Source organism: Pseudomonas rhizozeae (genome assembly GCF_031583775.1).
Lineage (GTDB): Bacteria > Pseudomonadota > Gammaproteobacteria > Pseudomonadales > Pseudomonadaceae > Aquipseudomonas.
On the sequence record NZ_JAVLSB010000043.1, the window covers coordinates 1 to 56,773 of the forward strand.

The following is a 56,773-nucleotide window of genomic DNA, read 5'->3' on the forward strand; positions in this document are numbered from 1 at the left end:
CGATGGAGGCCATCACCCAAGGAATGGATATGTACACCTGCCAAATCTTAAGTGCCTGATAAAAAGCCATCGCTGGCAAGTCGAATCGTCGCACCGCAGCTCCCACAGGGTTTGGGGACATCCGCAATTTATTCGTCAGCAGGCTCGACGCCTTCGTCGGAACGCCGCCCGGAGCCGGCTCGCTCCTACTTGAGACAACCACCCCACCCGCCACCGAAAAAAAATCTCGACTTTAGTGATACCTTTTCCGCCGTCGTCCGGTGTGTAGGGAAATCCCACTCTTCCTTGGCTCCGGCAGGAAATTCGAATGACGTTCAGCTCGCTGCAGTACCTGTCCAAACTCACCCCGACCCGCCTCCCCGTGAATGCCTTGAGCCTGGCGATCGCCTTGGCGGCGGTGGTGCCTGTGCACGCCGTGCAGGCCGCTGAGGCGGTCGAAAATGAAACCGCGCGCAGTTACTCGATTGCGCCCGGCTCTTTGAGCAGTGTATTGGCCAAGTTCGCGGCGACGTCCGGCGTGTTGCTGTCGTTCGATCCGCAACTGCTGGGCGATCGCAGCAGCGACGGGATCCAAGGCAGCTACACCGTGCAATCGGGTTTCGCGCGTCTGTTGCAGGGTAGCGGGTTCAGCTTGTTGAGCACCGGCAACAACAGCTACACCGTGACGCCGCAAGCCACCAACGGTGATGCGCTGGAGCTGGGCGCCACCACCATCAGCGGCCAGAACACCGCGGTCGACACCTACGACGGCGGCCAGGTTGCCCGTGTCGCGCGGCTTGGGGTGCTGGGCAATCGCTCGATCAATGACGTGCCGTTCAGCGTCGTCAGCTACACCGCCAAGACCATCGAAGACCAACAGGCGCGCACTGTCGGTGATGTGTTGCTCAACGACGCCTCGGTGCGCCAGTCCGCCGGTTTCGGCAACTTTTCCCAGGTGTTCACCATCCGCGGTTTGCCGCTGACCACCGACGACATCTCGTTCAACGGTCTGTACGGCGTGTTGCCGCGCCAGATCATCACCACCGAAGCGCTGGAGCGGGTCGAGTTGTTCAAGGGCCCGAACGCCTTTATCAACGGCGTGTCCCCGGCCGGCAGTGGAATTGGTGGCAGCGTCAACCTTGTGCCGAAACGCGCGCAGGACACCCCGACTCGTAGCGTCACCCTGGATTACGCCAGCGACAATCAGGTCGGCGGCCACATCGACCTTGGCCAGCGGTTCGGCGAGGACAACCGCTTCGGCGCGCGGGTCAACCTTGCCCAACACGGCGGAGATACAGCGGTGGATGACGAAACCGAGCGCTCGCAATTGATCGCCGTCGGCCTCGACTACCGTGGCGAACGCCTGCGCTTGTCCACCGATCTGGGCTATCAGAAGCAACGGATCAACAACGGTCGTTCGGTGGTCTACCCCACCGGCACAAAAGTCCCGCATGCGCCGTCGGCCAAGGACAACTACGCCCAGGACTGGACCTTTTCGCAACTTGAAGACACCTACGGCATGGTCAACGGCGAGTACGACCTCAACGACAACTGGACCGCCTACGCCGGTGGTGGCGCCAAGCACACCCGCGAGAACGGCCAGTATTCGTCGCTGTATGTCGGCAACGATGGCAGCGGTCGCGTGGGTTTCCTCTACTCGCCCCACGACGAAGACAACAAAAGCGCAATCGCCGGGCTGAACGGGCACTTCAACACTGGCCCGGTGACTCACCAGATGAACTTCGGCCTGTCGGGCATCTGGGGCGAACAGCGCTCGTCGTTCGAGGCGATCCTGGTGGCTAACCGAGTGCCCGGCAACCTGTACAACCCGACGCAGACGCCGCGCCCGACCCGCACCTACTTCGGCAGCGACATTCACGACCCGCGCATCGTCGGCAAAAACCGCCTCAAAAGCGCGGCCGTGTCCGACACCCTCGGCTTTCTCGACGACCGCGTATTGCTGACCCTCGGCGTGCGCCGCCAAACCATCGAAGTCGACGGCTGGAACACCACCAGCGGCGCGCGCAACGCCAACTATGAAGAGTCGATCACCACGCCGGTTTATGGCCTGGTGATCAAGCCGTGGGATCATGTGTCGTTCTACGCCAACCGCATCGAAGGCCTGCAGCAGGGTCCGACTTCGCCGTCCACTGGGGTGACCAACCCTAACGAAGTATTTGCCCCCAACCGCAGCAAGCAGACCGAGGCCGGGGTCAAGCTGGACTGGGACAGCTTCGGCGCGACCCTCGGCGTGTACCGCATCGAACAGCCCAGCAGCTCGACGTCGGTCACTCCCGGCACGGTACTCGGCACCTTCAGTGTGGATGGCGAACAGGTGAATAAAGGCGCCGAACTGAACATCTTCGGTGAACCCATCGATGGCTTGCGCCTGCTGGCCGGTGCGACCTGGATGGACACCGAACTGAAAAAGACCTCGAACGGTATCAACAATGGCAATCGCGCCGCCGGCGTGCCGCGCTTCCAGTACAACCTTGGCGCCGATTGGGACATCCCGGGCCTTCAGGGCGCGGCACTCAGCGGCCGCATGCTGCGCACCGGTGGCGAGTACGTCAACGCGGCCAACACCCTGAGCATTCCCGCCTGGACCCGGGTCGACCTCGGCGCCCGCTACGGTTTCAAGGCAGACGACAAATACATCACCTTGCGCGCCAACGTCGAGAACGTCGCGAACAAGGCCTATTGGTCCTCGGCCTCCACGAACAACAACTACCTGACCCAGGGCGAACCGCGGACGTTGAAACTGTCGGCGACTGTGGATTTCTGACACCCAGCATTTGCAGGCCTGCACACACCAAATGGGGGAGCGAGCCTGCTCGCGAATGCGGTGGGTCAGTCAACGCTGCATTGACTGACCTGACGCCATCGCGGGCAAGCCCGCTCCCACAGGGATTGGGGATGGCCTGAGACCTTTGAGCCTCACAAAGCTTGCAGATAATTGCCCTGCCCCATTGCGGCAATTTGTCGCTGCCCGCCTTGAACACCACGACAATTTGATAACATCCAGACGCTTTTTTTCGTCGGGTCGACCCGCCTCCGTCGATCCGCTTGCGCTGCCGAGGATGTGTTTCCATGAGTACGCTGTATACCCGCCGCACGGTCCTGTGCGGCCTGAGTGTGTTGAGCCTGGGCCTGTTGGCCGGTTGCGATGACAGCAGCAAATTGTCGTTCAAATACGGCAAGGACCTCAGCGACAAGATCATGGGACGGACTTTCAAGCTCAAGGACGCGCAGGGCGAAACCCGCACGCTGAGCAGTTACAGCGGCCTGATGCCGATGGTGTTCTTCGGTTTCACCCAATGCCCGGCGGTGTGCCCTACCACCCTCGCCCGCGCCGCCCAGGCGAAAAAACTGATGGGCCGTGATGGCGAAAAAATGCAGGTGATCTTCATCACCCTCGACCCCGAACGCGACACCCCCGAGATGCTCGACGCCTACGTCAAATCCTTCGATCCGACGTTCGAAGCGCTGCACGGCACGCTGGAAGAAACCGCTGCCACCGCCAAGGAATTCGGGGTGTTCTACGAAAAAGTCCCAAGCGGCTCGACTTACACCATCTCGCACACCGCGACCAGTTACGTCTTCGACTCCCGGGGCAATCTGCGCCTGGGGCTGTCCGCGTCCCTTACCGCTCAAGAGTGCGCAGAAGACCTGCTCACCGTTATGGAGGTCTGCTGATGACTTCGCTCCAGCGCTGCAAGCAACTGATCCTGGCCCTGAGCCTCGCCGGCCTGGCTTTCCACGCTTCGGCGCAAACCCAGGTCAACGATGCCTGGGTCCGCGCCACGGTGGCCGGCCAGCAGTCCACTGGGGCCTTCATGACCCTGCAAGCCAGCGAAGACAGCAAGCTGCTGAGCGTGCAATCGCCGATTGCCAAGGACGTGCAAATCCACGAATCGAGCATGAAAAACGACGTGATGAGTATGCGCCAGGTCGAATCGATCGCGCTGCCGGCCGGCAAAACAGTGAGCCTCGACCCGCATGGTTACCACGTCATGTTGCTGGAGCTGAACGATCAGGTGAAGGACGGCGCCAGTGTGCCGCTGACCCTGACCGTGGAAAACGCCCGGGGTGAGAAAGAAGTCATTGAAGTTCAGGCCCCGGTCAAAGCGCTGAACGGGATGCCTATGGATCACAGCAAGATGCACTGATCCGGTTTTCCCCCCACGCAAACGGGCGCCTACACGGCGCCCGTTGCGCATCTGATCCGTGTTTTTAATTGCTAACTGCCTCTGTATTGAAAACAGCTGAAGCTCGACAATACGCCTGCGCCACCCCACTCGATCCGGAGGTTCCCATGGCCAAGATGACGCTGTTCCTGTTTGGATTTCTCGTGCTCACCATCGGCATCGGCGTGCTGGCAACTATCCCGCCGGGCTGAGTCTGGCTTCGGGAAACGCAAGCCACGGTTAAACCAAAGTATGATCCGATGACCCGAACGGGTGATTGCCCAGATCAGGCAACGCGCCTACCGTTCGCTTCACATGTGTGCCCCAGCCACCTGGCGTGGGGCCGGTCCGGTCCACGGCAGGTCATTTCCCGAATGGCTAGACCGGAACCTTCCATGACCACCCTGCCGCTGAAAAAACCCTTACTGCGCAAAGACTACCTCGAGACCGACACCATGGCCTTTCTGGCCGCGCTGCTGGTTGCCGCGTTCGTGGTCATCATCAAGTTCTTCACCCACTTGAGCGTCGCCACCACGGTGCTCTACATCACGTTGGTGCTGATGTCGGCCAACGTGTTTTCGATTCGCATGGTGGTGGCGGTGGCGCTGTCGTGCCTGACCGTTCTGACGGTGATCTTCATCGTCGAGCGCGATTACCAAAGCACCGAAGCCATCGGCGCCTACGTGCGCTGCATCGTCTCGCTGTCGGCCATCACCTTCCTCGCCTTGCGCAGTAAACGCCTGGCCGACACCCTGCGGCGCAACGAGGCCTACATGGTCGGCGCGCAACGCTTGAGCCAGGTCGGCAGCGTTGGGTTCAGGGTCGATCACTCGACAATGGTATGGTCCGAGGAAGCCGCACGCATATTCGAGTACCCGCCCCACGAAACACCGACCATGCTGAAGATCCTCGCCCGCTGCCACCCGGACGACCGGCACCTGGCCGAGGCGGTGTTCGAGCAGGCATCACGGCACCAGCCGCGCCTGGAAGTCGAACACCGTTTGCGCATGCCCGACGGCCGGATCAAGCACATTCACCTGATCGCCAACCCGCTGCCGCTGCAACACGACGGCTTCGAATACGTCGGTGCGGTGATGGACGTGACGGCGAGCAAAGAGGCGGAAGCAGCGTTGTTCCAGTCGCAATCGCAACTGGCGCACGTGACCCGGGTGACGTCCCTCGGCGAATTGGCCGCGTCGATTGCTCACGAGGTCAACCAACCACTGGCGGCGATCCGCTCCAGCGGCGAAGCCTGCCGACGCTGGCTCGACCGCAGCGAACCGGACCTGGGCGAAGTGCGTATGTCCCTGGACCGCATGATCGCCAGCTCGGCCCGGGCCAGCACGGTGATCCAACGCATCCGCACGCTGTCACGCAACTGCGATCCGGAACGCCGGACTGAAAGCTTCAACGACATCGTCAGCGACACGATCGGTCTGGTGCAGTACGAACTCAGCCGCAGCCACGTCAAGTTGCGCATGGAGCTGGATGCAGTCCCGGCCTACATCAGCGCCGACCGGGTGCAGCTGCAACAAGTCATCCTCAATCTGATCATCAATGCCTGTCAGGCCATGACCGAAGTCGACCCGCGTGAGCGCCTGCTCAAGGTCCGCACCTGGGTGCACGGCGGCGAAGCCATGCTGGAAATTCGCGACTGCGGCGAGGGCATCGCCGAGGACGCGCTGGCGTCGCTGTTCACCCCGTTCTTCACCACCAAGGCTGACGGCCTGGGCATGGGTTTGTCGATCTGCCGCTCGATTGTCGAGTTCCACGAAGGCCGCATCTGGGCCACCAGTAGCCAGGGCGACGGCGCGGTGTTCTGCATTGCCCTGCCTTTGATGTTGCACCAGACAGTCGCGGCATAACGTCGCGGCATCGGCATACTTGCGTATGATGTAACCCGCCGTGAGCAGTGCGAATCTTGAAAGGTCGGGGCTGTATTCAACAGCCCCTCTTCCAAGGCAGAACCCCGTGCAAAACCCTCCGATCATTTCAATCGTCGACGACGACGGTCACGTCCGAATCTCGCTCGACAGCCTGGTGCGGTCGATGGGCTTCGTGTCCCGCACCTATGCCTGCGCCGAAGACTTCCTGGCCTCGACCTCCTGTGAAACCACCTCGTGCCTGATCTCCGACATCCGCATGCCGGGCATGAGCGGCTTGCAACTGTGTGAGCAATTGCGCGTGCGCAAGGTCGGCTACCCGGTGATTTTCATCACCGCATGCGTGGGCGAAACGCCGGAGCAGCGCGCGCGGGAACTGGGGGCGGCGGGTTATTTCAAAAAACCCTTTGATAGTAACGAACTGATGGAACGGGTTCAGCAGGTACTGAATAACGCGGCAAATTAATGCGTGTCGGTGTTGTTGACGGTCAATGACTGCCGAGTTTCATACCTCAGTATTAAACACTCAACCGCACACATGACGGCGCTGTACTTGAGTAGACATGACGCTACTTCGCACCAACGGTAACTTGGCGACATGTACTGCTGCTGTCGAATGCCGAGCCTTACAGCGGCACTCGAGGGATCAGTCAGCAGCATTTCAGCGTTCTCACTTTATCGTCCGGAGTACTTGTCATGACGGCTTCAACTGCAATGCCGGTTTTACTGCAAGCCTCGATCGTCAAACTGGAAGCCAACGGCCATTGGCTGGCGCACAGCACACTGCCTTCATTCGATGCCCTGCAACTGATTGTTGAATATGGCCCGCCGATTCCGAAACACCGGATGCCGGCGATTTTCTGGCCCTGCAACTCGGCGTTCAAAGTGCAGTTCTTTTTTCCCGAGTCGGCGGTAACCGCATTCAGCGCTTTGTCGGCCAGCCTGGCGGATGCGGCCTGACTGGATGTTGCGTTCATTCAAGGGTGAGTATTCAAAATGAATCAAATGAAAACTTCGCAGTGGGTATTGGTCCTGGCGGTGTTGGCGATTGGCGGTGTGATCACTAAAACGCCGCCCGCGTATGCGACGTGCGAAAAAGACAGCAGCGAACCGTTGGACAGTCGCCAGCAACAATCCCTGGCGGCACGCAATTTCGCCAACTCGGCAAAATTCCGCGTGGCCGAAGGAGGTGCGGAGCGCTTGAAGGAACGGCAATTGGCGGCGGATGGCTCGGATCGCTTGAAACCGAATCAGTATGCGGACATTGGTTATGACTACAGCGCTAACCTCAATGCGCATTACTCCATGGATTGATGGCGGCCGATGATTGGTCACTCGTGGGAGCGAGCTTGCTGGCGAAAGCGTTAGTCCAGACACCCCGCTTTGGATCCGCTTCGCCGAGATGTTCGCGCTGGCAGTCAGCGGGGCAATCGGCATACCATGCGGCGACCCTCGATTCAGATGTTGCCCATGATCAAAGCCAGTCTTCGCAGTCACTTGACGTTATGGTTTGCCGGCCTGTCGCTGCTGACGCTGATGAGCGTGGGCTTCTACGTCGGTCATATCGCCACCGAGCAAATCAAACAGGCCAGCGGCAGTGCGCTGTTGAGTACCGCCAAGTCCACGGCGTCGCTGCTGGGCGCCGAACTGCGCGAGCGGCAACTGGAAATTTCCCTGCTCAGCCGTGCGCCGCTGCTGCAGCGCGGCAATTTCGAGGACCCGGACGTATTGCGGCTCATGTCCTTGCGCACCCAGTCCCGCGCCGAATACGCCTGGATGGGGCTGGCGGATGCCGACGGCACCGTGCGCCAGGCGGTGAATGGCTTGCTGGTCAATCAATCGGTGAAGGCCCGGCCGTGGTTTCAATCGGGGATGCGCGGTGAATACACCGGCGATCCTCATGAAGCCGTGCTCCTGGCCAAGCTGTTGCCGGGCGGGACCGACGGCGAGCCGTTGCGATTCATCGACTTCGCCGCGCCGGTCCACAACGCCGAAGGCCAAGTGATCGGCGTGCTGGGTGCCCACGCGCACTGGAGCTGGGTGACGCAGATCGTCGATTCCGCGGTGCTGCGCCAGGACACCACGCCGCAGGTGCAGGCGCTGATCGTCGACCACAACGGCAACGTGCTTTACCCAGAAGCGTTGTCCGGGCAGCACTTGCCGATTCAAGCGACGCAGAAAACCTCGAACAGCGCGCCCGGCTGGTCGGCCGCCGATGGCTTCCTGACCAGCGTGGTGGCCGTACCTACGCCGTCGAGCGCCGGGCTGTCCTGGTCAGTAGCGGTACGCCAGCCGCTGGACATCGCCCTGCAACCGGCGCGCATCCTGTTCTATAAATTGCTGCTGTTAGGGGTGATCGCCGCCGTGGTCTTCGGCCTGGTGGCTTACTACCTGGCGCAATACCTGAGCCGGCCGATCGAGCAACTGGCCCGTGCCGCCAAACAGGTGCAGGACCAACAACCCGGCGCGACGTTTCCGCTGGAGCATTCGGTGCGGGAAATCGCCCAGCTCGGCCAGTCGATCCAAGGCATGACCCAGTCGCTGCTGGGCAAGGAACGTGAGTTGCAAGACGCCAACGCGTCCCTGGAAGCCACCGTGGCGCAACGCACTGCCGCGCTGATCGACGCCAATGCCGAACTGCTGAAACTGGCCACCCACGACGCCTTGACCGGCGTGCACAACCGCCGGCGTTTCGATGAAAAACTGCTGGAGAGCAGCCTGCTGTTCCAGCGCACGGGCAATCCGTTCGCCTTGCTGTTCATTGATGCCGACCACTTCAAGCGGATCAACGACACCCACGGCCATGCGATTGGCGATGAAGTGTTGTTTCAACTGGCCCGACTGATTCAGCAGAACACCCGCGCCACCGACTTCGTCGCCCGTTACGGCGGCGAAGAATTTGCCGTGCTGTTGCCGAATGTCGAAGGTGTGTCGAGCCCGGAAATCGTTGCCGAAAAAATCCGCGCCGGGGTGGCTGAGGCCAACTTCCCTCTGGTCGGGCAGGTGACCGTGAGCATTGGCATCGGCCTCGCCGAACTGTCCGACAGCAACAGCACGGCGCTGATCAAGCGCGCCGATCAGCAGCTGTACCAGGCCAAGCGCCTGGGGCGGAATCGGGTAGCCTACGAGCGCCGCATCGACGACGTACAGCCCGCGCCGTCACGCTGAACCTTAGCGGTTGATCGGGTGCAGAGCCTGGATCGCGAACTCGGCGATGGCATTCAATTGCTCGACCGTGGCCCCGGCCTTGGCGCTGACTTTCAGGCCATTGAGGGTCGACAGCAGGAAATCGCAAGCGGCACTCAGGTCGGTCTGCGACGCGATCTGCCCCTGCTCCAGCGCCTCGCGCAAGGTTCGCTCGAACGCCGCGCGCAAGGTCTTGCCGGCGCTGGCGTAGAGTTGATTGAGCTGCTCGTCGCTCAGACCAAATTCGCACACCGCATTGACGCCCATGCACCCGGCCGTCCCTTCGCGCTGCTCCCGCGTGGCGAACGACAACAAGGTGTTGCGCAACGACGCCAGCGGCGTGGCGTCCTTGCTCAAGCGCCAGATCAAATCACTGATGCTGTTGGCCTGATACTGTTCCATCGCCTGCATATACAACTGGCGTTTGTCGCCGAACGCGTTGTACATGCTCTGCCGGCTGAGGTTCATGGCGATCATCAGCTCTTCGGTAGACGCCGCCGCAAACCCCTTGTCGCAGAACACCCGGATCGCTTGCAGCAACGCCTGGTCTCGGTCGAATTGTCTCGGTCTTGCCATGGCTGCCTCAGGGATGCGGGTGGGTTGGATCAGGCCAGGTAACCGCCATCGACGGTGTGGCTGGCGCCGGTGACGAAACTGGCCTCGTCGCTGGCCAGGTAAGCCGCCATCGAGGCGATCTCGTCCGCCGTACCCAGGCGACCGACCGGCATCAGGCCGATGATCGAATCCAAGTACGGCGCATCGGCCGGGTTCATGTCGGTGGCGGTCGGGCCTGGCTGAATGTTGTTGACCGTGATCCCGCGTGACGCAAAGTCCAGCGCGAGGCCACGGATCATACCGACCATCGCAGCCTTCGTCATGGAGTAGGCGCTGGAGCCCGGGAATCGCGACTGCGACCCGGCGACGCTGCCGATAGTGATGATCCGGCCGCCGCGCTCCATGACTGGAGAAGCAGCCTTGGCTGCGATGAACGCGGCACGGACGTTGACTGCGTACATCTCGTCAAAAGCCTCGATGCTGAAGTCATCCACTGAGCCCAGGCCGAGGATGCCGGCGCTGTTTACCAGGATGTTCAGCGAACCCAGTTGCTCAACGGTACTGCTGACCGCGCGCTGGATGTCCGCCGCGTTTTTGCTGTCAGCCTTGATTGCCACGGCGCGGCCACCGTCGGCCTCAATGCTGGCCACCAGCGCTTTGGCTTTCTCATCCGACGCGGCATAAGTGAAGGCCACGGCGGCGCCTTCCTGAGCCAGGCGCCGCACGATGGCGGCGCCGATACCACGGGAGCCGCCAGTGACCAGGGCGGTTTTGTTTTCGAAGCGTTTGGAATGGGTAGACATGCTGTGAACTCGCTTTAGTGGATTAATTAATCTATTAATGTGCAGCGAAATTAGCTCTTGCGAGCCAAACAAGCAACCATTAAATGGATTTATTAATCTATTAAAGCGATAGGCGTGCTATTTAAGGGGCCGCTTCGCGGCCCAGCGAAAGCAAGCTCCCTCGCCACAATGGGAATCTCGCCTGCGATCGCAAGGCCGCAGGTGAGGTTCAAGCCTGGGGTTGCACCGCCACTCTTTCACGCCCTTTGAACGCCACCGAGAAGCAGAAAAAGATCGCCAACGCGAAGCCCGCCGGGAACAGCCAAATGCTTTTCCAGTCGTGGCTATTAGCTGTCGCGTAGTGATCGGTCACCTGCCCCGCCACCCAGAAGCCGATCAGCATGCCCAAGCCATAAGTCGCCAGGGTAATCAGCCCTTGCGCGGAGCTGCGGAAGCGTTCCGAGGCCTTGGCGTCGGTGTAGATCTGCCCGGAGACAAAGAAGAAGTCGTAGCAGATACCGTGCAGCGCGATCCCGGTAAACAGCATGAACGCCAGCTCACCGTTATTGCCGTAGGCGAACAATGCATAACGTAGCGCCCAGGCAAACATCCCCACCAGCAGCGCAAGCTTGATCCCGAAGCGCTGGATAAACAGCGGCAGGAGCAACATGAACAGTACTTCCGAGACTTGGCCGATGGCCATTTTCGCAGTCGGGTTGCTGACGCCAATTTCCGCCAGGAACGGATTGGCGTTCTGGTAGTAAAACGCCAACGGGATGCAGATCAGGATCGACGCGATAAAAAACACCAGGTAGCTGCGATCCTTGAGCAAGCCCAAGGCGTCGAGACCGAGCATCTGCTTGAGGCCGCCACTGCCGGCTTCAGGTTTCAGCGGCGCGGTGCGCGGCAGGCTGAAGCTGTAGAGCCCCAGCAGCAGCGAGGCAATGGCCGACATCAGGAATGTGTTGCGCAAACCGCCGGAACTGATCGCCTGCTGCGAGTCCCAGGCGAACACAAAACTGATCACCAGCCCGGCGACGATCCAGCCGAGGGTGCCCCATACGCGAATCCGTGAAAACTCCAGTGCCGGGTCGCGCATTTGGCGGAACGCCACCGAGTTCACCAGCGCCAGGGTCGGCATGTAGACGATCATGTACGCCAGCACGAACGGATAAAACGCAGTGAAATCCTGCGCCTGGTAGAGCTGGTACAACAGCACCGCGCCCACCAGGTGCAGCACCGCGAGGATGCGCTCGGCATTGAAGTAGCGGTCGGCGATCAGACCAATCACGAACGGCGCAATGATCGCGCCCCAGGACTGGGTGGAAAATGCCATGCCGATCTGCCCACCACTGGCGCCGAGGTTGCTGGACAGGAAGGTGCCGAGGGTGACGAACCAGCCACCCCAGATAAAGAACTGCAAGAACATCATGGCGCTCAAGCGCGCGGTCATCGGGGTCATAACAGTCACCGTGTTGTTTTTATTGTTGGAGAGCAAGCAGCGAAGTTCAGGCGTCGGGCAAACCCAGCAAACGTCGATTAGAGGCGGCGTCGGCCGTGACGCCGGCGAAGTCATCGAAGGCCTTGCGGGTTTTCTGGATCATGTGCCCCTCGATAAACGCCGCGCCTTCGGCCGCGCCCTGGGCCGAGTCCTTGAGGCAGCATTCCCACTCCAGCACCGCCCAGCCGTTGAAGTCGTATTGCGTGAGCTTGCTGAAGATTGATTTGAAATCGATCTGGCCATCGCCCAGCGAACGAAAGCGCCCCGGCCGCTCCACCCAGCCCTGATAGCCGCCGTACACGCCGGAGCGCGCGTCGGGGCGGAACTCGGCGTCCTTGACGTGGAACATGCGAATCCGCTGGTGATAGCGATCGATGAAGCCCAGGTAGTCCATCTGCTGCAGCAGCAAGTGGCTCGGGTCATACAGAATCGCCGCGCGCGGGTGATGATCGACTGCCTCAAGGAAACGCTCGAACGAGGCCCCGTCGTGCAGGTCTTCGCCGGGGTGGATTTCGTAGCAGAGGTCAACACCGGCCGCTTCGAAGCAGTCGAGGATCGGTAACCAGCGCTTGGCCAACTCGGCGAAACCCTGCTCGACCAAACCACTCGGACGCTGTGGCCACGGGTACACGTAGGGCCACAACAGCGCCCCGGAAAACGTCGCGTGAGCAGTCAGGCCCAGGCGCTGGCTGGCGCGGGCGGCAAGCTTCAATTGCTCGATCGCCCACTCGGTGCGCGCCTGCGGTTGGCCGCGCAGATGCACCGGGGCGAAGTCGTCGAACAGCGCGTCGAAGGCCGGATGCACCGCCACCAATTGCCCTTGCAGGTGCGTCGATAACTCGCTGATCTCAACGCCTGCAGCAGCGCAGGTGGCCTTTAACTCGTCGCAGTAGCTTTGGCTGGCAGCGGCGCGCTCGAGGTCAATGAACTGAGTGCCGAGGGTCGGCAACTGGATCGCCTTGTAGCCCTGGGACGCTGCCCACTGGGCGATGTTGGCGAGGTTGTCGAACGGCGCCTCGGCGGACATGAACTGCGCGAGGAAAATACCTGGCCCGCGCAGGCCGGTGGAGGATTGCACAGTAGCGTTCACGGCAGGAGTCTCCAGGTTCATAAGGGGCTGACCAGGGCAGTCCACTTGGCGTCACCGCGATGGCTGGCGATCACCGTTTCGATAAACGCCATGCCGCGCAACCCGACTTCAATCCCAGGCACCCCGGGGGCATCAGGGCCGGGCAGGTTGCTACGAATCGCCGTGGCGAAATCGCCATACAAGTTGGCCATGGCTTCCAGATAGCCTTCCGGATGCCCGGCGGGCAGGCGCATGCGTTGCAGCGCGGCCTCGCACAACCACGGCTGGCCTACCCCGGAACGGAGGATGCGCAGCGGTTGGTCGAGGGAACGATGGACCAGGCTGTTGGGCTGTTCCTGCTGCCACTCGAGGCCACCCTTGTCGCCGTAGAGGCGGATCTTCAGCGGGTTCTCTTCGCCGGCGCAGACCTGGCTGGCGATCAGCACGCCGCTGGCGCCGTCGGCCATTTTGAACAGCATGGCCGCATCATCATCCAGTTGCCGGCCGGCGACGTGGGTGCCGAGCATGGCGCAGAGTTGCTCGATCGGTTGATCGGCGATGAACTCCGCCAGGGAAAACGCGTGGGTGCCGATGTCACCGATACAGCCGCCGAGCCCGGACTGCTCCGGCTGGTCGCGCCAGCTCGCCTGCTTGTTGCCCTGCCCGGCCACGTCCCGGCTGAGCCAGCCTTGCGGGTATTCGACGATGACTTTGCGCAAGGTGCCAATTACGCCGCTGCGCACCATCTCCCGTGCTTGCCAGACCATCGGGTAGCCGAGGTAGGTGTGGGCCAGGCCGTAGCGGCGGCCGCTGCCTGCCAGCACCTGTTCCAGCGCCTGCAACTCGGGCAGGTTCAATGCCGCCGGTTTTTCGCTGAACACATCAAAACCGGCGCCCAAGGCTTGCTGGGCAATCGGTGCATGCAGGTGGTTGGGGGTGACGATCACCAGCAGTTCCATGCGCTGCTCGGCGGGCAAGGCTTGCTCTGCGCGCAGCATCTGTTGCCAGTCGCCATAGCAGCGCGACGCCGGCAAACTCAGGGCGGCACCGGTGGCCCGGTTGTTCTCGGGGTCGCGACTGAAAGCGCCACACACCAGTTCAAAACGGCCATCGAGCCCGGCGGCCTGACGGTGGGCCTTGCCGATAAAGGCACCCTCGCCGCCACCGACGAAACCCATTCTTATTTTTGCCGTGGTCATTCGCGTTACTCTCGGGTTTTACTAGGATGTAACCGGTTACATTGGCGCAAAATTTAGGCCCGTGCGGCCAAACTGTCAAACGCGCCGGGCGAAAAAAACGCAGGATTTCAGCCCACGGCCAACCTGCGGTAAGCTCGCCGGCCGCGCTAACCAATGAGGTGGAAGTGTCGAATATCCGTGAAGTCGCTCGCTTGGCCGGGGTCTCGGTGGCCACCGTGTCACGCACCTTGAAATCCCCCGAGCGGGTGCTGGCCGAAACCCGCGACAAGGTCAACGCCGCCGTGGAACAGGCCGGTTACCGGCCGAACCAGATGGCGGTGCAATTTCGCTCGCGCAAGACCGGCAACCTGGTGATTCTGGTCCCGGCGATCGCCAACACCTTCTTCGCCCGGGTCATCAGCGGCGCACAACAGGCCGCGCAAGCCGCCGGCTATCGGCTGCTGCTGTGCGACACCCAGGGCCGCGAAGACATCGAACGGGAATTCGCCGCGCTGGTGTACGCGCACCAGGCCGACGGGGTGATTCAACTGCGCGCCTATGACCCGTTCGAAGCGCCCTTCCCCAATGCCGAGTCGCCGCCGCCGATCGTCAACGCCTGCGAAGTGATCCAGGGCGGCCGCCACCCCACTATCAGCCTCGACAACCGCGCCGCCGCCCAGGCCATGACCGAACACCTGATCGCCCTCGGCCACCGCCGCATCGGCCTGATCAAAGGCCCGAAAAGCAGCCCGCTGACCCGCGACCGCGTGGCCGGCTACCAAGACGCCCTCCACCGCGCCAACCTCCCCAGTGACCCGGCCCTGGTGTGCCACGGCGACTTCACCCTGACCGCCGGCTACGAAGGTGCCGCCGCGATGCTCGCCCTCGCCGAACGTCCCACCGCGCTGTTCTGCGAAAACGACGAAATGGCCATCGGCGCCCTCAAGCGCCTCAAAGAACAAGGCCTGCGCGTGCCCGACGACATCTCACTGGTGGGCTTCGACGACATCCCCTTCGCCGCCTACTGCGACCCACCCCTCACCACCATCGCCCAACCCGCCGAACGTTTCGGTGAAACGGCCGTGAACATGCTGATCGCATTGATCGAGAAACAACCGATTGCTGAACGGCATGTGGTGTTGCCGTTTGAATTGGCGGTGCGTAGCAGCTCGGCAGGGTGTAAGGGGCAGTGATTGATTGCGGTAGGTTTGGTGACTGGCATCAGGCTCTCGCCGAGGCTCGCTGCCACAGATATCTGCTGTGAACCTGGGAGTGCTTTGCACCGCAAAAAACCTGTGGCGGCTGCGGCGCAACAATTCGACTTGCCAGCGATGAGGTCAGCACCTGCAACATCAACATTGGCTGACCTGACGCCGTCGCTGGCGAACCAGCCGCCCGCAGGTGACGGGCTTCAACCCAATAGATACTTGCCCACCCACAATGCTGCCATCCCTACGGCAAGGGTCAGTACGGTGCTGCGGGTTTTCCAGGCGACCCACGCTGCGAGCAAGGCCGCGGGGATTTGTGGATTGGCCAGCACGAAAGCCCCCTGCCCGTTCGGGTACACCACCGCCGGCAGCACCAGCGCTGCCAACACGCTGGCGGGCACGTAGGCCAGGGCGCGGCTGAGCAGCGGGGGCATGCGCCAGCGTCCATGCAGTTCGACAAAGGACAGGCGCATGACGAAAGTGCCGATGCCGACCGCGAGAAACAGCCCCCACAACGCCCAATCACTCATCGCCCGTCCCCCGCGGCCGGCTCGGGGGACTTGTGGCCCAGGCGCTCCGCCCACAATCCGGCGACCACCCCGCACATAGACGCTGTGACCAGCCCCAGGTTGTAAGGCAGATTGATCGCCAACACCGCGATCGTCCCGCCCACCACTGCCGCACTCAAGGTCGCTGAACCGCGCACGTTCGGCACCAGCAGTGCGAGGAACGACAGCGGTACGGCAAAACTCAGCGACCAGGTGTCCGGGATGCTCGCCCCCAGATACACCCCGGCCAGCACCGAGAGCTGCCACGTCAGCCACATCGCCACAGCCGCGCCGGCGTAAAAGTGCGGGCCGAAGCGGCCGAGTTCGCCGGAGGAAAACCTCAGGTGACACAGCGCATAGGCTTGATCCGAGAGCATGTACGACACCGGCCAGGTCCAGCGCCGTGGCAGGTGCGACAAGTGTGGCGCCAGGGAAGCGCTGTACATGACGAAGCGCAAGTTGATGATCAGCGCCGTGGCCACGATCGCCACCGGCAAGGCCCCGGTGTGCAGCAACTGCAGCGCCACCATTTGCGCCGAGCCCGAGTAGAACAGCAAAGTCATGCCCATGCTCATGCCCGGCGAGAGGCCCAGCTCCACCGCCATCACACCCGTGACCAGCCCGAACGGGATCACCCCAGGGGTCAACGGAATGAGCATGCGCGCCCCTTGCAGGAAAGCGTCTGATCCGGATCGGTACGACATGGGGTTCCTCTGAGGTGGCGTGGCTGCTCGTGGGGTGTCCAGCCTAGCCCGCCGATGGTGCCATATCCAACGGTTCTTCCAGACCGGGCCGTTGCGACATGCCACGCACCGTTTACGACATCCATCCGACAATTACGCCTCCAGGCCCGGCCAGCCATCCCCACCCCCGCCACCATAGGGTACGCTGGCAACCTGCCGGGCCGTTGATGGAGGCGCCCGTTTCTCGTTCAGGATCGCCCGTGATGAGTCGTGAAGAAACCAGCAAAAAGGTCAAGGGTTACCGCCGGCTGATTCCGTCCATGACCGCGCTCATGGAGTTCGAAGCCGTGGCGCGGTTGAGCAGTTTCACCTTGGCGGCCCAGGAATTGGGCGTGAGTCAGGCAGCGGTCAGCAAGCAGGTCAAGTACCTTGAGAACACCTTGGGCACGCGCCTGTTTCACCGTTTGCACCGGGCGATCAAGCTGACCAGTGACGGCTACGTGCTGTATTCGGTAGTGGCCGAATCCATGCAACGCATGGCCGGTGTGTTCGACAAGATCCGCGAAGGCATTCCAGAGCAGGAACTGGTGCTGGCCTGCACCGCGGCGTTTTCCCACCTGCGCATCCTGCCGCGGCTGGCGACGTTGCGGTTGTCACAACCGGCGCTGCATCTGCGCCTGGTGACGCAGATCGTCAACCCTGAGGTGAGTCGCCAGGACATCGATATCGCGATCCGCTACGGCCACGGCAAATGGGACGACGGCACGGCGATTTTCCTGTTCGACGAAGAGGTGTTCCCGGTCTGTTCGCCTGCCTGGCTGAGCACCCACGCCGCGCCGATGGCGGTTGATGACTTCCTGCACATCGACCTGATCGATTCTGACTCGACCCTCGAAGGCTGGATGACTTGGCACAGTTGGTTCAACGAACTCGGCGAGAGCCGGCCAAAGATGAACTACAGCCTGCGTTGCAGCAGTTACAACGACACGGTACAGGCGGCGATCAAGGGGCACGGCATCGCCCTGGGCTGGAGCCGCTTGATTGGTCCGTTGCTGCAGAGCGGCGAATTGGTGCGAGTCTCGCCATACGCGGTGCTGCCCAAGGATGCCTATTACCTGATCGTGCCGACCGGCCGCGAGGTCACGCCGCTGGTGCAGCACCTGGTGAGCTGGCTGCAGGATGAGTCAGTGGGCGCGCACTGATCGCATAACTTTTAGCTATGCCGGGGTGAAATTAAAGCGCATTGACGCTCTTCCCGACCCTTTCCAATACTGGCCTCACCGTCACTCGCAGATGATTGCGACCGCCCCCGTGAGGCCACCATGAACCGCACCGCCGTTCAGTCCCAACAAGAACTCGTCACCACCCGCACACCGGGCCATGGCATGCCGGGGGCGCTGTTCGGGCGCCAGGATGTGTTCGATAACGACATCGATATCTTCTTCACCCGCCACTGGATTCTGGTCGGCGTGACCGGCGACATCCCGGAGCCGGGCGACGTGTCGACCATCGACATCGGCAAGTCCTCGATCATTCTGGTGCGCGATGACGACGAGCAAGTGCAGGCGTTCCGCAACGTCTGCCGGCATCGCGGCGCACGCTTGAAGCAGGCCGGCAAATCGACGGTGGGCATGCTGGTCTGCCCCTACCATCAATGGACGTATGACCTGGACGGCAGCCTCAAGCATGCGGCACACATGGGCAAGGACTTTGATCCCACCTGCAAAAGCCTGATCGCCGTGCACACCAAAATCGTCGGTACCCACGTCTTCGTCTGCCTCGGTGACCAGCCACCCGCCGACATCGCTTACCTCGAGGAAACCATGGCGCCGCGCCTGGCGCCGTACAACATCACTCATTCAAAGATTGCCTATGAAGCGGAGATCATCGAGGACGGTAACTGGAAGCTGGTGATCGAAAACAACCGCGAGTGTTATCACTGCTCGGCAACACACCCGGAACTGACCGCGTCGTTTTTGCCGGAAGATTTTGGCTTCTGCGCCGAGGGCCTCAGCGAAGAATCCCTGCAAGCCCTGGACGAGTACGAAGAACGCAACAACGCCGCCAAACGCAGCTGGGAGGAGCAAGGCTTTATCTGCGAAGCGGTGGAACATCTGGACGTCGACGCCGTCACCCAGTTCCGCACCCAGCGCCTGGTGATTGCCGGCAATGGCGAATCGCAAACCCTCGACACCCGCGTGGCCTGCACCCGCCTGTTTGGCGACCTGACCCGCCGCGACCTTGGCGACGTGCACCTGTGGACGCACAATTCCTGGACCCATGTGATGAGCGATCACGCGGTGATTTCGTACATCATTCCGTTGGCGCCGGACAAGACCCTGGTGCGCACCAAGTGGCTGGTGAATGCCGACGCCGTCGAAGGCGTGGATTACGACATCGAGCGCCTGACTGAAGTCTGGAAAGCCACCAATCTGCAAGACGCCAACCTGGTGGCGATCACCCACAGTGGCACCCAGGATCCGGGTTACACCCCGGGGCCGTTCTCGGCGTTCACCGAATCCTACGTCGACCAATTTTCCCGCTGGTATGCCGCGCGGCTTACCGCCCAAGGCGTGTGAGGCATGAGCATGACCGTCCTTGAGCAACCGCCCACCCGCGTCATTGGCCGATCGGCGCCGAACGCATTCACCGATGCCGACACCTGGAGCGCCTATGGCGCGCAGTGGCACAGCGGCGAACAAAAGACCTTGCAGTGCTGCGCCGTGCACGACGAAACCCATGACGTGAAGACCTTCAGCTTCCGTTGCGCCGACTTCAGCGCCCTGAGTTTCGAGCCGGGGCAATTCATCACCGTCGCGCCGGTGATCGCCGGCCAAAGTGTGGCCCGCTGCTACACGGTGTCCTCATCGCCAACCCGACCCTTTGCCCTGTCAATCACGGTCAAACGGGTGCCCGGCGGCACGGTGTCGAACTGGCTGCACGACCATTTGCGTGTCGGCGACACGTTGCTGGCGTCGGGTCCGGCCGGCAGCTTCACCCCGGTGGGCCGCCCGGCCGGCAAAGTGCTGTACCTGTCGGCAGGCTCGGGCGTGACGCCGTTGATGTCCATGACCCGCGCCAACTTCGACATGGCCGCCGGCCTCGACATCGTGTTCGTGCACAGCGCGCGCACGCCGGTCGATATTATTTTCCACGATGAACTGACGCGAATGCAGGCCCGCCTGCCAGGTTTGCGGGTGATCAATGTCTGCGAAGGGCGTGGCGCCGATGCGCAGTGGACGGGACCGATCGGTCGCTTGGACCTGGCGTTGCTCAGCGAATGTGTCCCGGATTTCAGAGAGCGCGAAGTCTTCACCTGTGGCCCGCAAGGCTACATGGACGCGGTCAAGCATGTGCTCACCCAAGGCAACTTCGATTTCCGACACTATCACCAGGAGAGTTTCGACATCAGCCTGCTTGCCGAGGACTCGCCGAGCGAAGCGCCCATCGTCACGGAACAGCCAACCGGGCTGTTTACCATCACCCTGTCGCGCTCGGGCAGAACCTTCAGCATGTCGAGCCAGCAGACGCTGTTGTCGGCGGCGAAAAAAGCCGGGGCGATCGTCCCCTCTTCGTGCAGCCAGGGCGTGTGCGGCACCTGCAAAACCGCGGTGCTGCAAGGCACGGTGGAGATGAACCACAACGGCGGCATCCGCCAGCGGGAAATCGACAAGGGCCTGCGCTTGCTGTGCTGCAGCAAACCGACCTCGGACCTGGTGCTGGATCTGTAGGCCTGCCGCTTGAAAAAACGCGCACAAGGCGCTGAGCGTGACGGCGCCTCCCGCCACAACGCATGGAAAATCCCGCACATGTAGGGATTAGACCCTTCGCTTTGCCAGCAAATACTCCCCATACCCGCTTTTCGCCGGGTGCGCCCGGCATTTCGCCCGCCCATAATGGACTTACAACAACAAAGGGATCACCCCTGAGGCGTGTAAGCCATGTACAAAGACCACATCGTCAAGTCGCGCATGACCGACAGCGCCCTGTTCATGGGCATCATCACCGTCGTCATCTTTACCATCACGCTGGTGTGCGGCGTGGGCCAGAGTCGACTCTCCAACCTGATGGGGCCTATCGTCCTTGACCTGCAAGCGCCATTGGCGCGGGATATCGCGGTCGGCGGCACCTTCACGATCACGCTGGTGCTGAACCTGTTCATCCTCGGCCGCTTCCCCCTGCGGGCGCAGATCATTACGGTCTGGTGCGAACTGCTGGTGCTGTTCCTGCTGTTCTTCGACACCTTCAACCTTTCCTACAGTTTCATCTTCACCAAAGTCGGCTTCATGATCACCCAAGGGGTGTTCACCACGGTCTATGTGTCAGCGATTTCGATTGCCATCGCTTTTGTCCTGGCACTGCTGGGGGCGACCGCACGGTTATCGTCGAACGGCTTTGCGATTGCCATCGCCAGTTTTTACACCTCGTTCTTCCGCGGCGTTCCGCTGCTGATCCAGATCTACCTGATTTACCTCGGCATCCCGCAACTCGGCTACGTGGTCGGTGCGGTGCCGGCGGGGATCCTGGCGTTGTCGCTGTGCTACGGCGCCTACATGACCGAGATTTTCCGCGCGGGCATCAGCAGTATCTCGCGGGGCCAGTGGGAAGCCTCGCGGGCGATTGGCTTGAACCCGTTCCAGACCATGACCCGGGTGATCCTGCCGCAGTCCATGCGCCTGATCATTCCGCCGACGGGCAACCAGTTCATCTCGATGCTCAAGGACAGTTCGCTGGTGTCGGTGATCGGCGTCTGGGAGTTGATGTTCCTGGCGCGCACCCAAGGCCGGGCCGAGTTCCGTCACCTGGAAATGCTGATCACCGCCGCCGTGCTTTATTGGCTGCTGTCGATCGTGCTGGAAACCGTGCAGGCCCGACTGGAAAAGCACTTCAACCGCGCCCATCGCTGAATCAGGAGCCTTACGATGAATCAGCCTTCCGCTACCGCCGCGCCTGCGCCCTACCCTGCGATTTCGATCCAGGACATGCACAAGTGGTATGGCGATTTTCATGTTCTCAAGGGTATCGACCTGCACATCGCCAGTGGCGAGATCGTGGTGGTGTGCGGCCCTTCGGGTTCCGGCAAATCGACTCTGATCCGTTGCATGAACCTGCTGGAAGACTTCCAGAAAGGCAGCGTGTTCATCGACGGCACCGAATTGACCCGTGACGCCGCGTGCGTGGCCAGCATCCGCCGCCAGGTGGGCATGGTGTTCCAGCAGTTCAACCTGTTCCCGCACATGACCGTGCTCGACAACCTGATGCTCGGGCCGCGCCTGGTGAGCAAGCTCAGCGAAGCCAAGGCCCGGGAGCTGGCCTACGAATACCTGGACCGCGTGCGCATCCGCGACCAGGCCGATAAATTCCCCAGCCAGCTCTCCGGCGGCCAGCAGCAGCGCGTGGCCATCGCTCGCGCCCTGTGCATGCGCCCGCGGATCATGCTGTTCGACGAACCGACCTCGGCGCTCGATCCCGAGATGGTCAAGGAAGTGCTCGACGTGATGGGTGAACTGGCCCACGACGGCATCACCATGGTGTGCGTGACCCACGAGATGGGCTTCGCCCGGCGGGTGGCCGACCGCATCATTTTCATGGACGAGGGCTGCATCATCGAGCAGGCCAAACCCACTGAGTTTTTCGACAACCCGCAGCACCCGCGCGCACGGGAGTTTCTCTCGCAGATCCTCAGTCACTGACACCGTCGCCGCCCACAACAACAAAAAACTGCACTCACGCTACCAGGAGCTTACCCATGATCTCGATCACTCGCTTCTTCACCGCCGCCGCCCTTGCTTCGGCCGTCACGGTCACCACCGGCACCGCGTGGGCGGGTACCACCCTCGACCGCATCCATGACACCAAGACCATCAAAGTCGCGACGTCGGCCAACTGGCCACCGCAATCGTTCCTCGGCCCGGACAACAAACTGCAGGGTTTCGACATCGACGTCGCCACGGAAATCGGCAAGCGCCTGGGCAGCAAGATCGAGTTCGTGACGCCCGAGTACGGCATCATCACCGCCGGGCGCTGGTCGAATCGTTGGGACTTGTCGGTCGGCTCCATGACCCCGACCACCGAGCGTTCGCGCGTGCTCGACTTCCCGGCGATCTACTACTACACGCCGTATGTCTTCGCCGTGCACAAAGATGCCGCCGGGGCGAAAAACGCTGACCTGGACGGAAAGATCATTGGCGTCGAAGCCGGCACCACGTCGGAGGATTACATCAATCGGCGCCTGAAAATCGACGCCGCCGATGTGCCCGCGTTTACCTATGACGTGACGCCGGGCGAGGTCAAAACCTACGGCGACAGCATGGGCCCGCTGGATGACCTGCGCATGGGCAACGGCGTGCGCCTCAACGCCACCCTCTCCGCTCTGCCGACCATTGTTGCGGCGGTGAAAAATGGCTATCCGATCGTCCGCGTCGAGGGCAAACCGGCCTACTACGAACCCCTGGCCATCGCCGTGGATAAAGGCGACGAGGCCTTCAACAGCGCGTTGACCAAGATCGTCACCGACATGAAAGCCGATGGCACGCTCAAGCAACTGTCCGAGAAGTGGTACGGCGCCGACCTCACTAAAGTGCAATAACCCCCAAGGCCATGCAGGCGCCCGTTTATGACGCGGCGCGCTGCATCTCTGCGCCGCAAAAAAGGACAACGGACTTCATGTACACCTACAACAACAACTACTACACCGCGACCATGCAGCCGGTGACCGAGCGCCCGGCGCTCTCGGGCGATGTGCAGGCTGATGTGTGCATCATCGGCGCGGGCCTGGCAGGGCTGAGCACGGCCTGGGAACTGGTGTCGCGCGGCAAGTCAGTGGTGCTGCTGGACGCAGGCCGTGTGGCCTGGGGCGCGTCTGGCCGTAATGGCGGCTTCGTGCTGCAGGGCTGGTCCGAAGGCGTGTCCGCCATCGAGCAGCGTTGCGGCAAGCCGACCGCAGCGGCGCTGTTCAAACTGTCCCTCGAAGGTGTCGACATTGTTCGCGACACCATCGCCGACCAACAACTGCCAGGCTGCGCCATTACCAGCGGAAAAATGAGCGTGGTGCGCTACGAGGATGGCGACAACCTCCAGCGCCTGCGCGACAAAATGGCCGCCGATTTTGATTTTCACCTCGAGTATCTGGATCGCCAGGCCGTGCGTGCAAAGCTCAAGACCGAGCGCTACTTCCAGGGCCTGCGTGACACCCACGGCTTTCACTTCCATCCGTTGAATTATTGCCTCGGCCTGGCTGGGTTGATCGAGCGTGGCGGCGGCCGGATCCATGAGCACTCGCCCATGGTCCGGGTCGACAGCCGCGACGGCCGCCATCGGGTATTCACCGACCAGGCTTCGGTCGACTGTGGCAACGTGGTGTACTGCTGCGGCGGTTACGGTGGCCCGGAATTCGGCAAACTGCGCCGCGCCTTCCTGCCGATCGCCACCTACGCGGTGCTCACCGAACACCTCGGCGCGCGGCTGGCCGATGCAGTGGCCACCACCGATGCCGTGGGCGATAACCGCCGCGCTTCGGACTATTACCGTATCGTCGATGGCGATCGCCTGCTCTGGGGCGGCAGAATCACCACCCACAATCTGCAGGATGAAAAACGTTTGGGGCAGTTGCTGACCGACGACATTCTCGACGTCTACCCGCAATTGCGCGGGATCAAGATCGACAAGGCCTGGTCCGGGCTGATGGGCTACGCGCGGCACAAAATGCCGCACATTGGCCCGCTCGGCAAAGGCCTCTGGACATGTACATCATTTGGCGGCCATGGTATGAACACCGCGCCGATTGGTGGCCGGGTCATCGCCGAAGCGATCTGCGGCGAGACCGATCGCTACCGTCTGTTCGATGCCTACGGCTTGCAATGGAACGGCGGCCCCCTCGGCCCGGCGGCTGCGCAAACGGTATACGCCGGCCTGAAGATGATGGATAAGTTTCAGGAAACCCGGTCACAACGCCGGGCGATGCACAAAAACTGACTGCACGCGAGGTCAAGCCAGTGTCCATGGATGCACCGAATCCCGGCCCGTTGTTCAACCTGACCGACAAGGACCGGCAATTGCTAGGCCTGTTGCAAGACAACGCGCGGGAGCCGACCGCCTCCCTGGCGCGCAAACTCGGGGTGTCGCGCTCGTCGGTGCAAGAGCGCATCACTCGCCTGGAAAAGGCCGGGGTGATCACCGGCTACAGCGTGCGCATCGACCAGGACCGGCTGCAGCAAACCATCAACTGCTTCACCATGACCTCCTGCACCAACAAGAGCTACACCGACGTCATGACCTCGCTGCGTAAAATGGAATCGGTGCAGGCGGTGTACGCGGTCTCTGGCGAATCCGACTTCATCATCCACCTCGTCACCCCGACCCTGAGCGAACTCAACGCCGAACTGACCCGGATCAACATGATCAAGGGCGTGGCGCACACCGCTTCGCACATCGTGATGGAAACCAAATTCAGTCGGAAGTTGATGGTGTAGAGGCCACCAGGCGCTTCTCGAAATAGACGCGGTTAAACCCGTCCTCGGTGCGACGCCCCACGTTGACGTAGCCGAGCCGGGGATAGATCGCGAGGTTCTCGGTCATTTTCTCATTGGTGTAGAGCTGCACCGTGCTCATGCCCAGTTGCCGGCCAGTGTCTTCGCAAAAACTGATCAGCGACTTGCCCACACCCTGCCCGGCCGCACTGGGCAGCACGGCGACGTTCTCCAACAGGAGATGTCCGTCCTCTGGGTAAAACACCACGAAGCCCTGGAAAGTCCCGTGGTCGTCGGTCGCGACATACACCACGCCCGCCGCGATCTGCGCGGCAAAATCCGCCAGCATCGGCGCGGGCTTACGGCCAATGGCCGGCACATAGCGGGCGTAGGCCTGTTCGGCGCACTCGCGGATGGCGGATTCGTCGCGTGCTTGGGCTGGGCGGATCATGACGGGCTCGCTGCGGGCGGAAAGTCTTAATACTGGCCGACCGGCGCCACCCTCGCAACCGCCGTTTCCATCAACTGCCGCTGAACCAGTTGTAGCCCTGATCTTCCCAGTAACCGCCCGGGTTCTCGTTGCTGACGAAAATCTCGACGATGTGCTTGGGGTTCTTGAAACCCAGTTTGGTTGGCACGCGGACTCGCAGTGGATAGCCGTATTCCGGCGGCAATGCCACTTCGCCGTAGTCCAGCGCCAGCAGGGTTTGTGGATGCAGGGCGGTCGGCATGTCGAGGCTGGAGTAGTAGCGATCGGCACACTTGAAACCGACGAATCTGGCGGTGGTGTCTGCGCCGATATGTTCCAGGAAGGTTTTTAGCGGCACGCCGCCCCATTGGCCGATGGCGCTCCAGCCTTCGACGCAGATCAGCCGGGTGATGTCGGTGCGCTGCGGCAACTTGCGCAGGCCTTCGAGGGTCCACGGCGCCTTGTCCCGGACCAGCCCGGACACCGCCAGCGAGTAATCAGCGAGGTCCACTTCCGGGATGTCATCCTGGCCATAGAACGCGTTGAACGGGAATGGCGTGGTCATCTGCGCCTTGCTGTAGGTTGGCGCCAGTTTCTGCCCGCTGAACAACCAGGCTTGCACCCGGTCGTTCCAGCGCGACATGGCCCACAGCACCTTGTCGACCTGGTCGCCGTCCTGCAGGTTGCAGCCGCTGAGCATCGCCATGGCGCCGACGGTCAAGCCACCGCGCAGGAAGTGACGGCGCTGCAGGCTTTCCAGTTGCAGCTGTTGCGCCGGCTCAAGAATGATGCGCTGGGTCGCGCGTTTTTTCGGCTCAGTCATGGTCGGGTCTTCCCGCTGTCAATCGGCGTTACGCCGCCCGTGATCATCGGCAACAAGGTTTTCGGCACCAGCAGCACCAACATCAAGTGCACCACCACAAACGCGCCAATCGCCGCCATCGCCGCGAAATGCACATACCGGGCAATGTCATAGCCGCCCAGCAGCGCAACCAGTTCTTGCAGTTGAATCGGCTTCCAGATCGCCACGCCCGAGATCACCACCAGCACGCCGGCGGCCAGCACCAGCCAGTACATCAGGCGTTGCACGGCGTTATAAACGCCCTTCTCGTGCACCAGACGAAACCGCAGCGCGGCGTTCACGTCGTGCTTGAGCGCGGTCACGCTGATCGGCAAAAAATCCCGCTTGAAATGCCGGCTGAAGAGTCCGTACACCCCGTAGATCAGGCCGTTGATCAGCAGCAACCACATGAACGCGAAGTGCCAGGCCAGTGAACCGCCGAGCCAGCCGCCGACCGTCAACGCGACCGGAAACTTGAACGCAAACAGCGGCGAGGCGTTGTAGATCGCCCAACCGCTCATGAACATGCACAGCATGCCCACCGCGTTCAGCCAATGGGTCAGGCGAACCGGCCAGCGATGGATGGGTTTGGTGTTCATGGTTAACCGTCTCTGAACAAATAATGGACGCAGCGATGCCCGCCCCAGCGGGTATCGCTGCAACCGTTTCGTGCGTTACATCGGAGGCTGGAAGCCATCCTTACCGACCGCGATGCCCCGTGCAGTGGTGCCGCCCTCGGCCGGGAACACTACGACTTTGGCGCCCTTGACCAGCTCATCGGCCTTGCCCGGTTCTACATAGGCGATAGGCACATCGGCCGGCACCACCAGTTGCTTCTCGCCGCCCTTGTAGTTGACGGTCAGGGTGCGGCCGTTGGCTTTGGACAGTTTGCCCACGGTGCCATTGGTCATGGTGCCGGTGCTGCCGTCGGCATTCTGCCAACCGTAATGACCTTCGCCGCTGCCCTTGAGGCTGGCCTCGAACACGGTGACTTCCAGGGCCTTGAGCGTGCCGTCCGCCTGCGGGGTGGCTGCCGAGCCGACGAAGCTGTCGGTCTTGATCGAATCGAGGTCGGCCTTCGACACCCGGGCAATACCAGTCTTGTCCGTCAGGCCGATGGACTGCTGGGCGCCGGTGCGGGTGGTGAAGGTCAAGGTGTTGTTGCTGACACTTTCTACGGTGCCACGCAGCGGTTTGATCACGGGCATATCGGCGGCGGTGGCCATGACCGCGGCGCTGAGCATCAGCAAACCGAACGTGGTGGACAGTGTGGTCTTCAACTTCATTGCGATGATTCCTCACGGGTTGATGTGGGACCATCTTCGGCGCACAACCGGGACCTGAGAATGACTGCCGGATGACATTTTTGTCATTCGCCGTCGCGCCGTGCCGAATGACAGAAATGTAACCGACACCGCGGCCGCCGCTGGTTACACTGCACGCCTCCATACGCCATTACTGCGGGCGGCAACCCGCGCCAGAGCAAACCGAGCGCCCCTGACCATGCATATCCTGCTGATCGAAGACGACACCAAAACCGGCGAGTACCTGAAAAAGGGCCTCGGCGAGTCCGGCTACAACGTCGACTGGACCCAGCACGGCGCCGATGGCTTGCACATGGCCCTGCAAACCCCTTACGACCTGATCGTGCTGGACGTGATGCTGCCGGGCATCGACGGCTTCCAGATCATGGAGCTGCTGCGCGCCAAGCTGGACGTGCCGGTGCTGTTCCTCACCGCACGGGATCAGCTGCATGACCGCATCCGGGGCCTGGAACTTGGCGCCGACGATTACCTGGTCAAGCCGTTTTCTTTTACCGAGTTGCTGTTGCGCATCCGCACCATCCTGCGCCGTGGCGTGGTGCGGGAAGCCGATCATTTCCACATCGCCGACCTGGAGCTGGACTTGGTGCGCCGCCGCGTGACCCGCCAGCAGCAAGTGATCGTGCTGACCAACAAGGAATTCGCCCTGTTGCACCTGTTCCTGCGTCGTGAAGGCGATGTGCTGTCCCGTGCGCAGATTGCCTCGGAGGTCTGGGACATGAATTTCGACAGCGACACCAACGTGGTCGACGTGGCAGTCAAGCGCCTGCGCAGCAAGGTCGACGTGCCCTACCCGGTCAAGTTGATCCACACCATCCGCGGGATCGGTTACGTGTGCGAGGTGCGGCCATGCGGACCCGACGCCAGCCATCCCTGACCCTGCGCTCGACCCTGGCCTTCTCGCTGGTGGCCATGCTCGCAGTGGCCGGTGCCGGGTTTTATCTCTACCAGTCGATGAAAGCTTCGGTGCTGATCTACAGCGATCACGCGGTGATGGGTCGGCTCGAGCATTTTCGCAAGCTGCTGCATTACGAGCTGACCCTCGACAAGCTGCGCGACAGTCCGCAGATTTTCAAGAACATGCTCGACAGCGAAGACGACATCTTCATCATCGGCGAGCCGGGCGAGCCGCCGGTGGTCAGGGTCAACCCGCTGGAAGTCAGCCTGCCCGATCTGCCCGTGGTCAGCCATGGCACGGCGGTGAGCGTCACTGACTTGCGCAGCGGCATGACCGCGTCCGGCGCACCGTTGCGCGCCGCCTCTGTGCAGACCACTTCCGGCGGCCGCGAAGTGCGCCTGACCGCCGCGCATCTGATGGGCAAGGAAATGGCCATGCTCGCGGCGTTTCGCGAGCGCATCTACCTGGCGGTGACCCTGGCGTTCCTGCTTACCGCGCTGCTCGGTTACGTGCTGCTGCGTCGCGGCCTGCGGCCGTTGCGCAACATGGCCGCGCACGCGGCGAACATCACGCCCAAGCAACTCGACAGCCGCATGGACAGCCAGGACACCCCGGTGGAGCTGCAACAACTGAGCGACGCCTACAACGCCATGCTTGATCGCCTGGCCAACGGTTATCAACGTTTAACGCAGTTTTCCGCCGACCTGGCGCATGAAATTCGCACCCCGGTGGGCTCGTTGATGGGCCACTGCCAGGTCGCTTTGCGCCAGTCCCGCAGCGAAGATGAATATCAGGCGCTGATCGCCTCGAACCTGGAAGAACTGGAGCGCATTTCGCGCATCGTCGAAAGCATCCTGTTCCTCGCCCGCGCCGATGAAGCGCAATCGGTGGTCGAGCCGCAATGGCTGTCGCTGCAGGATGAACTGCAGCGCATCGCCGGCTATTTCGAAGGCCTGGCCGAAGAAAGGCACATGACCCTGCACATCACCGGTGACGGCAGCGTCAGCGCCGACCCGTTGCTGCTGCGTAGGGCCCTGAGCAACCTGGTGGCGAATGCCGTGCGCTATGCCGACGAAGGCAGCGAAATCCTCATGCGTGCGATGGCGATCGATGGCGGCTGGCGCATTGACGTGGAGAATCAGGGACCAGTGCTCAGCGACGAAACGCTGAACAAACTATTCGACCGCTTCTACCGCGGCGACGCTTCTCGCCACCAAAGCTCGGACTCTTACGGTCTGGGCCTGGCCATCGTCACGGCGATCATGCAGCTGCATGGCGGCAAGGTCGATGTGCAACAGCCGACGCCGGGGCGGATTCGCTTTTCGTTGTATTTCCCGACGCGCTGATCGGCGTGCTGCTTCACTCACTCCGGCTTGTGCCGCCTCTGTTAAAAAACCGTGAAACCTCTGCGAACCGTCTCCGCACCGTAAGTCGCCTGATTAGACTCCAATCCCAACGCCTCACACACCTGCGCTCGCCGGTCAATGCAAAAGGGAATTGGAACCATGAAGACGCCTCCGCTCAAAGTACAACCCGCCGCCAACACTCAGCCAAATGCCGTGCGGCGCACCTTTGAGACTGCGATCACTCGCGCCCTGGCCAGTCTCCCGCCATCCCTCGCGGACGATGCCGGCAAGAAGCCGCTGGTGCTTACCGCGCAAGGCATCAAGACCTACCCTGTGCCCACCGATAAAGCGGCGATCAAGGCTGAAGTCGAGGCCACCGGCGATCAGGAAGCGCTCAAGCGTCTGGACGATCCGAACCTCGCGCCACGGGGCAACACCGGCGTGCCGCTGGAGAACATCGCTTCGATCGACAAGCGCTCGGACAACGTGCTGGAACTGAAAACCCGCGACAACCGCACGCTGATTATCGTCAAGCAAGCCACCCCGTATTTGTTCGACGCCATGGCCAGCAAAACCGACGCGGTCAACGCCATCAACGCGTCCATGGCCGAAGGTTACTCGCTGGCCCAGGCCGGTGATGTGGCGCCGGGCCTGGGGGATTACAAGTTCCTTGGCGATGCCGAGGAAATCGGCCCGGGGCTGATTCGGTACGAGACCTTTTCGGGCCAAAAAATCATCGTCAGCCGCGAAGTGAATCGGTCGTTGTATGAGCAGGTAAGCTCCGACAGCGATGCGATGGCCATCATTAACCAGAGCCAGGCGGACGGTTACCGTCTGGCGCAACGTCGTGAACCTGCCAGCACCTCTGCACTGACCGGGAAACCGGAGGACCTGGGCCACGACCTGATCCGCTATGAAACCACCGCTGGCGAGAAAGTCATTGTCTCGAAACATATCACCCCGGACCTTTACGACCAGAAAGTCAAAGAGGCCAATGCCCTGTCCGGTGCAGCAGGGGCGGTAGACACTGACCTGATCGACAACTCCAAATACGGCGTCGGCGCCAAGGACTGGAACCGGTTGGTCTACACCAGCGACAGCGCACCCAGCCAGGAACAGATGGATCTCAATCGGCCCCGCGCGGCGGCCAAATTGCTCGACGAAAACTGGGAAAAGTGGAACCTGAATGGCGAAAAAATCGACTTCGCCAACCCGCCGTCGACTCTGCCGCCGGAAGCCCAAGCCACCCTGAAATACCTCGCCAGCAGCCCGAACCTGATGGCCGCGCTGGATGCCGGTGGCTACGGCAAGAGCGACGGAGTAATCACCCGCGACAATGTGAAAAGTTTCGCCAACCAGGCGGACAAAGACCTCGCGGCCGCGTCCAGCGCCTACAACAGCTTTCTCAAGGCGCACCCGAATGCTACGCCGCTGGCCAGGGAAAACGCCCGCTCGGCCTTGTTGGTCGCCGCCAACCATTCGCTGGTCAGCAACGCCGGCCCGGAGATGCAGGGCGAGAACCGCCGCACCAGCGTCGGCGATCTCAACACCAGCAACCTCGACGCTATCGAAGGCGATGCGGCCCTGAGCAAATCCCTGACCGGTGCCGCCGGTTATTGGTCGAGCCCCGGCATGTACCGCCAGCTCGACAACGGCGGCGATCACCCGGCCTTGATGAGCAGCGACAGCATCGCGCAGCCGAAGAACATCACCACGTGGGTGGCCACCCAGGCACCGGGGGACGACCACGGCGTGCTAATGATGCTCAGCAACGCTTCGGCGCGAAACTCGATAGCAGACGTCGACACCTCGACGCTGACCAAGGACGTGCTCGAACACCCGGAAAACTACGACGGCAAAACCAAAGCGGCGGTGCTCACCGAAATCACCGACGCGCGAGTGCGCATGGAAGTCAGCGCCAGCCCCACGGATGATTCCGATCTGTACTCGCAAACAAAATCAGACCTGCGCGGGATCAACCCGAACAAGGCCAAGGTCACTGCGCAACTGGACGCGGCGATCACCACGCTGTCCGCCGACCCGGACGTGCAGCGGTTTTTCGCGCAGAACCAGGGCGCCGGCATGCGCGACATCGTCAATGCCAACCCGGCGCTGAAGATCGAGCTGCAGCATTATCAGGATCGCGAGATCAACAGCGGCAACGTGCTCAACACCAGCCTTGAGCGCAAGGGCGCCGACGGCAAGCCTCTGCCCCTGACGGACGCCTTGTACCTGGCCGCGACCGACGCCAATCTCACCGACATGGCCCTGGGTGGCAGCGGTGAAATCGACCTGGCCACCCTCGCCAACAACTCCGGCAAGAGTGAGCGGATCGAGCAGTATTTCCGCGAAAACATCGTTACCGGCAAAGCTCTGGATGACGCCCTGGCCAAGGATCGCGAGTTGAATGGCGACAAGGCCGACCCGGCAGCGGTGATCGCCAAGTTCTCCAGCGACGCTACGATGTACAGGGCTTACCTGGGCGACAAGGTCAGCCCCGAAGACGCCGATGTCACCCAGCAAATCATCTCGCAAAAGCTGTCCGAAACCCTGGTGGACGGCGCCAACGATGAGGTGATGAAACAGATTTTCGGCGATGCCAACGGCGATTTCGACGAGGCCAAGACCAAAGACATCATCGACAAGGCCATGGCCGATAACCCGGACATGTTCAAGGATGCGGCAGGCCAACCGATCGCCGCCGGTGACGTGGTGTCGATGATCCGTTCGACCTGGGACCTGGAGCGCCAGGGCCAGAAAATCAGCGATGCGCTGCCCAAGTCGATCGACAGCTTCAAAGCCGATGCTTCTGACACTTACAAACAGGGCCTGCTGCACATTGGCAGCGCATTGCTGGCCGGTGCGGTGCTGACCGTGCGTTCCACCAGCGGCGGCAACACCCCGACTGACAACGCCTTGCGCGTGTCCGCCGGCATGCAGTTCGCCGGGCTGCTGATGGAAGGCGGATCGAAGTACGCCAAGGAAGCGGGTTACGGCCGTGACTGGAAACCGGTGCCCAACAGCAGCGTGTTCCTGCGGGGCAAGGGACCGTTCAGCGATGCGCAGATCCAGGCCATGGGCAACGTCGGCAAGATCGTCGGCGGCGCTGGCAGCTTCATTGGCGGGGTGTTCAGCATCATCAGCGGGGTCAATGCGGCGTTCAGCGGCGACAAACTCAACGCCGGTTTCTCCCTGACCAGCGGCATTTTGGCCACCGGTGCGGCCGTGGCATCCATCATTGAAGGCGCTGTCGGGTTGTTTGGCAGTTCCACCAGCCTGGCCGGCACTCTGGCCGGCAGCGCAGCGAGCATCCTTGGCATGGCGACCGCGGTCATCGGTGTGGTGGCCGGGATTGTCGTGCCGCTGGTGGTCGTCGTCCGGCGTGATGCCGATCAGGACAAGTTCTACGATGGCCTGGTCCCGACCTTACAGAAGTATGAGTTGACCGGTGGACCCAAACAGCCTGGTGATGTTGACGAAAATCCGCAATTCACCCCGACCTGACAGCGATTGCCAGACAGTCTATTGCAGTGCTCGCCGTGCGTTGGAACAGTGAGTGATGACGGTGGCGACCTGCATGTCGAGCATGGCCGCCACTTGCGCCGCTTCGAGTTTCTCGTGATAGATCAGTATCAGAATCAGCCGTTCTTGCTGGGTCAATTTACCCAATACATCAGAGCGGAATGCGTCGCCGGCCGGGCAATCCGAATCGCAAACCCGCCGTTTGACAGTGACCGCATGCCCACGGGCGAAACAGTTGACGCCTTGGTCGTTCCAGACGTGGTACAGATTCGAGACCAGCCAGTGAAATACCGGCAACTTGGCCGGCCAGGCGTGAACCCGTTCGAAGGCCCGTTCGGACGCCAGGTACACGGTACGCTCCGCACACCCTTGACTGCCCAGCACCCGGTAGGAAAATGCCCAGACCCGGGGCAACAGCTCGTGAATGTTTTCGGCTAAGTAATGCGCTTGTCGGTACACAAAAAACCCTATCTACAGCTGAGCGTTAGAGAGATATTTTTCTTTGGAACGGCCCTTGGAAATCCGCTAGCGCTTCCTTCTCGCCATGTCTGAAGCCTGTTGCCGCCCCTCCACGGGCCACCACAACAGGCCTGCACTTCACGTCCGTTTATTTGCCGGATTTAATCTTGGTCCAGCTGCGCGTCATGATCCGCTGGGTCGCGGCCGGCAAATCGGCAATCGCGTACAGCTTGGCCAGCACTTCTGCCGGTGGGTACACGCCCGGGTCGCTGGTGATGTCTTTGTCGACCAGCGCGGTGGCCGCCGAGTTACCGTTCGGGAAGCGCACCTCGTTGGTGATTTGCGCCATGATTTCCGGTCGCATCAGGAAGGTCATGAAGCGGTGCGCACCGGCAACGTTTTCCGCGTCCTTGGGGATGGCGACCATGTCGTAGAACGTGCCGGCGCCTTCTTTCGGAATGGCATAGCTGACCTGGACCTTGTCACCGGCTTCAGCCGCGCGGGCCTTGGCTTGGTAGATGTCGCCGGAGTAGCCCACGGCCACGCAGATATCGCCGTTGGCCAGGTCGGAGATGTATCTGGACGAATGGAAGTAACGCACCGAAGGACGGATTTTCAGGAACAGCGCCTCGGCTTCGGCCAGTTGTTTTTTGTCCTGGCTGTCGGTCGGATAGCCGAGGTAGTGCAGCGCCGCCGGGATCATCTCGGTCGGAGAATCGAGGAAAGTAATGCCACAGGCTTTCAGCTTGGCGGCGTTTTCCGGTTTGAACAGCAAGTCCCAGGAATTGGTCGGGGCGTCAGCGCCCAGGGCAGCCCTGACTTTATCGGCGTTGAAGCCGATGCCGATCGAACCCCACATGTACGGAAAAGCATATTCGTTGCCAGGATCACTGACGGACACGGCTTTGAGCAGTTCAGGGTTGAGGTTCGCCCACTTGGGCAGCTTGGATTTGTCGAGTTTCTGGTAGGCGCCGGCCTTGATCTGCTTGGCCAGGAAGTTGTTCGACGGCACGACGATGTCGTAGCCGGACTTACCCGCGAGCAACTTGGCTTCGAGGGTTTCGTTGCTGTCGAAGACGTCGTAAACCACCTTGATCCCTGACTTGGCTTCGAACTTCTTGACCGTGTCCGGAGCGATGTAGTCCGACCAGTTGTAGACGTGCAGCACCTTGTCGTCCGCCTGGGCGGCGCTTGCCATCACGCCTGTCAGCGACAGGGCCAGGAGGGTTTTGCCAGCTATCTTCATACCGAATGCCTTTACCGGTGATGCGTTCATGGGATGTGTTCGGGTCCGTTGTTCGTTCGGTAGGTCTGGCGTGCGGTTCGAGTCATCGGATGAGCTCCGCCACTCGACAGGCCAGGCAGCGACGTGGCAACCGACCTCGTTAATGCGTGGTTGGGAAAGCCAAACAAGTTCCTTTGCTTTCAAGCCCTTACTGCCGCCGGACCGATTCACTCAACGTTCCTTACCTTTTGCCTCAGCAGCACCCGCGCCCGTGACAGGCGTGAGCGAACGGTGCCGATCGGCACGCCGAGCTGGACCGAGGTATCCAGATAATTGCCGCCGGTTTCCATCGCCACCCGAATCACTTCCTGCATGTACGTCGGCATGCCTTCCAGTGCCTGGGCCACGCGCTCTAACTCACGGAACCTGCCTACGTCGGCCACCAGGTCTCGGCTGTCAGCCATGTCCAGCACTTCTCTGTCCTGCAGGTCCTCATGAAAAGGTTGTTTGTAGAGGCGCCTGAAATGACTGCGAATTAAGTTCAAGGCAATCCCGCAGAGCCAGGTCAGCAACGATGAATCATTGCGGAACTTATGTTCGTTACGCAGCGCTTCCAGAAAGGTCGCCTGTAGCAAGTCTTCACTGTCATCGAGGTTGGCGACTCTGGCTTTGATGAACAATCGTACTTTTTGCATTAACTGGTGATCGAGCTGCCGGAGGACGGACGTGTCAGCCGGGTAATCGATCATGTTGAAACCACACATGGACAAAACCTAATGACGGCAAGTCCAGCGGTAAGAGCGATATGTGTGCCAACACCAGGCAATAAATAAGTGCCTGTTATATATGGCGTTTATTTGCAGCAATCAGCTGAGCTGTGCAAGAGTTTGCATAAACTGCTGTTGAACTCTGCGTATTCATGCACACCAGCGCTACATACTTCACCGCCCCTTGAGCGCGGCGGATTTGCCCAAGACATCCAGCGATTTGATCCGGTGGTACAGCGTGCGGCGCGGCACTCCCAGTTCCAGACTGACGGCATCTATTGAGTGCCCGTGGCGCTTTAACGCTTCCTGAATCAATATTCTTTCGATGACTTGCAACTGCCCCTTCAATGAACGTCCCTGCGCAGCGGCGGCGGTATTGATGCCCAGGGAAGGTAGCCCCAGCACAAAGCGCTTGGCCGCTGATTTGAGTTCGCGGATGTTGCCTGGCCAGCCGTGGCACAGCAGCATTTGTGTCAGTGCTGCCGGCAGCGGTTTTGGCGCGCAACCAAGGTCTCGCGCGGAGGCGGCCACAAACTGGGAAAACAGCGGGACAATCTGCTCGCGGCGCTCGCGCAATGCCGGCAGACGGATCGTCAGGACGTTGAGGCGGAAGAACAAATCGCGCCTGAAGGCCCCCTGCTCCACTAACTCCGCCAGCGAACGCTGAGCCGAAGCGATCACGCACAGGTCCAGCGGAATCACTGTGGTCGAACCCAACCGCTCAATCGCCCGCACTTCAAGGACGCGTAGCAACTTGGCCTGCAGGCACAGCGGCATACTGTCGATCTCATCGAGGTACAAGGTGCCGCCCTGCGCCGCTTCGATGTAGCCCTTGCGTGAGCGACTGGCGCCGGTAAACGCGCCGTTGACCACGCCAAACAGCTCGCTTTCGGCCAGCGATTCGGGAATGGCCGCGCAATTAGTCGCGACAAAGGCGCCATTGCGCCCCGACAGCGAGTGAATGCGTTGCGCCAGGGTGTCCTTGCCGGTGCCCGTCTCCCCGGTGAGCAACACGTCTATCCCAAGCCGCGCCGTGCTTCGGGCGATAGCCTTGATGTCGGGCACTTCGGCAACATTGTTCAAGCCGCAGTAAAAATAATCGTAAACACCCATTTGCAACCTCGCGATCGGCACAGCGTGATAAGGCCCTGTCCGAAGCACGAAACAACGCACCGCGAATACTTTGAAGCCATCAGCGACAACAACCCATCGAACAGTTAAAGAAAGATACATTCCGAAACAACATTGTTAGCAAGGACGCAAAATCGGTCATGCGCACATGATTTTGAGCCTCTGACTCAGAAACTAAATGTTTTATGGGCTGATTGGATTAGTGGCCCGAGAATACATTCGGACAGCTGCATGTCAATCGCCCCGAGTAGCAACAAGTGCAACCCGCGTCACAATTCAACGTATTGAGGTAGCACGTGCAAAATAGAACTAGACGGTGCCGACGCGATAAATAAAACCCGATAACAACAAATAAATGGAACTGGTTGATTACTTCGCACCACTCACTACTTGAGCAAATCCAACTTCAACTTCCAGATTCGGTAACTCCTCTCTGTAATGCCTTTAATCATTAAAAGACTGCCTGGTTTTTGAGTTAGAGCACGCATCGCTCCTGCAACAGTATTTTCGCCAAGGTTCGAACGGCGGACAGCACCTGCTCGACCTGCGCATCCTCGGCAGCAGCAGACGCGGCGGGGTCTTTCAGCTCAACCACGCGCAGTTTGTGTCCCAGCACAGAGCCCAGCCAGGCGAGGCAAGGCGCTGCCTCGACTTCAACATCCAGCAGATAGCAATTCGGTGGTACCGAGCGCAGCAAGTGATGCGCCTCACTGCAGGCGTCGGGCCTGGACTCCATCGGATTACCCTCGACCCGCAGCCAGTTGTCCCGCAGTTCCTGAGGATGCTCGACCCGCAGGTACGCCACTTGGTCCCAGCCGTCAATGGCAGCCTGTAACCGCTTGAGGAAATAATCGGGCAGCGCAGCGCTGATCACGATGACCACGGCGACATCGGCCAGCGGCTCTTTGATCCAGATGGCTGAGGGTGAAATCGCTTGCATGTGCCAGTCCTCGATAGTGGGGTGGTGCGCCCCGGTAGGTTGTTGATGTATCGCCTGCTCGAAGGCAACTTTTACGCTGTCTATCGAACAAAGTCAGCACGAGCAGGCGCACCTCACCATCGTTCACTGGCGGGTCGATCACTCAACCATTACGAAACAGAAAGCTGTAGGCATTTAACGCCGGCACCCCACCCAAATGCGCATAGAGCACTCTGGAGCCTTCGGGGAATTCTCCGCGCCGCACTTTCTCGATCATCGCGTGCATGGATTTGCCTTCGTACACCGGATCGGTCAGCACCCCTTCGAGCCGGCCGCACAGGCGAATCGCCTCGAGCGTGCCTTCGTTGGGCAAGCCGTATTCCGGGTAAGCAAAACGCGTATCGAGCACGACATCTGCTTCGGTGATCTCACGTCCCAGATCCACCAGTTCGGCGGTGTGCCGGGCGATGCGCAGGATCTGCGCGTGGGTCTGCTCGGGCTTCGCGGAAGCGTCGATGCCGATCACCTGTTTCGAGCGGCCATCGGCAGCAAAACCGACCACCATGCCAGCCTGAGTGCTGCCGGTCACCGAGCAGACCACGATGTAATCGAACTTGAAGCCTAGCGCCTGTTCCTGCTGCCGCACTTCTTCGGCGAAACCGACAAAGCCCAGGCCGCCGTAAGGATGTTCGGAACAGCCGGCGGGTATCGGAAACGGCTTGCCGCCGCTTTCCACCACATCGCTCATGGCTTTCTCCCAACTCGGGCGAATGCCGATATCGAAGCCGGCCTCATCCAGCCGCACGTCCGCGCCCATGATCCGTGACATCTCGATATTGCCGACGCGGTCGTACACGGCGTCGGAGTAGTTAACCCAGTTTTCCTGCACCAGCACGCATTTCATGCCCAGATGCGCGGCCACCGCGGCGACCTGGCGCGTCTGGTTGGACTGGATGCCGCCAATCGACACCAGGGTGTCGCAGCCCTGCGCGATCGCCTCGGGAATCAGGTATTCGAGCTTGCGGGTCTTGTTGCCGCCGAAGGCCAGGCCGCTGTTGCAGTCTTCACGTTTGGCATACAACTCGACCTTGCCGCCAAGGTGTTCGCTGAGACGCTTCAAGGGGGTGATCGGCGAAGGGCCGAAGGTCAACGGATAACGTTTGAATTGATTCAAGTTCATAACGCAGGCTCCCTGATGGTTGGTCATCGAGGCTCGATTGGCCGGGCTTCGACCGGATCAATACTAAGAAATAAAACGAAATCTTGTGTTGCAAGTTTCACGACAAAAACGAACTATTGTTTTATCCAATCAACAAAAACCATTACTTAATTATGTGGATCTGGCCATGGTCACAATAAATAACCAAAAGAAGTCAGGAGCAGCCGCCGCAGAGCCTCTGGTGCTGGATCGCACCGACCGCGCCATCCTCAAGCACCTGCAAGTGGATGCCTCGATCTCCAACGTCGCGCTCGCGGACAAAGTGAAGCTCAGCGCCCCGGCCTGCCTGCGCCGCGTCGAACGGCTCAAGCAAGCCGGCCTGATTCGCGGCATCGTCGCCCTGCTCGACAACGAGGCGCTGGACGCTGGCATGGTGGTGCTGATCGGCGTCGTACTCGATCGCTCGACGCCCGAGTCGTTTGCTGCGTTCGAAGCCGCCGCGCAGAAGGTCACCGCGTGCATGGAATGCCATGTGGTCACCGGCGAATTCGACTACTTCATGTTGCTGCGCACCAAGGACAGCCACAGCTTCAACCGCCTGCACGCCGAGCAACTGCTGTACCTGCCAGGGGTGCGGCAGATTCGCTCGTTCATGGGCTTGCGCCAGGTGCTGTCGACGCCGCGAATCCCGCTGTAGCGGTCCGCTCAGATAAAGCCTTGGGTCAGGGCTTTCACCGTGGCTGCCGCGCGGGTGGAGCATTGCAGTTTGCGGAACACGCTTTCGACGTGGGTGCGCACGGTGCTTGGGCTGATGCCCAGTTGGCGCGCGACGTCTTTGTTGCTGCCGCCGGTGCTGATGGACCGCAGGATCTGGGTTTCGCGCTCGGACAGTGGACTGCCGCTGGCATTGCTGATGAAAGTATTGGTGTTCATGACGGCACTCCTTGATGGGTGGATGTCCAGGCGCTGGTTTTTCGCCTGCTTGGTGACGTCCATATTAAGAAAAAACCGTTTAATACGTGTTGCAAAGATCGGTCTCAAAACAATCGATAAATTCTCTTATTCGTTTCAATAATAATTTTATTGCGCAAAATGACCTATCAACGCACTAAAAGTGCCAATCCCCCTGCATGCACTATTACGCGACCCCGCAAAATCCGCGCCGATCACCGAGACTCGGATAAATGACCGATACCTGAGCCACCGAAGAACACTGAAACTGCGCTCACCCCCTACCGGAGATCGCATCATGTTCAAACCCAAGGCTCTCGCCCTCGCCCTCGCTGTCACCTGCTCGGCCTTCGTCGGCGCGAGCCATGCCGCCTCTGCGCAGCCCTCCGTGGTCATCGTCCACGGCGCCTTCGCCGACGGCTCCGACTGGGCCAAGGTTGTCCCGCTGTTGCAGGCTGAAGGCATCAAGGTCACGGTGGTGCAAAACCCGCTGACCTCCCTCGCTGACGATGTGGCCGCGACTCAACGCGTACTGAACAACCAGGACTCCGACGTGGTGCTGGTCGGGCATTCGTGGGGCGGCACGGTGATCAGCCAGGCCGGCACCGACAAGAAAGTCCGCAGCCTGGTGTACGTGGCTGCCTTCGCCCCGGACGCCGGCCAGGCCAGTAAAGATCTGGGCAAGGACTACCCTGCGCCGTCCGGCGTGAAAGACATCGCCGCTGACAAAAACGGCTTCCTGTACATGACTGCCCAAGGCATGGCCACCGGCTTCGCCCAGGATCTGACGGCCGAGCAAACCGCCGTGATGACCGCGACCCAAGGGCCGATCCGGGCCTCGGCCTTCGACGACAAAACCAGCGCCGCCGCGTGGAAAGGCAAGCCATCCTGGTACATCGTGGCCAAGGAAGACCGCATGATCCAGCCAGATCTGCAGCGCGCCTTCGCCAAGAAAATCGGCGCCCAGACCAGCGAAATCGACGCCAGCCATGTGCCGCAGCAATCCCGGCCTGCGGACGTCGCCAAGGTGATCATTCAGGCCGTGCAAAAGGGTCAGTAACGCCAGCGCACGACTCCGGATGCAGAGCAGCTCCTTGATTGGAGCTGCTCTGCATCTGCCTGAAAAAATCCTGGCATCCGTCGGTGGCGGTGTCCGCCCCGTGGTCACGGAACCTTTTTCCCAGCCCTTCCCACTCATTCCCCGCAGGCGAGATTCGCCGGCACATCGATGCCTTGAGTCGGCCTCAGGCGACGTCCAACAGCGAATCCAAGAGAGACAATGTCATGTGTGTCGTACCGCAAAATTCAACGTTCACCGGAACGGTGGTCATCTCCAAAGCCGCGCAGTTGCTGGAGATCGGACGATGACTTCCACTGCTGATCGGCAAAACAGCCATTTTGATTTCATTGTCTGCGGCGCAGGCACCAGCGGTTCAGTGGTCGCCGGTCGATTGGCGGAAAACCCCGAAGTACGTGTACTGCTGATTGAGGCCGGTGGCGACGACGAGCATCCCCATGTGCTGGAACCGGCCAACTGGCCGCTGAACCTGGGCGGCAAACGCGACTGGAATTTTTCCGGCGCGGCCAACCCGCATCTCAACGGTCGGGAAATCCCGCTGAACATGGGTCGGGGCCTGGGCGGCGGATCGAGCGTCAATGTCATGGTGTGGGCTCGTGGCCATAAGAACGATTGGGAAGACTTCGCCGCAGAGAGCGATGATCCGGCCTGGAATTACGCATCGGTCCTGAAGATTTACCAGCGTGTCGAAGACTACTGGGGCAGCCCCGATCCGGCACGCCGAGGCAGCGGCGGACCGGTGCACGTCGCCCCTGCACGTGAGGCGCAACCCATTGCGGCGGCCATGATCAGCGCCGCCGCCGAGATGGGATTGCCGACCTACGACAACCCGAATGGCGTGATGATGGAGGGCCGAGGCGGTGCGGCGATCAACGATCTTATCGTCAAGAATGGCCAGCGCCATTCCCTCTACCGGGCTTACGTAAAGCCGCGCCGAGGCCAGGCCAACCTGACGATCCTGACGGACACGCTGGTCAGCCGATTGCTGTTTGAAGGCCAACGGGTGGTGGGCGTGGAAACCCTCCGCGACGGGCAAGTGCAACGCTATTTCGCCGAGCGCGAAGTGGTGCTGTCGCTGGGCGCCATCAACACGCCAAAGGTGCTGATGCAGTCGGGCCTGGGCCCCGAGGAGGAGCTGCGTCGCCACGCCATTCCAGTGGTCCAGCACCTTCCCGGTGTCGGCGCCAACCACCAGGATCATGTGTCTTTCGCGGTGATTTTCGAGTACGAAACCCCGCAACCGATCGGCTATGGCGGCTCGGAAGCGACGCTCTACTGGAGCAGCGACAGCGCCCTGCGCTTGCCCGACATGTTCCATTGCCAGGTCGAGTTCCCGGTGCCGAGCGCGCAGACCGCCGCACTCGGCGTGCCGACACATGGCTGGACCATGTTTGCCGGCCTCGCCCATCCGCAAAGCCGCGGGCAGATCACCCTCAGCGGCCCGAACCCGCTGGATGCGCCGATCATTGCGCCCAACACCTTGTCCCATCCGGCCGATCTGCGCTGCGCGCTGGAGAACATCCGGTTTGTCCAGGAGCTCGGCGCCCAAGCCTCCTTCAAAGACTTGGTGAAAGGCGAAAGCCTGCCGGGCACTTCAGACGCCCGCGCCTTGGAACACTACGCGCGCAACGCTGCTGTCACCTATTGGCACCAGTGCGGCACGGCGAAGATGGGCTGCGATGAGATGTCGGTGGTCGACGGGCAACTGCGGGTGTACGGCGTCGAAGGCTTGCGCATCGCCGATGCCTCGATCATGCCCCATGTCACCAGCGGCAATACCATGGCGCCGTGCGTGGTGATCGGTGAGCGTGCCGTCGAGGCGATTCGGGCGGCGTATTCGATCTAAGCGGCCGTGCAAGCCTGGGTCTGGAGTCAATGGGGGCAATGATCGGACACGCCGTCATCTGCATGCCTGCGCATTGCTGCCTCGGGAATAAATCGCGCTCCTGACGTGTTGTACGGGCAGCAAAAAAATAATCGAGAGCATGAATGATGAGAATTCTGATTGTCGGCGGCGGGATTGCCGGTTTTGCCGTGGCGAAAGCGTTGGAACTCAAGGGTTACCAACCCGAGTTGGTAGAGCGCCGGCCGGACCAGGCGTCGGGCGACTCGGGGCTGTTCCTGCCGGGCAATGCTGGGCGCGCGCTGGATCAACTTGGCCTGCTGAAGCGAGTCGCCGAGGTCGCTGCCTTCATTCCCACCCAGCGCATTCTTGATCATCTGGGCCGGCCATTGTCTGTGACCCGCACCCCGGACGTCTGGGCAGACTGCGGCCCCTGCCTTTCGCTGCCGCGCGTGACGGTGCATGGCATTCTGCGTCAGGCATTGCAGCGCACCCATTTGCATTTCGGCGTGGCTGTCGAGGGCATTCAAGTGTTGCCCAAGGGCAGTGAAGTGAGCTTCTCCGACGGTTCGACTTCCACCTATGACATCGTGATCGGTGCCGATGGCATCGCTTCCACCGTGCGCGGTTTGTTGTTCCCCACGGCTAAACCACAATACGTGGGCAACGTCAGTTGGCGTTTCATCACGCGCAACACCAGCGCCATCGACAGCTGGACGGCCATGCTCGGTAAGGGCAAGACCCTGCTGGCCATCCCGGTAAGCGCTCAGGACGTGTATGTCTACGGTGACATGGCGCTGGCGGAAAAGGATGTGCCGAAGATGAACGCTCAGACCTCGCTCACGGTGTTGTTCAGGGATTTCACCGGGCCGGTGGTTCCGCTGATCGCGAACAAGCCGGAGGACACCTATGTGCACTTCGGCAAGATCGAACACGTGGTGATGGATGAGTGGGTCAAAGGTCGTGTGGTGCTGATCGGCGATGCCGCGCACGCATCCTCCCCGAGCATGGCGCAGAACGCCGGAATGGCTTTCGAGGATGCGCTGGTGCTGGCCGATGCGATTGCTTGCGCCAGCCACCCGGACGCGGCGCTGGCGACCTACGCCGCCCGGCGCCGGAACCGGATTGATTGGGTGCAGAAACAATGCGTGGCCCGGGACAAGATGCGGACATTACCGGGACCGGTGCGCAACGTGATCCTCAAGGTGCTGGGCAATAAGTTATATGCCCGAAGTTATGCGCCTTTGGCAGCTCCCGTTTAATCATTCGATGTCGCGCCTTCATCAGATTGAGCATCAGGACTGACCCAACCTCAATGACCAACCACCACCTGAGCAGCACGCCTGTGGCCTTGGGGGAAACCATGCGGCCGTGCTCGAACGGCAATGGCCAGGCTGATCAGCAACAGCGCCACCAGTAAGCTTGGGAACGCGCGCACGCCCCATTGACCGAGTACCACGCCCCCCAGCAACCCACCGCCGGCGATCGCACTGTTCCAGACCACCACGTTCATGGAAAGCGCCACGTCGGCGCCCTTGCCGGCGGCGTCGGCGAGGGCTGTTTGCAGCAGCGTGGCCGCGCCCCCGAAGGTCAGCCCCCAGATGAATACGCCGGCGTAAATCGCCAGGGCGGAGCCGGAGAACACGCCGAGGAACAGCGAGACAGCGGCGAAGGTTGCAAGGCTGATTAGCACCGTCGAGCGCAGATGCCGATCCACCAGCCGCCCGGTCAGCCAGATACCCGCCAGCGCCGCGGCACCGAATACGAGCAGTACCAAATCCACCCGACTGCTCAGCCCAGCCTCGGAAATAAACGGCGCGACGTAGGTATAAAGAATGTTGTGCGCCAGCATCCAGGTGAACACGACACCCAGCACCGAGCGTACACCAGGGGTGAAAAACACCTCGCGCAGCGGCAGTCGCTGTGACGATGTTTGCCCCGGGTAGTCCGGCACTTTGATCAGCACCCAGACGATCAATGCCAGAGTCAGTCCGGACATCAATCCGAACGCCATGCGCCAACCCATGAAGCCGCCCAGCCAGGTGCCCAACGGCACGCCCAGTGACAACGCGATGGGCGTTCCCACCATCGCCACCGCCAATGCGCGGCCCTGCATATGAGGGGCGACCATGCGTCGTGCGTAGCCTGCGATCAGGCTCCAGGCCAACCCCGCCGACACCCCGGCGAAAAACCGCGCGACCAGGGTCAAGCCGTAGTTGGAGGAGAACGCGGTGATGGAATTGAACACCAGAAAGCCGACGATCGTCAGCATCAAAACTGTCCTGCGACGCCAGCTCTGTGTGGCGATGGTCAGCGGGATGGCCGCCAGCAACGACCCCAAGGCATACACCGTCACCATCTGCCCCGCCAGCGACGCGGAGATTCCCAGGCCACTGCCAATCTGGGGCAATAAACCTGCCGGCAGGGTCTCGGTCACGATGCAAATAAAACCGGTCATCGCCAATGCCAGCAATGCCCCCAGCGGAAGTTTTTCGCCCTGCGGCTCATCTGTAGTCATTCGTCACCCGACTAATATACTGATCGGTATGAATATAGGGATACGACCTGCTCTGGTCAACGACTTATGTATCGATTAGTATCGAATGACTCGAGAGGAGGCCGATATGGCACAGATGGGACGCCCACGCAGTTTCGACCGAGACGTGGCGGTCACTCAGGCAATGCACGTGTTTTGGGAGCATGGCTACGACGCCGCATCGCTCAGCCAGCTGAAGGCGAGTATCGGTGGAGGCATCACGGCGCCGAGTTTTTATGCGGCTTTTGGCTCCAAGCAGGCGCTGTTCAGTGAAGTGATGCAGCGCTATCTCGACACCCACGGCCGCGTGACCGACAGCCTGTTCGATACCACCCTGCCCCCAAGAGATGCGATCGAACTGACCTTGCGCCGCTCAGCCCGGATGCAATGTGAATCCGGCCATCCCAAAGGCTGCCTGGTGGCGCTGGGGCTGATGAGCGCCTGTACCGATGAGAGCAAGGCCATCTCTGAGCCGCTCGCTCAGGCACGGGCCACTAACCGTGCCGGGATTGTGGCCTGTGTCGAGCGCGCCATTGCCGCCGAGGAGCTGCCGGCTACCGTTGAGCCGCAAGCATTGGCGACGGTGTTCGACAGTTTTCTGCTGGGTATTTCGGTACTGGCGCGGGACGCAGAGCCTCTGGAGAAGATCGACGCGGGGGTGACGCAAGTCATGGGGTTATGGGATGCGCTGCGAGTCGATAGCCAGGCTTCGACAGCAGTTCAGCTCGACGCCTGAACCTGCGACTGGGCGCACCTCGTACAAAACTGAACGCCGAAGTTGCAGCAACGACACTCCCGCAACTCCTCCCCTGCTCGCACACTGGTTCCAGCTTTTTGGCGTACTCAGTAGCGAGGCAGAAGATGAATATCGGGTTTATCGGTGTCGGCAGTATGGGCCGGGCAATGATCGCCGCGCCGGTGTTTGGCGTGCCCGCAGTAGCGGCCAACGGGGAGCTGAATATTCTGGCGGCGGGGCCTGACGAGGCCATCGCAATGGCCCAGCCGCTTCTCGATCTGCTGGGAAAAAAGACCTGGCGGCTGGGCACCCACCCTGCTCAGGCCTGTATCGCAAAAATCGCCGGCAACATGATGATCACCCAGGCAATCGAGTCGCTCGCCGAAGCCAGTGCCTTGGCGCAGAGCTACGGGCTGCAGCCGGCGGCATTCATCGAAGTCGTAACCCAGACACTGTTTGCCTGCCCGAGCTATCAACGCTACGGGCAGAACATTGTGAACGCCAGTTATGAACCGGGGTTCAAGCTGTCCCTGGGCCTCAAGGACATCAATCTCGCACTCGATGCGGCCGCCCCCAAAAGGCTGCCGTTGCCCGCTGCCGGCGTGGTGCGATCCCGAATGATTGCAGCGGTCGAACAGGGGCTGGGAGACAAGGACTGGTCGGCCTTCGCCAGCGTGCCACTGGAGCAAACCCCGCCCAAGCAAATTAACTCAACGAGGGACAACGCCATGAACATCGAAACCGTGCTCGCGCGCCTGGATGCGCTGGAAAGTCGCGCAGCGATCGAGTCGCTGATCTCGGCTTACGCCAATGCGTTTGATCGCATGGATTCCGGATTGCTGCACGGTATCTGGCACGCCGATGCAACGCTGGATCTGCCCGGGTTTGGAAGTGCCGCAAGCCGCGAAGATATTATGCGGATGGCTGATAACAGCTGGCAGCAGATGCCACATATGCACCATTGGATGGCCAATCCCTTGATTGACATCGACGGTGAGAGCGCCACGGCGACCGTGGCGGCTGACTGCCTGTTTCATGACATCGAGAAAGGCCCGGTGCAAGTCAGTGGTCTCTACCACGACAGCTTTGCACGCCGCGACGGGCAATGGCGCTTCCTGTCGCGACGCTTCGAATTGCACTACCTCACCCCCTTGCTCAATTGGACACCGATCGCCGGGTCGGAAGGGTTCGGCGCCATTGCAAAACCCTAGCATTCCTGTTTGAACAGCAGGCGCAGGTGGTCAATGATTTGCTCGATCGACGGCCCTTGGACGTTTGGCGCCTCCGGCTTTTCACCGAACTCGCGCCAAACGAAAAGCGTCAATTCCGCGCCGTCGCACGCTGATTGAGCATCGACGGCCCCGAGGTCCCTGAGGAGCCGATAACGGTCATTCTGCCAGAACAATTCTTCGACCCAGTGATACACCGGAATGAAATGGAAATGCACCGGGAAACGAGGATCGTGGCCGAAGCGGCTGATGTAGAGCCACTTCGGATCCAGCTCCGTTTGCAGTTTTTTCTGCACACTGGCGAGTATCACGCCCAGCTCGGCCAACGCGCTGGCTGGAAGATCGAACAACGCGCGCACCGGATGTTTGGTCCCTAGCACCAAATAGCCGGGCAACTTGCTCGACATGTGGTGGTTGAGGATCCAGTGGGGCGTTTCATGAATGATGAATCTTGGGGGGATGTCCATGGACAGTATCCGTTGGCGAGGCTGGCGCGAGGTGGTCTCAACGGCTGCAAGTGTTATGCCGAACAGCAATGGGCAAATATATATCACATGCGGGCGGTAGCACGCCCTCTTGAGTCAGGCCATGCGTTCGTGTCGGAATAACTCAAAAAAAACCGACCTGAGGGAATGCCAGACTCAGGTCGGAAATTGGGAGCAACAGCACGCAGCCACGAATGGCCTTTTACTCAGGCTTACTTGCCCGACGTCTCCAAGGCTTTTTCAGCATTGAAGCCGTCGAAGTTTTCGAACACGCCCATGAAGCCAGGTACGGTGGCTTCACGCGCCCAGTCGCGCTGCAACTCGCAGTACAACTGCACGCGGCTGATGAGTTTGGCACCGGCCTGTTCCATCCGGCGCAACGCGGCTTCGTGCGCGGCGAGCGAGGTGCCGCCGACTGCATCGACCGGGATGTAGACTTCGTAGCCTTCCTGGATCGCATCAAGCACCGGGAACGCGAGGCACGCTTCGGTCCACAGCGCGGTGATGATCAGTTTCTTGCGCCCAAGTGCTTTGACAGCTTGCTTGAATTCGGTGTCTTCCCAGCTATTGATCGAAGTGCGGTCGTAGGTCGGCAAGTGACCGAGCACTTCTTGCAGTTCCTGAATCGGCGGCTTGTTGCGGCCGGTGGCGACGTTGACCGTCGAGTGGATGATCGGCAGCTTATAGTTCAGCGCTGCCTTGGCCACGCTGGTGATGTTGAACACCAGTTCGTCGCGTGGCATCGAGCGGATCGAAGAAACCTGAATCGGCTGATAATCGATGATGATCAGCAGCGAGTTTTCAGGGGTCAGGAGTTGGTCAGTCTGCGGATTGCGGATAACTTCGCTTGTCATGAATAGGTCCTTTTCGTGGTGATAAAACCAGCGGCGATCGACCTCAGGACACGGCCGTCACGCCCACTGAGCATGTGTTTGAGCGGGGTGAACTCCTGAGAGACAAGCCTCAGTGACACCTTGCCTCGCAGATGTACTGTACTGTACCGTACCGTTTGTGGCGCCAGTAGCATCAATATCTGGCAAGCTGTGTCGCACAACGGGGAACGGCTGGATGAATATCGAAGAGTTACAGACGTTCATTGAAGTCGCCGATGCCGGCGGCGTTTCGCCGGCCGCGCTGCGGCTCGGGGTGCCCAAGTCCATCGTCAGTCGCCGACTGATCAGGCTGGAAACCGACCTTGGGGTTCAGTTGCTGTCGCGCACCACCCGGGGTGCGGCGCTGACGGAAGCCGGCATCACCTTCCGCGACTATGCCGCCAGGGTCTGCGCCGAGATCGACATCGCCCGAGAAACGATTCTGCCCACCGGGCCCCTGCGCGGCTGCTTGCGCGTTGCGCTGCCACTGTCGTTCGGCCTGACCCATTTCGCCCCCGTGCTTGCGGAAATGGCGCGACGTCATCCTGGGCTCTCCATCCACACCTACTACACTGATCGTTTCGTCGACCTCATCGCCGAAGGCTACGATTGTGCGATTCGGGTCGGGCATCTTCGGGATTCAACCTTGATCGCCCGACGCATCGGTCCGATCTACGCGAAACTCGTCGCCAGCCCGGCCTACATCGAGGCTCACGGGTCGCCTGAGACGCCGGATCAGATCATTGACCATCAGGCCCTGATGCAGAGCACCGAAGCCTGGCAGTTCATGGACGGCGAAAATAACGTCTCGGTCCGCCCGCAAGGTCGCTTCAAAGCCGACAACGGTACCGCCCTGGTCGCCGCCGCCACTGCGGGACTGGGTATCGCGTGCTTGCCCGAATGCCTCATTGTCGATCATCTTGCCTCGGGTGCACTGATTCCGATCATGACCCGCTATCCACCACCGACCGCGGGTGCTTACGTGGTCCGCCCGCCCGGCCAGCATCCGGCACGCAAGATCAGGATGCTCACCGAACTGCTGATCGAGTATTTCGGCGAGGACCCTCATTTCGCCGCAGTGCCACTGCCGGGTCGCCTGGATGCCAAGCTGGCAAGTTGAGCTTCAGCCTGCCGCTATTCCCTGGCGTAGCGAGTGGATTGCCAAGCCATCATTTGCCAACCCGTCGCGCTTTCTCGCCAGACGCTGATGTAACGCGAACTCAACAGCTTGGGCTCGTCACGAATCACCACATCCATGGCGATCAACCCTGTCATGACCGCGCAACCGCCGACCAGGCGGATACGCTCCTGATGACTGTCGAAATGTTGGTAGCACCAAATGCCCGCGCGCATTCCCTGAAGATAACTGCTCTTGCTATCGCTCTCGCCGTCGGAATGACTGTAGGTGAGGTCGTCACTGTAGATGGCCTCTAAGAAGTCCATGTCGCGCTCGATCATCGCCTGACGGCGGCGCTCTTCAAGGGCTTGAATCTGCTCTCGTACCTGTTGCTCAAGCATGTCGCCTACTCCGTTTCTGGCACCGCCAGGAGGGTTCAGTTTACTCCACCGACATCGGCGGCCCCATTGGTAAAAGCTGTCGTCACTGGCTTGGGTAACGCCTGCTGGCGAGTCCTGATTGAACAGGCCACCGTCAGTGAAATGCTCGATGAGATTGCCCGACGGGTCGGTCAAGAGGTTCCAAATCGATGTTTTCGGTTTTCTTTGCCAACCCATCGCGACAATGGCGCGCTGTAGCGCTGGAACGCCCACACGGAGCGGCGTAGGCTGTGGTGAATTTCACCGTGTTCCAAGGAAACCGCGAACCCTATGGAAAGCCCTACCCCACGACAGGCAGCAAAACGTCAGAGCATTCTCAAAGTGGCGACTGACATGTTTCTCAGGGACGGATACTCAGGCGTCAGCGTTGACGGGCTCATTGTAAAAACCGGGGGATCGAAGAGCACGATCTACAGCTACTTCGGCGGCAAGGAAGGCTTGTTTTCGGCGATTATCGAGCAGCTCTGTGCGGAGCACGTCAGCCCGCTGTTTGACATGGACCTCAAGCACAAACCACTGAAGGAAGCCCTGTCGACCCTTTCCAAGGTTTTCCTGGACGTGTTGCTGGCGCCTCGCACCATCGCCCTGCACCGCCTGATCGTCGCCGAAGCGCTACGGGCACCTGATGCGGCGCGGTCATTCTTCGACGCCGCACCCGGGGCGGCGTATGGGTGTCTGGCCGAGTATTTCACCTGGGCTGAAGAGACCGGACTGATTATCCCTGGGGATGCCAACACACGGGCGAAAATTTTCCTCGACGCGCTGACCGGCGACTTGCAACTGCGTTGTTTGCTCGGGCTGGCCAAGCGCCCTTCGAAGGCAGAAAAAGAACACCTGGCCGCCGAAACCATCGCGATCTTCATCAATGGCTTGTCACCTGCTTGACGCAACGCGATCACCAAGGAAGCTCAGGTGGAGACAGGCGCTCACCGATATAACCTTCAAGCTCACCGAACCGTCGCACTTGATCGGCATTCCAGTCGACCAGTGCTTGGCCAACCTCCCAATCTTGCGTCGCTGGCGCGATGGCATGATGCGGTTGATCGGTATTCCACCACCAAGTCCCGCCGTCTGCGCAGAAACTTTTTGAATGGCTCGACCACTGTCGTCCATCGGGCGATCGACAGCCCTCGGCAACGGTTCCGGGAATTCGTTGTGGCTCATACCTGATCCCGTTCGACGACGTCTAAAGCGGGGTACTTTGCTATGGCAGAGCTCAATACGGTAGTCGCATTCAGCGGTTAGCTGTGTCGCCGATCAAGCAACGCCCAAGCGCTGATACTGCGCTACTGGGTATGCCCCAGCCATTCGGCCAACATCTCCGTCAACACGCGAACCTTGATCGTTGGATGCCGACTCTGTGGCCGAACCACGTAGATACCGGCGGGCAGTGGCGGGTATCGAACCATGACCGGCACCAGGGCGCCGTCCTTGATCAGTTCATCGGTGACACTGTCAGACAGGTATCCCAGACCCAGGCCTTCAACGGCCGCCGCCGCCAGTGCCGCAGGGTTGTCGGCCTTGAAGCGCCCTCGCGGGTGCACAGTGATGGGGTTGTCGCCGTCCAGAAACCGCCAGCTTTCCGTGCCCTGCATCAGCGATTGATGATCGGCCAGGTCGTCGGGTGTCTCCGGTGCGCCGTGGGTTTGCACGTAGCACGGACTGGCCACCAGCTTGCCGTAGATGCTGCCCACACGTTTGGCGATCAGATTGGAATTGCGCAGATGCCCGACCCGAATGGCGCAGTCGTACCCCTCGCCCACCAGATCGACCATTTGATCGCTGTAGTTGGTGTGAATGTGCAGCAGCGGATGACGGCGCGCCATGCACGCCAGCACGGGCGCGATATGGGTCGGGCCGTACGAGATCGGCGCAGCAATCCGGAACCGGCCACGAAGGTCACCCGCCGGGTGAATCGCCTCCCTCGCCCCTTCGGCGTCAGCAACGATCCGTGCCGCGTATTCTCGCAGCGCCTCGCCCGCCTCAGTGACGGCGGCACCACGGGTGGTGCGGGCCATGAGTTGCGCGCCCAGTTGCGTTTCCAGACGCGCCAGCCGGCGGCTGATCACTGATTTCGCGACGCCCAGGCGGCGTGCCGCGGGGGAAATGCCGCCCGCATCGGCCACCTCGATAAATGTGTGAAGATCTTCAATATCCAATGGCTTCAGTCTTCCAGATACGGCAACGACGCTGGCCGGCCGCCAGAGCAAGAGAACGTTTTCAACGGTGAGGATCGATCAGGCGAGCGCGCCGCCGTCCACGGACAGGATCGCGCCGGTGATCAGGCTCGCGGCGGGACTGGCCAGGTAAACCACCGCGCTCGCCACCTCGTGAGGCTCGCCGAAACGCCCCAGGGACGACAGGCTGCGCTGGAAGTCAGCGGACGGGCCATCGGCCGGGTTGGCGTCGGTGTCGACCGATCCCGGCAGTACCAGGTTGACGGTGATACCTTGCGGGCCGAGTTCGCGCGAAAGACCACGAGTGAACGACAGCAGCGCCGACTTCGACATTGCATAAGCGGTCACGCCCGGAAACGGCACCCGCTCCGCCAGCCCGGAGCCAATCGAAATGATCCGTCCCCCGGCGCCAAGATGCGGAATGACCGCTTTGGCAAACAGCACCGGGGCTCGCACGTTGATGTCCATCAGCGCCTGGTACTCGGCCACGTCGATGTCGGCGATCATGCCGTTAAGGCCGATGGCCGCGCTGTTCACCAGAATGTCCAGCCCACCCAACGCCGCGACAGCCTGCTCGACCGAGCGCGCGATAGCCTGCGGGTCGGCGCTGTCCGCTTGAATGGCGGCGGCGCGACGGCCCTGAGCTTCGATGGTATCGGCTACGGCTTTGGCCTTGCCGACTGAAATCTGGTAGGTGAAGGCCACATCGGCGCCATTCTCCGCCAGCGCCAACGCGATTGCCGAGCCGATGCCCCGTGCCCCACCCGTGACCAACGCACGTTTGCCTTTCAAATCAATCATTATTCACCTTTCTGTTTGCGATTCATGGGGTCGCGCCGCAACGCGAGCGGCGACCACCACCGCGCCAAAAGAACCGATCTTAGATTTCCGATTCGTGCCTTTGTAGCCCCGAGGACTGCCGCACTGAATCGCAGAAAGTGGAACGCCCGCCGACCAAAGCAGGAACGACGGCCGGCCGGAAACTTTGAACGACAGACGAGGCTCTATCACGGCGAGCGCTTCGGCAAAGCCTGCGCGAAGCCCGCAACGCGGAGAGAGATCATGAAAGCAGCCGTCTATGACGCGCCCGGTGCGCCCAGTGTTTTGCGCTACGTTGATATTCCCGACCCGAGCCTTGGGCCTGGCGACGTGCTGGTGGCCGTCGAGGCGATTTCGATCGAGGGCGGTGACCTGATCAACCGCCGCTCGACAGCGCCGCCGCATGCTTCCTGGGTCGTCGGCTACGCGGCGGCGGGCACCGTGGTGGAAGTCGGTTCGCAGGTCACCGACCGCGCGGTCGGCGACAGGGTCACGGCTTTTGACATGCAGGGTTCCCATGCCGAATTGTGGGCGGTGCCGGCGGGGCGAACATGGCTTATCCCCGACCGGGTGGACGCGGTAGACGCGGCGGTAATACCGATCGCCTTCACGACGGCGCACTACTGCTTGTTCACGCGCGGCAGGCTGAAGCCCGGCGAAACGGTACTCATACAGGCCGCCGCCGGTGGCGTGGGTCTCGCTGCCGTTCAACTGGCGACACAAGCGGGGGCGACGGTGATTGCGGTGACCAGCGGAACGCAACGCAAAAGTCGCCTGGTTGAACTCGGCGCGCAACAGGTCATCGACCGTGCGATTGACGACGTCGCCGAGTCGGTGCGGCAGATCACGCACCACCAAGGCGTCGATCTGGTCATCGATCCGGTCGGGACCACCCTGCCGGTTTCCCTTCAGGCCCTCGCGCCGGAGGGGCGTCTGGTGTTCGTTGGCAACGCCGGCGGCGGCGACCTCAGCACCGACTTGTGGCCCGCGATGCAGGCCAACCAAACGCTCATGGGCGTGTTCATGGGCACGCTGTTCAAGCGGCCCGACGTCCGAGCCAGCGTCGATCACCTGCTGGAAGCGGTCGGAAGCGAACGTCTGCACGTCGTCATCGAGCGGGTTTTCCCGTTATCCGAGGCCGCCGCCGCCCACCAATACGCTGAGCACGCCAAGCCGCTGGGGCGCATCGTGATGAAGCCTTGAGGATATCCAGTTGCAGGCATCTTAAAACCCACGGGGACTTAAAGTTATATATCCACCCCCCAACTAATAGAGGCTGCTGCAGGCATTATTCAGAGGGCTGAATAGTGAATTCATTGTTTGACCTCTTATACGATCCTTAGATGCCAAGTTACTATTTTTGCCAGTTGAACAAGTGCAACTTAAACCACTGCACATACTTGCAGGCATAAGGATTCAATTCATGACAGAGAGCACTTCCAAAAATCAGCCGGAAGGCTATATACCTCCACGGGTGTGGAGCCCGAGGGCCAGTTATGGCGGCCAATTTTCCAGTATCAACAGCGCGGTTTCAGGTGCTAGGTTTGAACAGGAACTGCCCGTCGGCAAGCATCCGTTTCAACTCTATTCGCAGGGAACACCCAACGGCCAGAAAGTGACGATTTTGCTTGAGGAGTTGCTCGCGGCAGGCTACTCGGGGGCGGAATACGATGCCTGGCTGATCGATATTTTCAAGGGTGATCAATTTGGCAGCGGTTTCGTTGACATTAATCCCAACTCCAAGATTCCAGCGCTGGTTGATCGCACGACAACCCCATTCACCCGCGTGTTTGAAAGCGGTTCGATTCTGATCTACCTGGCAGAACGCTTTGGTGCATTCCTGCCGACCGAGCCGCGAACGAGAACCGAGACGTTCAACTGGTTGATGTGGCAGATGGGCGCGGCGCCCTTTGTGGGCGGCGGCCTGGGCCATTTCTACGCTTACGCCTCGGTCAAAATTGAGTATGCAATCGACCGCTATGCCATGGAAACCAAGCGACAGCTCCATGTCCTGGACACGCACCTGGCTTCGAACGAATTCTTGGCCGGGGATCACTATACGATCGCGGACATGGCGGTCTGGCCCTGGTATCCCGGCAGTCTCTACGGGGTATACGGCGCACATGAGTTCCTGGCTGTCGAGCAATACACCCATCTGCTTCGCTGGTACCACGCCATTGCCGCCCGACCTGCCGTGGCGCGAGGCCGCGTTGTAAACCGCACATCCGCAGCGCCGGGAGAATTTCTGCGCGAACGTCATGACGCCGATGACTTCAAATCGTTAATTTAAGAAGACCATTGGAGGCGACTCCCGCGTTGCAAGGGATGCTCAAGGTATCAACAGAATCGAGCCGGAGTGTTTGCGTGCAGCGATAGCGTGATGCGCTTGTGCCGCGTCCTTCAGTGGATAGCGAGACAGTGCCAGTGGGCCCAGTGCTCCTTCACGGAACCGTTCAAACAACTCGGAGGCAGCCGTGTCCTGGTTTTGAGCGTTAACGTACTGCGGCGTGGAGGGTTGAACATAGCGAATCCCCCGCGAGGCGAGCCGTGCGGCATCCGCTACACCGGCCCCTGATGCGTTCCCGGCGTGAACCAGATGACCGCCATCGCGCAAGGCAGTGATCGAATCATTCAGCGTCTGTCTGCCCACCAGGTCGTAGACCACATCGACGCCGCGACCGCCATTCGCCGCCCTGATCCGCTCAGCCAGATGGGGTTCGTCCGCGCGCAATACTTGGTCGAGCCCCCAGCCCTCGACGGCTCGTGCCTTATCGGCAGAACCCACGGTGGCAATGACGCTGGCACCGATGGATTTCGCCCACCGGGCAAGCAAACGGCCGACACCACCCGACGCCCCCTGGACGACAACGGTTTCACCCGCTCGCAGCGCATGGACCTGCGTGACCAATGCCCAAACGGTCAACCCTTTCGACAGCAGCCCGGCCGCCTGCTCGCTGGACAGGTCATCCGGAAGCTTGATCAGCGAACTCGCGTCGATCACACGTTGATCCGCGTAAGCGCCGAACGAAAAGAAATACCCCACTCGATCACCCACTTTCAGATGCTGCACACCGGGGCCGACTTCCGTAATGACGCCGGCACCTTCTACCCCCAGCGCAAACGGCAAGGGCACCTTGAACGTGCCGTCCCTGAACATCGTGTCGACAAAATTCACGCCGATCGCTTCGTGGCGCATAAGCACTTG

55 protein-coding genes and 1 pseudogene (1 of these 56 cut by a window edge) are annotated in these 56,773 nt (G+C 61.1%); 31 read left to right on the top strand and 25 right to left on the bottom strand.

The genetic code is table 11. The features are described 5' to 3' along the window. The first annotated feature begins 307 nt into the window (after window positions 1-307). From RG836_RS13310 to RG836_RS13350, 9 genes are all read left to right on the top strand, one after another. Entirely contained in the window at window positions 308-2,764 is a 2,457-nt protein-coding gene (locus RG836_RS13310; protein ID WP_310846027.1) for a TonB-dependent receptor, read from the top strand. A gap of 305 nt (window positions 2,765-3,069) precedes the next feature. Continuing rightward, window positions 3,070-3,675, top strand: a complete 606-nt coding sequence (locus tag RG836_RS13315; RefSeq protein ID WP_310846028.1) for an SCO family protein — start codon at window positions 3,070-3,072, stop codon at window positions 3,673-3,675. Beyond that, complete coding sequence (locus RG836_RS13320; RefSeq protein WP_310846029.1) at window positions 3,675-4,148, top strand: copper chaperone PCu(A)C; 474 nt, start codon at window positions 3,675-3,677, stop codon at window positions 4,146-4,148. The genes RG836_RS13315 and RG836_RS13320 overlap by 1 nt, the downstream gene beginning before the upstream one ends. 86 nt (window positions 4,149-4,234) lie before the next feature. After that, complete coding sequence (locus tag RG836_RS13325) at window positions 4,235-4,378, top strand: hypothetical protein (RefSeq protein ID WP_310846031.1); 144 nt, start codon at window positions 4,235-4,237, stop codon at window positions 4,376-4,378. A 183-nt stretch (window positions 4,379-4,561) separates the two neighbouring features. After that, a complete protein-coding gene (locus RG836_RS13330; protein WP_310846032.1) occupies window positions 4,562-6,031 on the top strand; it encodes a sensor histidine kinase in 1,470 nt (489 codons plus the stop codon). Between the two features lie 106 nt (window positions 6,032-6,137). Beyond that, on the top strand, window positions 6,138-6,515 hold the full coding sequence (locus RG836_RS13335; protein ID WP_310846033.1) for a response regulator transcription factor: 378 nt from the start codon (window positions 6,138-6,140) through the stop codon (window positions 6,513-6,515). A 230-nt stretch (window positions 6,516-6,745) separates the two neighbouring features. Next, window positions 6,746-7,009, top strand: coding sequence for a hypothetical protein (locus RG836_RS13340; protein WP_310846034.1), 264 nt, complete (start codon window positions 6,746-6,748; stop codon window positions 7,007-7,009). 45 nt (window positions 7,010-7,054) lie between these two features. Then, complete coding sequence (locus RG836_RS13345; RefSeq protein WP_310846036.1) at window positions 7,055-7,363, top strand: hypothetical protein; 309 nt, start codon at window positions 7,055-7,057, stop codon at window positions 7,361-7,363. A 156-nt stretch (window positions 7,364-7,519) separates the two neighbouring features. Beyond that, a complete protein-coding gene (locus RG836_RS13350) occupies window positions 7,520-9,217 on the top strand; it encodes a sensor domain-containing diguanylate cyclase (protein WP_310846037.1) in 1,698 nt (565 codons plus the stop codon). Between the two features lie 3 nt (window positions 9,218-9,220). Here RG836_RS13350 and RG836_RS13355 read toward each other — a convergent pair whose 3' ends face one another. The 5 genes from RG836_RS13355 to RG836_RS13375 form a co-directional block, all read right to left on the bottom strand. After that, window positions 9,221-9,811, bottom strand: coding sequence for a TetR/AcrR family transcriptional regulator (locus RG836_RS13355; protein WP_310846038.1), 591 nt, complete (start codon window positions 9,809-9,811; stop codon window positions 9,221-9,223). Between the two features lie 29 nt (window positions 9,812-9,840). Next, window positions 9,841-10,593, bottom strand: coding sequence for a 3-oxoacyl-ACP reductase family protein (locus RG836_RS13360; RefSeq protein ID WP_310846039.1), 753 nt, complete (start codon window positions 10,591-10,593; stop codon window positions 9,841-9,843). 208 nt (window positions 10,594-10,801) lie between these two features. Next, a complete protein-coding gene (locus RG836_RS13365) occupies window positions 10,802-12,034 on the bottom strand; it encodes a nucleoside permease (protein WP_310846040.1) in 1,233 nt (410 codons plus the stop codon). A gap of 46 nt (window positions 12,035-12,080) precedes the next feature. Next, on the bottom strand, window positions 12,081-13,184 hold the full coding sequence (locus RG836_RS13370) for a sugar phosphate isomerase/epimerase family protein (protein WP_409078084.1): 1,104 nt from the start codon (window positions 13,182-13,184) through the stop codon (window positions 12,081-12,083). Beyond that, the gene (locus RG836_RS13375; protein ID WP_310846537.1) at window positions 13,181-14,320 is read right to left on the bottom strand and encodes a Gfo/Idh/MocA family protein; all 1,140 of its coding nucleotides are present in this window, start codon (window positions 14,318-14,320) and stop codon (window positions 13,181-13,183) included. Before RG836_RS13375 ends, RG836_RS13370 begins: the two co-directional genes overlap by 4 nt. A 185-nt stretch (window positions 14,321-14,505) precedes the next feature. Here RG836_RS13375 and RG836_RS13380 point away from each other — a divergent pair, with 185 nt between their 5' ends. After that, the gene (locus RG836_RS13380; RefSeq protein WP_310846041.1) at window positions 14,506-15,513 is read left to right on the top strand and encodes a LacI family DNA-binding transcriptional regulator; all 1,008 of its coding nucleotides are present in this window, start codon (window positions 14,506-14,508) and stop codon (window positions 15,511-15,513) included. A gap of 218 nt (window positions 15,514-15,731) precedes the next feature. Here the strand turns inward: RG836_RS13380 and RG836_RS13385 are convergent, their stop codons facing one another. Together RG836_RS13385 and RG836_RS13390 are read right to left on the bottom strand one after the other, a co-directional pair. After that, window positions 15,732-16,058 (bottom strand): AzlD domain-containing protein, encoded by a 327-nt coding sequence (locus RG836_RS13385; protein ID WP_310846042.1) that lies wholly within the window; start codon window positions 16,056-16,058, stop codon window positions 15,732-15,734. Beyond that, window positions 16,055-16,780: an AzlC family ABC transporter permease gene (locus RG836_RS13390; RefSeq protein ID WP_310846043.1), complete on the bottom strand. Its 726-nt coding sequence runs from the start codon at window positions 16,778-16,780 to the stop codon at window positions 16,055-16,057. Before RG836_RS13390 ends, RG836_RS13385 begins: the two co-directional genes overlap by 4 nt. 242 nt (window positions 16,781-17,022) lie before the next feature. Between RG836_RS13390 and RG836_RS13395 the strand changes: the two genes are divergently transcribed. The 8 genes from RG836_RS13395 to RG836_RS13430 all read left to right on the top strand — a co-directional run bounded on the left by RG836_RS13395 (window position 17,023) and on the right by RG836_RS13430 (window position 25,230). Continuing rightward, window positions 17,023-17,961 (top strand): LysR substrate-binding domain-containing protein, encoded by a 939-nt coding sequence (locus RG836_RS13395; protein WP_310846045.1) that lies wholly within the window; start codon window positions 17,023-17,025, stop codon window positions 17,959-17,961. A 120-nt stretch (window positions 17,962-18,081) separates the two neighbouring features. Then, the gene (locus RG836_RS13400; protein WP_310846048.1) at window positions 18,082-19,338 is read left to right on the top strand and encodes an aromatic ring-hydroxylating oxygenase subunit alpha; all 1,257 of its coding nucleotides are present in this window, start codon (window positions 18,082-18,084) and stop codon (window positions 19,336-19,338) included. 3 nt (window positions 19,339-19,341) lie between these two features. Continuing rightward, window positions 19,342-20,490 carry an FAD-binding oxidoreductase gene (locus RG836_RS13405; protein WP_409078085.1) on the top strand — a complete coding sequence of 383 codons (1,149 nt, stop codon included), beginning with the start codon at window positions 19,342-19,344 and terminating at the stop codon, window positions 20,488-20,490. A 210-nt stretch (window positions 20,491-20,700) separates the two neighbouring features. Further along, window positions 20,701-21,666 carry an amino acid ABC transporter permease gene (locus RG836_RS13410; RefSeq protein WP_310846052.1) on the top strand — a complete coding sequence of 322 codons (966 nt, stop codon included), beginning with the start codon at window positions 20,701-20,703 and terminating at the stop codon, window positions 21,664-21,666. 15 nt (window positions 21,667-21,681) lie between these two features. Beyond that, complete coding sequence (locus RG836_RS13415; protein ID WP_310846054.1) at window positions 21,682-22,452, top strand: amino acid ABC transporter ATP-binding protein; 771 nt, start codon at window positions 21,682-21,684, stop codon at window positions 22,450-22,452. Window positions 22,453-22,508: 56 nt separating this feature from the next. After that, window positions 22,509-23,348 carry a transporter substrate-binding domain-containing protein gene (locus RG836_RS13420; protein ID WP_310846056.1) on the top strand — a complete coding sequence of 280 codons (840 nt, stop codon included), beginning with the start codon at window positions 22,509-22,511 and terminating at the stop codon, window positions 23,346-23,348. Between the two features lie 77 nt (window positions 23,349-23,425). Continuing rightward, window positions 23,426-24,733, top strand: coding sequence for an NAD(P)/FAD-dependent oxidoreductase (locus RG836_RS13425; protein ID WP_310846058.1), 1,308 nt, complete (start codon window positions 23,426-23,428; stop codon window positions 24,731-24,733). Between the two features lie 26 nt (window positions 24,734-24,759). Further along, window positions 24,760-25,230 carry an Lrp/AsnC family transcriptional regulator gene (locus RG836_RS13430; protein WP_310846059.1) on the top strand — a complete coding sequence of 157 codons (471 nt, stop codon included), beginning with the start codon at window positions 24,760-24,762 and terminating at the stop codon, window positions 25,228-25,230. Here the strand turns inward: RG836_RS13430 and RG836_RS13435 are convergent. From RG836_RS13435 to RG836_RS13450, 4 genes are all read right to left on the bottom strand, one after another. Beyond that, window positions 25,208-25,678, bottom strand: coding sequence for a GNAT family N-acetyltransferase (locus tag RG836_RS13435; RefSeq protein WP_310846062.1), 471 nt, complete (start codon window positions 25,676-25,678; stop codon window positions 25,208-25,210). The genes RG836_RS13430 and RG836_RS13435 overlap by 23 nt on opposite strands. 70 nt (window positions 25,679-25,748) lie before the next feature. Then, window positions 25,749-26,519, bottom strand: a complete 771-nt coding sequence (locus RG836_RS13440) for a molybdopterin-dependent oxidoreductase (RefSeq protein WP_310846064.1) — start codon at window positions 26,517-26,519, stop codon at window positions 25,749-25,751. After that, window positions 26,516-27,136 carry a cytochrome b/b6 domain-containing protein gene (locus tag RG836_RS13445; protein ID WP_310846067.1) on the bottom strand — a complete coding sequence of 207 codons (621 nt, stop codon included), beginning with the start codon at window positions 27,134-27,136 and terminating at the stop codon, window positions 26,516-26,518. The genes RG836_RS13440 and RG836_RS13445 overlap by 4 nt, the downstream gene beginning before the upstream one ends. A gap of 75 nt (window positions 27,137-27,211) precedes the next feature. Further along, entirely contained in the window at window positions 27,212-27,817 is a 606-nt protein-coding gene (locus RG836_RS13450) for a hypothetical protein (protein ID WP_310846541.1), read from the bottom strand. A gap of 223 nt (window positions 27,818-28,040) precedes the next feature. Between RG836_RS13450 and RG836_RS13455 the strand changes: the two genes are divergently transcribed. From RG836_RS13455 to RG836_RS13465, 3 genes are all read left to right on the top strand, one after another. Next, window positions 28,041-28,736 (top strand): heavy metal response regulator transcription factor, encoded by a 696-nt coding sequence (locus RG836_RS13455; RefSeq protein ID WP_310846069.1) that lies wholly within the window; start codon window positions 28,041-28,043, stop codon window positions 28,734-28,736. Then, complete coding sequence (locus RG836_RS13460; RefSeq protein WP_310846072.1) at window positions 28,709-30,103, top strand: heavy metal sensor histidine kinase; 1,395 nt, start codon at window positions 28,709-28,711, stop codon at window positions 30,101-30,103. Before RG836_RS13455 ends, RG836_RS13460 begins: the two co-directional genes overlap by 28 nt. Before the next feature lie 159 nt (window positions 30,104-30,262). Next, on the top strand, window positions 30,263-33,607 hold the full coding sequence (locus tag RG836_RS13465) for a type III effector HrpK domain-containing protein (RefSeq protein WP_310846074.1): 3,345 nt from the start codon (window positions 30,263-30,265) through the stop codon (window positions 33,605-33,607). Window positions 33,608-33,625: 18 nt separating this feature from the next. On the opposite strand, the gene RG836_RS13470 is transcribed toward RG836_RS13465, so the two are convergent. From RG836_RS13470 to RG836_RS13495, 6 genes are all read right to left on the bottom strand, one after another. After that, window positions 33,626-33,976, bottom strand: a complete 351-nt coding sequence (locus tag RG836_RS13470) for an RNA polymerase sigma factor (RefSeq protein ID WP_310846077.1) — start codon at window positions 33,974-33,976, stop codon at window positions 33,626-33,628. A 256-nt stretch (window positions 33,977-34,232) separates the two neighbouring features. Further along, complete coding sequence (locus RG836_RS13475; RefSeq protein WP_310846080.1) at window positions 34,233-35,330, bottom strand: polyamine ABC transporter substrate-binding protein; 1,098 nt, start codon at window positions 35,328-35,330, stop codon at window positions 34,233-34,235. A 206-nt stretch (window positions 35,331-35,536) separates the two neighbouring features. Continuing rightward, on the bottom strand, window positions 35,537-36,058 hold the full coding sequence (locus RG836_RS13480) for an RNA polymerase sigma factor (RefSeq protein WP_310846082.1): 522 nt from the start codon (window positions 36,056-36,058) through the stop codon (window positions 35,537-35,539). Between the two features lie 192 nt (window positions 36,059-36,250). After that, complete coding sequence (locus RG836_RS13485) at window positions 36,251-37,189, bottom strand: sigma 54-interacting transcriptional regulator (RefSeq protein WP_310846084.1); 939 nt, start codon at window positions 37,187-37,189, stop codon at window positions 36,251-36,253. Between the two features lie 493 nt (window positions 37,190-37,682). Continuing rightward, window positions 37,683-38,147 carry a transketolase gene (locus tag RG836_RS13490; RefSeq protein WP_310846086.1) on the bottom strand — a complete coding sequence of 155 codons (465 nt, stop codon included), beginning with the start codon at window positions 38,145-38,147 and terminating at the stop codon, window positions 37,683-37,685. Window positions 38,148-38,289: 142 nt separating this feature from the next. Further along, window positions 38,290-39,306: a 1-aminocyclopropane-1-carboxylate deaminase gene (locus RG836_RS13495; protein ID WP_310846088.1), complete on the bottom strand. Its 1,017-nt coding sequence runs from the start codon at window positions 39,304-39,306 to the stop codon at window positions 38,290-38,292. Between the two features lie 166 nt (window positions 39,307-39,472). Between RG836_RS13495 and RG836_RS13500 the strand changes: the two genes are divergently transcribed. Beyond that, window positions 39,473-39,982 carry an Lrp/AsnC family transcriptional regulator gene (locus RG836_RS13500; RefSeq protein ID WP_310846090.1) on the top strand — a complete coding sequence of 170 codons (510 nt, stop codon included), beginning with the start codon at window positions 39,473-39,475 and terminating at the stop codon, window positions 39,980-39,982. A gap of 8 nt (window positions 39,983-39,990) precedes the next feature. Here the strand turns inward: RG836_RS13500 and RG836_RS13505 are convergent. Beyond that, window positions 39,991-40,179, bottom strand: a pseudogene (locus RG836_RS13505) (response regulator transcription factor); the annotation flags it as partial. Between the two features lie 355 nt (window positions 40,180-40,534). Between RG836_RS13505 and RG836_RS13510 the strand changes: the two are divergent. The 3 genes from RG836_RS13510 (at window position 40,535) to RG836_RS13520 (ending at window position 44,419) form a co-directional block, all read left to right on the top strand. Then, a complete protein-coding gene (locus RG836_RS13510; protein WP_310846092.1) occupies window positions 40,535-41,296 on the top strand; it encodes an alpha/beta hydrolase in 762 nt (253 codons plus the stop codon). Between the two features lie 304 nt (window positions 41,297-41,600). Then, complete coding sequence (locus tag RG836_RS13515; RefSeq protein WP_310846094.1) at window positions 41,601-43,160, top strand: GMC family oxidoreductase; 1,560 nt, start codon at window positions 41,601-41,603, stop codon at window positions 43,158-43,160. Between the two features lie 143 nt (window positions 43,161-43,303). Beyond that, complete coding sequence (locus RG836_RS13520; RefSeq protein WP_310846096.1) at window positions 43,304-44,419, top strand: FAD-dependent monooxygenase; 1,116 nt, start codon at window positions 43,304-43,306, stop codon at window positions 44,417-44,419. A gap of 50 nt (window positions 44,420-44,469) precedes the next feature. Here RG836_RS13520 and RG836_RS13525 read toward each other — a convergent pair whose 3' ends face one another. Continuing rightward, window positions 44,470-45,675 carry an MFS transporter gene (locus RG836_RS13525; protein ID WP_310846099.1) on the bottom strand — a complete coding sequence of 402 codons (1,206 nt, stop codon included), beginning with the start codon at window positions 45,673-45,675 and terminating at the stop codon, window positions 44,470-44,472. A 106-nt stretch (window positions 45,676-45,781) separates the two neighbouring features. Between RG836_RS13525 and RG836_RS13530 the strand changes: the two genes are divergently transcribed. Beyond that, complete coding sequence (locus tag RG836_RS13530; RefSeq protein ID WP_310846102.1) at window positions 45,782-46,429, top strand: TetR/AcrR family transcriptional regulator; 648 nt, start codon at window positions 45,782-45,784, stop codon at window positions 46,427-46,429. A gap of 125 nt (window positions 46,430-46,554) precedes the next feature. Then, on the top strand, window positions 46,555-47,640 hold the full coding sequence (locus RG836_RS13535) for a nuclear transport factor 2 family protein (RefSeq protein WP_310846105.1): 1,086 nt from the start codon (window positions 46,555-46,557) through the stop codon (window positions 47,638-47,640). On the opposite strand, the gene RG836_RS13540 is transcribed toward RG836_RS13535, so the two are convergent. Both RG836_RS13540 and RG836_RS13545 read right to left on the bottom strand, forming a co-directional pair. After that, on the bottom strand, window positions 47,637-48,125 hold the full coding sequence (locus RG836_RS13540) for an HIT family protein (protein ID WP_310846108.1): 489 nt from the start codon (window positions 48,123-48,125) through the stop codon (window positions 47,637-47,639). The two genes, RG836_RS13535 and RG836_RS13540, sit on opposite strands and share 4 nt — an antisense overlap. A 230-nt stretch (window positions 48,126-48,355) precedes the next feature. Continuing rightward, complete coding sequence (locus tag RG836_RS13545) at window positions 48,356-48,997, bottom strand: hydrolase (RefSeq protein WP_310846111.1); 642 nt, start codon at window positions 48,995-48,997, stop codon at window positions 48,356-48,358. A 214-nt stretch (window positions 48,998-49,211) separates the two neighbouring features. Between RG836_RS13545 and RG836_RS13550 the strand changes: the two genes are divergently transcribed. Further along, on the top strand, window positions 49,212-50,135 hold the full coding sequence (locus tag RG836_RS13550) for a LysR family transcriptional regulator (protein ID WP_310846113.1): 924 nt from the start codon (window positions 49,212-49,214) through the stop codon (window positions 50,133-50,135). 14 nt (window positions 50,136-50,149) lie between these two features. On the opposite strand, the gene RG836_RS13555 is transcribed toward RG836_RS13550, so the two are convergent. Beyond that, the gene (locus tag RG836_RS13555) at window positions 50,150-50,707 is read right to left on the bottom strand and encodes a DUF4440 domain-containing protein (protein ID WP_310846115.1); all 558 of its coding nucleotides are present in this window, start codon (window positions 50,705-50,707) and stop codon (window positions 50,150-50,152) included. 135 nt (window positions 50,708-50,842) lie between these two features. Between RG836_RS13555 and RG836_RS13560 the strand changes: the two genes are divergently transcribed. After that, a complete protein-coding gene (locus RG836_RS13560) occupies window positions 50,843-51,457 on the top strand; it encodes a TetR/AcrR family transcriptional regulator (RefSeq protein WP_310846118.1) in 615 nt (204 codons plus the stop codon). 401 nt (window positions 51,458-51,858) lie between these two features. Here the strand turns inward: RG836_RS13560 and RG836_RS13565 are convergent, their stop codons facing one another. Further along, window positions 51,859-52,731, bottom strand: coding sequence for a LysR family transcriptional regulator (locus RG836_RS13565; protein ID WP_310846120.1), 873 nt, complete (start codon window positions 52,729-52,731; stop codon window positions 51,859-51,861). 78 nt (window positions 52,732-52,809) lie between these two features. Beyond that, on the bottom strand, window positions 52,810-53,550 hold the full coding sequence (locus RG836_RS13570) for an SDR family NAD(P)-dependent oxidoreductase (protein ID WP_310846122.1): 741 nt from the start codon (window positions 53,548-53,550) through the stop codon (window positions 52,810-52,812). A 261-nt stretch (window positions 53,551-53,811) separates the two neighbouring features. Between RG836_RS13570 and RG836_RS13575 the strand changes: the two genes are divergently transcribed. Then, entirely contained in the window at window positions 53,812-54,771 is a 960-nt protein-coding gene (locus RG836_RS13575; RefSeq protein WP_310846125.1) for a quinone oxidoreductase family protein, read from the top strand. A 220-nt stretch (window positions 54,772-54,991) separates the two neighbouring features. Further along, on the top strand, window positions 54,992-55,858 hold the full coding sequence (gene yghU / locus RG836_RS13580) for a glutathione-dependent disulfide-bond oxidoreductase (RefSeq protein ID WP_310846129.1): 867 nt from the start codon (window positions 54,992-54,994) through the stop codon (window positions 55,856-55,858). A gap of 39 nt (window positions 55,859-55,897) precedes the next feature. Here yghU and RG836_RS13585 read toward each other — a convergent pair whose 3' ends face one another. After that, a protein-coding gene (locus RG836_RS13585; RefSeq protein ID WP_310846132.1) for a quinone oxidoreductase family protein crosses the window boundary here: on the bottom strand, window positions 55,898-56,773 show its 3' portion. It continues 117 nt past the right edge of the window; 876 of the gene's 993 nt are visible here — the last part of the coding sequence; its start codon lies off the right edge, out of view; the stop codon is at window positions 55,898-55,900.

Bases quoted from the DNA above. Each gene is read 5' to 3' on its own strand.
- RG836_RS13310 (WP_310846027.1), top strand. From the start codon at position 308: ATGACGTTCAGCTCGCTGCAGTACCTGTCCAAACTCACCCCGACCCGC.
- RG836_RS13315 (WP_310846028.1), top strand. From the start codon at position 3,070: ATGAGTACGCTGTATACCCGCCGCACGGTCCTGTGCGGCCTGAGTGTG.
- RG836_RS13320 (WP_310846029.1), top strand. From the start codon at position 3,675: ATGACTTCGCTCCAGCGCTGCAAGCAACTGATCCTGGCCCTGAGCCTC.
- RG836_RS13330 (WP_310846032.1), top strand. From the start codon at position 4,562: ATGACCACCCTGCCGCTGAAAAAACCCTTACTGCGCAAAGACTACCTC.
- RG836_RS13340 (WP_310846034.1), top strand. From the start codon at position 6,746: ATGACGGCTTCAACTGCAATGCCGGTTTTACTGCAAGCCTCGATCGTC.
- RG836_RS13345 (WP_310846036.1), top strand. From the start codon at position 7,055: ATGAAAACTTCGCAGTGGGTATTGGTCCTGGCGGTGTTGGCGATTGGC.
- RG836_RS13350 (WP_310846037.1), top strand. From the start codon at position 7,520: ATGATCAAAGCCAGTCTTCGCAGTCACTTGACGTTATGGTTTGCCGGC.
- RG836_RS13355 (WP_310846038.1), bottom strand. From the start codon at position 9,811: ATGGCAAGACCGAGACAATTCGACCGAGACCAGGCGTTGCTGCAAGCG.
- RG836_RS13360 (WP_310846039.1), bottom strand. From the start codon at position 10,593: ATGTCTACCCATTCCAAACGCTTCGAAAACAAAACCGCCCTGGTCACT.
- RG836_RS13365 (WP_310846040.1), bottom strand. From the start codon at position 12,034: ATGACCCCGATGACCGCGCGCTTGAGCGCCATGATGTTCTTGCAGTTC.
- RG836_RS13370 (WP_409078084.1), bottom strand. From the start codon at position 13,184: ATGAACCTGGAGACTCCTGCCGTGAACGCTACTGTGCAATCCTCCACC.
- RG836_RS13375 (WP_310846537.1), bottom strand. From the start codon at position 14,320: ATGGGTTTCGTCGGTGGCGGCGAGGGTGCCTTTATCGGCAAGGCCCAC.
- RG836_RS13385 (WP_310846042.1), bottom strand. From the start codon at position 16,058: ATGAGTGATTGGGCGTTGTGGGGGCTGTTTCTCGCGGTCGGCATCGGC.
- RG836_RS13390 (WP_310846043.1), bottom strand. From the start codon at position 16,780: ATGTCGTACCGATCCGGATCAGACGCTTTCCTGCAAGGGGCGCGCATG.
- RG836_RS13395 (WP_310846045.1), top strand. From the start codon at position 17,023: ATGAGTCGTGAAGAAACCAGCAAAAAGGTCAAGGGTTACCGCCGGCTG.
- RG836_RS13400 (WP_310846048.1), top strand. From the start codon at position 18,082: ATGAACCGCACCGCCGTTCAGTCCCAACAAGAACTCGTCACCACCCGC.
- RG836_RS13405 (WP_409078085.1), top strand. From the start codon at position 19,342: ATGAGCATGACCGTCCTTGAGCAACCGCCCACCCGCGTCATTGGCCGA.
- RG836_RS13410 (WP_310846052.1), top strand. From the start codon at position 20,701: ATGTACAAAGACCACATCGTCAAGTCGCGCATGACCGACAGCGCCCTG.
- RG836_RS13415 (WP_310846054.1), top strand. From the start codon at position 21,682: ATGAATCAGCCTTCCGCTACCGCCGCGCCTGCGCCCTACCCTGCGATT.
- RG836_RS13420 (WP_310846056.1), top strand. From the start codon at position 22,509: ATGATCTCGATCACTCGCTTCTTCACCGCCGCCGCCCTTGCTTCGGCC.
- RG836_RS13425 (WP_310846058.1), top strand. From the start codon at position 23,426: ATGTACACCTACAACAACAACTACTACACCGCGACCATGCAGCCGGTG.
- RG836_RS13430 (WP_310846059.1), top strand. From the start codon at position 24,760: ATGGATGCACCGAATCCCGGCCCGTTGTTCAACCTGACCGACAAGGAC.
- RG836_RS13435 (WP_310846062.1), bottom strand. From the start codon at position 25,678: ATGATCCGCCCAGCCCAAGCACGCGACGAATCCGCCATCCGCGAGTGC.
- RG836_RS13440 (WP_310846064.1), bottom strand. From the start codon at position 26,519: ATGACTGAGCCGAAAAAACGCGCGACCCAGCGCATCATTCTTGAGCCG.
- RG836_RS13445 (WP_310846067.1), bottom strand. From the start codon at position 27,136: ATGAACACCAAACCCATCCATCGCTGGCCGGTTCGCCTGACCCATTGG.
- RG836_RS13455 (WP_310846069.1), top strand. From the start codon at position 28,041: ATGCATATCCTGCTGATCGAAGACGACACCAAAACCGGCGAGTACCTG.
- RG836_RS13460 (WP_310846072.1), top strand. From the start codon at position 28,709: ATGCGGACCCGACGCCAGCCATCCCTGACCCTGCGCTCGACCCTGGCC.
- RG836_RS13465 (WP_310846074.1), top strand. From the start codon at position 30,263: ATGAAGACGCCTCCGCTCAAAGTACAACCCGCCGCCAACACTCAGCCA.
- RG836_RS13475 (WP_310846080.1), bottom strand. From the start codon at position 35,330: ATGAAGATAGCTGGCAAAACCCTCCTGGCCCTGTCGCTGACAGGCGTG.
- RG836_RS13480 (WP_310846082.1), bottom strand. From the start codon at position 36,058: ATGATCGATTACCCGGCTGACACGTCCGTCCTCCGGCAGCTCGATCAC.
- RG836_RS13485 (WP_310846084.1), bottom strand. From the start codon at position 37,189: ATGGGTGTTTACGATTATTTTTACTGCGGCTTGAACAATGTTGCCGAA.
- RG836_RS13490 (WP_310846086.1), bottom strand. From the start codon at position 38,147: ATGCAAGCGATTTCACCCTCAGCCATCTGGATCAAAGAGCCGCTGGCC.
- RG836_RS13495 (WP_310846088.1), bottom strand. From the start codon at position 39,306: ATGAACTTGAATCAATTCAAACGTTATCCGTTGACCTTCGGCCCTTCG.
- RG836_RS13500 (WP_310846090.1), top strand. From the start codon at position 39,473: ATGGTCACAATAAATAACCAAAAGAAGTCAGGAGCAGCCGCCGCAGAG.
- RG836_RS13510 (WP_310846092.1), top strand. From the start codon at position 40,535: ATGTTCAAACCCAAGGCTCTCGCCCTCGCCCTCGCTGTCACCTGCTCG.
- RG836_RS13515 (WP_310846094.1), top strand. From the start codon at position 41,601: ATGACTTCCACTGCTGATCGGCAAAACAGCCATTTTGATTTCATTGTC.
- RG836_RS13520 (WP_310846096.1), top strand. From the start codon at position 43,304: ATGATGAGAATTCTGATTGTCGGCGGCGGGATTGCCGGTTTTGCCGTG.
- RG836_RS13525 (WP_310846099.1), bottom strand. From the start codon at position 45,675: ATGACTACAGATGAGCCGCAGGGCGAAAAACTTCCGCTGGGGGCATTG.
- RG836_RS13530 (WP_310846102.1), top strand. From the start codon at position 45,782: ATGGCACAGATGGGACGCCCACGCAGTTTCGACCGAGACGTGGCGGTC.
- RG836_RS13535 (WP_310846105.1), top strand. From the start codon at position 46,555: ATGAATATCGGGTTTATCGGTGTCGGCAGTATGGGCCGGGCAATGATC.
- RG836_RS13540 (WP_310846108.1), bottom strand. From the start codon at position 48,125: ATGGACATCCCCCCAAGATTCATCATTCATGAAACGCCCCACTGGATC.
- RG836_RS13545 (WP_310846111.1), bottom strand. From the start codon at position 48,997: ATGACAAGCGAAGTTATCCGCAATCCGCAGACTGACCAACTCCTGACC.
- RG836_RS13550 (WP_310846113.1), top strand. From the start codon at position 49,212: ATGAATATCGAAGAGTTACAGACGTTCATTGAAGTCGCCGATGCCGGC.
- RG836_RS13560 (WP_310846118.1), top strand. From the start codon at position 50,843: ATGGAAAGCCCTACCCCACGACAGGCAGCAAAACGTCAGAGCATTCTC.
- RG836_RS13570 (WP_310846122.1), bottom strand. From the start codon at position 53,550: ATGATTGATTTGAAAGGCAAACGTGCGTTGGTCACGGGTGGGGCACGG.
- RG836_RS13575 (WP_310846125.1), top strand. From the start codon at position 53,812: ATGAAAGCAGCCGTCTATGACGCGCCCGGTGCGCCCAGTGTTTTGCGC.
- yghU (WP_310846129.1), top strand. From the start codon at position 54,992: ATGACAGAGAGCACTTCCAAAAATCAGCCGGAAGGCTATATACCTCCA.